Source organism: Streptomyces sp. SudanB182_2057 (genome assembly GCF_964272715.1).
Classification (GTDB): domain Bacteria; phylum Actinomycetota; class Actinomycetes; order Streptomycetales; family Streptomycetaceae; genus Streptomyces; species Streptomyces rubradiris.
Window position 1 is genome coordinate 112,971 of sequence record NZ_OZ186799.1, and the last position, 57,671, is coordinate 170,641.

Annotated in this window: 37 protein-coding genes (2 of these 37 cut by a window edge); 26 read left to right on the forward strand and 11 right to left on the reverse strand. The window is 69.5% G+C overall.

Annotated features, from left to right (window positions below; genetic code table 11):
* From ACSURM_RS38700 to ACSURM_RS38710, 3 genes are all read left to right on the forward strand, one after another.
* A protein-coding gene (locus ACSURM_RS38700; protein WP_436961369.1) for an amino acid adenylation domain-containing protein crosses the window boundary here: on the forward strand, positions 1-2,479 show its final stretch. The gene continues 17,579 nt to the left of window position 1, outside the view; only the last 2,479 of its 20,058 coding nucleotides appear in the window; its start codon lies beyond the left edge, outside the window; its stop codon occupies positions 2,477-2,479.
* Positions 2,476-3,726 (forward strand): MFS transporter, encoded by a 1,251-nt coding sequence (locus tag ACSURM_RS38705; protein WP_436961370.1) that lies wholly within the window; start codon positions 2,476-2,478, stop codon positions 3,724-3,726. The genes ACSURM_RS38700 and ACSURM_RS38705 overlap by 4 nt, the downstream gene beginning before the upstream one ends.
* A gap of 70 nt (positions 3,727-3,796) precedes the next feature.
* The gene (locus ACSURM_RS38710) at positions 3,797-4,744 is read left to right on the forward strand and encodes an ornithine carbamoyltransferase (protein WP_436961371.1); all 948 of its coding nucleotides are present in this window, start codon (positions 3,797-3,799) and stop codon (positions 4,742-4,744) included.
* Between the two features lie 137 nt (positions 4,745-4,881).
* Here the strand turns inward: ACSURM_RS38710 and ACSURM_RS38715 are convergent, their stop codons facing one another.
* Entirely contained in the window at positions 4,882-6,090 is a 1,209-nt protein-coding gene (locus tag ACSURM_RS38715; protein WP_436961372.1) for a GNAT family N-acetyltransferase, read from the reverse strand.
* Between the two features lie 146 nt (positions 6,091-6,236).
* Between ACSURM_RS38715 and ACSURM_RS38720 the strand changes: the two genes are divergently transcribed.
* Genes ACSURM_RS38720 through ACSURM_RS38740 form a run of 5 tightly spaced genes read left to right on the forward strand, consistent with a single transcriptional unit; the run spans position 6,237 to position 14,705 of the window.
* Complete coding sequence (locus ACSURM_RS38720; RefSeq protein WP_436961373.1) at positions 6,237-7,436, forward strand: cytochrome P450; 1,200 nt, start codon at positions 6,237-6,239, stop codon at positions 7,434-7,436.
* Positions 7,437-7,451: 15 nt separating this feature from the next.
* Complete coding sequence (locus tag ACSURM_RS38725) at positions 7,452-8,207, forward strand: thioesterase II family protein (RefSeq protein WP_436961374.1); 756 nt, start codon at positions 7,452-7,454, stop codon at positions 8,205-8,207.
* The gene (locus ACSURM_RS38730) at positions 8,201-13,087 is read left to right on the forward strand and encodes an amino acid adenylation domain-containing protein (RefSeq protein ID WP_436961375.1); all 4,887 of its coding nucleotides are present in this window, start codon (positions 8,201-8,203) and stop codon (positions 13,085-13,087) included. Before ACSURM_RS38725 ends, ACSURM_RS38730 begins: the two co-directional genes overlap by 7 nt.
* A complete protein-coding gene (locus tag ACSURM_RS38735) occupies positions 13,084-13,365 on the forward strand; it encodes an acyl carrier protein (RefSeq protein ID WP_436961376.1) in 282 nt (93 codons plus the stop codon). Before ACSURM_RS38730 ends, ACSURM_RS38735 begins: the two co-directional genes overlap by 4 nt.
* Positions 13,362-14,705, forward strand: coding sequence for an NAD(P)/FAD-dependent oxidoreductase (locus ACSURM_RS38740; RefSeq protein ID WP_436961377.1), 1,344 nt, complete (start codon positions 13,362-13,364; stop codon positions 14,703-14,705). Before ACSURM_RS38735 ends, ACSURM_RS38740 begins: the two co-directional genes overlap by 4 nt.
* A 98-nt stretch (positions 14,706-14,803) precedes the next feature.
* On the opposite strand, the gene ACSURM_RS38745 is transcribed toward ACSURM_RS38740, so the two are convergent.
* The 5 genes from ACSURM_RS38745 to ACSURM_RS38765 all read right to left on the reverse strand — a co-directional run bounded on the left by ACSURM_RS38745 (position 14,804) and on the right by ACSURM_RS38765 (position 27,098).
* On the reverse strand, positions 14,804-19,921 hold the full coding sequence (locus ACSURM_RS38745; RefSeq protein ID WP_436961378.1) for a type I polyketide synthase: 5,118 nt from the start codon (positions 19,919-19,921) through the stop codon (positions 14,804-14,806).
* Positions 19,922-19,963: 42 nt separating this feature from the next.
* Positions 19,964-21,007 carry a ketoacyl-ACP synthase III family protein gene (locus ACSURM_RS38750; protein ID WP_436961379.1) on the reverse strand — a complete coding sequence of 348 codons (1,044 nt, stop codon included), beginning with the start codon at positions 21,005-21,007 and terminating at the stop codon, positions 19,964-19,966.
* 13 nt (positions 21,008-21,020) lie between these two features.
* Positions 21,021-25,406, reverse strand: a complete 4,386-nt coding sequence (locus tag ACSURM_RS38755) for a non-ribosomal peptide synthetase (RefSeq protein ID WP_436961380.1) — start codon at positions 25,404-25,406, stop codon at positions 21,021-21,023.
* Positions 25,407-25,657: 251 nt separating this feature from the next.
* The gene (locus ACSURM_RS38760) at positions 25,658-26,152 is read right to left on the reverse strand and encodes a flavin reductase family protein (protein ID WP_436961381.1); all 495 of its coding nucleotides are present in this window, start codon (positions 26,150-26,152) and stop codon (positions 25,658-25,660) included.
* Positions 26,153-26,159: 7 nt separating this feature from the next.
* Positions 26,160-27,098, reverse strand: a complete 939-nt coding sequence (locus ACSURM_RS38765; RefSeq protein ID WP_436961382.1) for a TauD/TfdA family dioxygenase — start codon at positions 27,096-27,098, stop codon at positions 26,160-26,162.
* Positions 27,099-27,229: 131 nt separating this feature from the next.
* Between ACSURM_RS38765 and sbnA the strand changes: the two genes are divergently transcribed.
* The 4 genes from sbnA (at position 27,230) to ACSURM_RS38785 (ending at position 30,373) form a co-directional block, all read left to right on the forward strand.
* Positions 27,230-28,168, forward strand: coding sequence for a 2,3-diaminopropionate biosynthesis protein SbnA (gene sbnA / locus ACSURM_RS38770; RefSeq protein WP_436961403.1), 939 nt, complete (start codon positions 27,230-27,232; stop codon positions 28,166-28,168).
* 41 nt (positions 28,169-28,209) lie between these two features.
* Complete coding sequence (locus tag ACSURM_RS38775) at positions 28,210-29,568, forward strand: cation:proton antiporter (RefSeq protein WP_436961383.1); 1,359 nt, start codon at positions 28,210-28,212, stop codon at positions 29,566-29,568.
* Between the two features lie 125 nt (positions 29,569-29,693).
* Entirely contained in the window at positions 29,694-30,113 is a 420-nt protein-coding gene (locus ACSURM_RS38780; RefSeq protein ID WP_436961384.1) for a hypothetical protein, read from the forward strand.
* Positions 30,110-30,373 (forward strand): hypothetical protein, encoded by a 264-nt coding sequence (locus ACSURM_RS38785; RefSeq protein ID WP_436961385.1) that lies wholly within the window; start codon positions 30,110-30,112, stop codon positions 30,371-30,373. The genes ACSURM_RS38780 and ACSURM_RS38785 overlap by 4 nt, the downstream gene beginning before the upstream one ends.
* 175 nt (positions 30,374-30,548) lie before the next feature.
* Here ACSURM_RS38785 and ACSURM_RS38790 read toward each other — a convergent pair whose 3' ends face one another.
* Positions 30,549-30,953: a hypothetical protein gene (locus tag ACSURM_RS38790; RefSeq protein WP_436961386.1), complete on the reverse strand. Its 405-nt coding sequence runs from the start codon at positions 30,951-30,953 to the stop codon at positions 30,549-30,551.
* Positions 30,954-31,155: 202 nt separating this feature from the next.
* Between ACSURM_RS38790 and ACSURM_RS38795 the strand changes: the two genes are divergently transcribed.
* Positions 31,156-32,397 (forward strand): hypothetical protein, encoded by a 1,242-nt coding sequence (locus ACSURM_RS38795; RefSeq protein ID WP_436961387.1) that lies wholly within the window; start codon positions 31,156-31,158, stop codon positions 32,395-32,397.
* A 584-nt stretch (positions 32,398-32,981) separates the two neighbouring features.
* Here ACSURM_RS38795 and ACSURM_RS38800 read toward each other — a convergent pair.
* On the reverse strand, positions 32,982-33,107 hold the full coding sequence (locus ACSURM_RS38800) for a hypothetical protein (protein WP_436961388.1): 126 nt from the start codon (positions 33,105-33,107) through the stop codon (positions 32,982-32,984).
* The gene (locus ACSURM_RS38805; RefSeq protein WP_436961389.1) at positions 33,104-33,397 is read right to left on the reverse strand and encodes a hypothetical protein; all 294 of its coding nucleotides are present in this window, start codon (positions 33,395-33,397) and stop codon (positions 33,104-33,106) included. The genes ACSURM_RS38800 and ACSURM_RS38805 overlap by 4 nt, the downstream gene beginning before the upstream one ends.
* A 508-nt stretch (positions 33,398-33,905) precedes the next feature.
* On the opposite strand from ACSURM_RS38805, the gene ACSURM_RS38810 reads away from it, so the two are divergent.
* The 8 genes from ACSURM_RS38810 (at position 33,906) to ACSURM_RS38845 (ending at position 47,654) form a co-directional block, all read left to right on the forward strand.
* A complete protein-coding gene (locus ACSURM_RS38810; protein ID WP_436961390.1) occupies positions 33,906-34,742 on the forward strand; it encodes a peptidase inhibitor family I36 protein in 837 nt (278 codons plus the stop codon).
* A gap of 65 nt (positions 34,743-34,807) precedes the next feature.
* Positions 34,808-35,215 carry a hypothetical protein gene (locus tag ACSURM_RS38815; protein WP_436961391.1) on the forward strand — a complete coding sequence of 136 codons (408 nt, stop codon included), beginning with the start codon at positions 34,808-34,810 and terminating at the stop codon, positions 35,213-35,215.
* A 1,076-nt stretch (positions 35,216-36,291) separates the two neighbouring features.
* Positions 36,292-37,881, forward strand: coding sequence for a peptidoglycan recognition protein family protein (locus ACSURM_RS38820; RefSeq protein ID WP_436961392.1), 1,590 nt, complete (start codon positions 36,292-36,294; stop codon positions 37,879-37,881).
* Between the two features lie 637 nt (positions 37,882-38,518).
* Complete coding sequence (locus tag ACSURM_RS38825) at positions 38,519-44,770, forward strand: DNRLRE domain-containing protein (protein ID WP_436961393.1); 6,252 nt, start codon at positions 38,519-38,521, stop codon at positions 44,768-44,770.
* A 146-nt stretch (positions 44,771-44,916) separates the two neighbouring features.
* Entirely contained in the window at positions 44,917-45,192 is a 276-nt protein-coding gene (locus ACSURM_RS38830) for a hypothetical protein (protein ID WP_436961394.1), read from the forward strand.
* A gap of 508 nt (positions 45,193-45,700) precedes the next feature.
* Positions 45,701-46,216, forward strand: a complete 516-nt coding sequence (locus ACSURM_RS38835; RefSeq protein ID WP_436955258.1) for a winged helix-turn-helix domain-containing protein — start codon at positions 45,701-45,703, stop codon at positions 46,214-46,216.
* Positions 46,213-46,794 carry an IS630 family transposase gene (locus tag ACSURM_RS38840; RefSeq protein ID WP_436955259.1) on the forward strand — a complete coding sequence of 194 codons (582 nt, stop codon included), beginning with the start codon at positions 46,213-46,215 and terminating at the stop codon, positions 46,792-46,794. Before ACSURM_RS38835 ends, ACSURM_RS38840 begins: the two co-directional genes overlap by 4 nt.
* Before the next feature lie 59 nt (positions 46,795-46,853).
* Positions 46,854-47,654 carry an abortive infection family protein gene (locus ACSURM_RS38845; protein ID WP_436961395.1) on the forward strand — a complete coding sequence of 267 codons (801 nt, stop codon included), beginning with the start codon at positions 46,854-46,856 and terminating at the stop codon, positions 47,652-47,654.
* A 40-nt stretch (positions 47,655-47,694) separates the two neighbouring features.
* Here ACSURM_RS38845 and ACSURM_RS38850 read toward each other — a convergent pair whose 3' ends face one another.
* Complete coding sequence (locus ACSURM_RS38850) at positions 47,695-48,612, reverse strand: helicase associated domain-containing protein (RefSeq protein ID WP_436961396.1); 918 nt, start codon at positions 48,610-48,612, stop codon at positions 47,695-47,697.
* A gap of 210 nt (positions 48,613-48,822) precedes the next feature.
* Here ACSURM_RS38850 and ACSURM_RS38855 point away from each other — a divergent pair, with 210 nt between their 5' ends.
* The 5 genes from ACSURM_RS38855 to ACSURM_RS38875 all read left to right on the forward strand — a co-directional run bounded on the left by ACSURM_RS38855 (position 48,823) and on the right by ACSURM_RS38875 (position 57,608).
* Positions 48,823-53,244 carry a hypothetical protein gene (locus ACSURM_RS38855; protein ID WP_436952164.1) on the forward strand — a complete coding sequence of 1,474 codons (4,422 nt, stop codon included), beginning with the start codon at positions 48,823-48,825 and terminating at the stop codon, positions 53,242-53,244.
* 186 nt (positions 53,245-53,430) lie between these two features.
* Positions 53,431-54,549, forward strand: coding sequence for a tyrosine-type recombinase/integrase (locus ACSURM_RS38860; RefSeq protein ID WP_436952162.1), 1,119 nt, complete (start codon positions 53,431-53,433; stop codon positions 54,547-54,549).
* Positions 54,546-55,847: a hypothetical protein gene (locus tag ACSURM_RS38865; protein WP_436961397.1), complete on the forward strand. Its 1,302-nt coding sequence runs from the start codon at positions 54,546-54,548 to the stop codon at positions 55,845-55,847. Before ACSURM_RS38860 ends, ACSURM_RS38865 begins: the two co-directional genes overlap by 4 nt.
* Positions 55,848-56,034: 187 nt before the next feature.
* The gene (locus tag ACSURM_RS38870; protein WP_436961404.1) at positions 56,035-57,051 is read left to right on the forward strand and encodes a tyrosine-type recombinase/integrase; all 1,017 of its coding nucleotides are present in this window, start codon (positions 56,035-56,037) and stop codon (positions 57,049-57,051) included.
* A complete protein-coding gene (locus ACSURM_RS38875) occupies positions 57,048-57,608 on the forward strand; it encodes a DUF6262 family protein (protein ID WP_436952158.1) in 561 nt (186 codons plus the stop codon). Before ACSURM_RS38870 ends, ACSURM_RS38875 begins: the two co-directional genes overlap by 4 nt.
* A 53-nt stretch (positions 57,609-57,661) precedes the next feature.
* On the opposite strand, the gene ACSURM_RS38880 is transcribed toward ACSURM_RS38875, so the two are convergent.
* On the reverse strand, positions 57,662-57,671 hold the 3' portion of the coding sequence (locus ACSURM_RS38880) for a Helicase associated domain protein (RefSeq protein WP_436961398.1). 2,642 nt of this gene lie beyond the right edge of the window; only the last 10 of its 2,652 coding nucleotides appear in the window; its start codon lies off the right edge, out of view — the gene reads right to left on this strand; its stop codon occupies positions 57,662-57,664.

Below are 57,671 nucleotides of genomic sequence, written 5' to 3' on the forward strand. Positions count from 1 at the left end.
CGACGCACGGGCCGGCGCCGTGGTGACCGATGCCACCCAGGCCGGGGAACTGGCCGCGTGGTACGACGGCGCGGTCGTGACGGCCGACACGGCGGTGGGTACGGCGCCGTCCCCGGGACTGCGCCCCGATTTGGACACCTCGGCATACGTGATCTACACCTCGGGATCGACGGGACGGCCCAAGGGCGTTCAGGTCACCCACCGCGGTGTGGCCAATCACCTGCGGTGGGCCGTGGACGAACTGGCGTCCCGGGGCGAGGGCGGCGCACCGCTGTTCTCCTCGGTCGCCTTCGATCTGGTGGTGCCGAACCTGTGGGCTCCCCTGCTGGCGGGCCGCCCCGTCACCATCCTGGATGCCGGACTGGACCGGCTGGGCGAAGACCTCGTCGCCCGCGGCCCGTACGCCTTCATCAAGCTCACCCCCGCCCATCTGGAGCTGCTCGTCGAGCAGGTGACCGCCGAGCAGGCACAGGGGCTGACGGAGGTGCTGGTGGTGGCCGGCGAGGCGCTGCCCGCCCGGACGGTGGCGGCCTGGCGACGGCTGGCCCCGGCGGTCCGGGTGATCAACGAGTACGGGCCGACGGAAGCGTCCGTCGGTACGACCATCCATCGGGTCGACAGCGAACCGGACACCGCGACCGTCCCGATCGGGCGGCCGCTGCCGAACATGACCGTCTACGTGCTGAACCACTGGATGGAACCGGTTCCGGCGGGTGTCCCGGGCGAGTTGTACGTCGGTGGCACGGGCGTGGCCCGGGGCTATGTCCACCGGCCGGCGCTGACGGCGGAGCGGTTCGTGCCCGATCCCTTCGGACCGCCTGGAGCGCGTCTCTACCGCACCGGCGACCTGGTGCGGCTGCTGCCGGACGGAACCGCGGAGTTCCTGGCCCGCGCGGACCGGCAGGTGAAACTCAACGGCCTCCGGATCGAGCCGGGGGAGATCGAGGCGGTTATCGCCGAGCATCCGTCGGTGTCCCAGGCCCGGGTGCTGCTCAGGGAGGACGTCCCCGGCGACCGCCGTCTGGTCGGCTACCTGGCCACCGGCGCAGCCGACCTCGACGCCGTCCGGGCGCACCTCGCTCGCAGGCTGCCGGCCTCCTTGGTGCCCACGCAGCTTGTCGCGGTCGAAAGGCTGCCGTTGACCGCCAACGGCAAGGTGGACGAGAACGCGCTGCCGCGTCCGCAGCAGTCGACCGGAGGCGACCGCACGCCGCCCCGGACACCCACCGAGCAGATTCTCGCCCGGCTGTGGTCCGAGACGCTCGGGATCTCCGGCATCGGGACCCGGGACTCGTTCTTCGACCTCGGGGGCCACTCGATCCTCGCCATCAAGGTGGTGGCCGCGGCACGGGGGGCGGGCCTGCCGCTGACGCTCTTCGCCCTCTACCAGCACCGCACGCTCGGGGAACTCGCCGAGGCGCTGGACGCCGAGCCCGAAACCCGGCCTGCCCCGCCCGTGAAACCGCGAAGGCGGCGGATCCCGTCGCCGGAGAGGGCGATGCGTGCCGCCGGCACCCCCGGCGTGAGCGCGGCCCTGATCGAGGACGGCGAACTCGTGGCCGTCCCCTGCTACGGAACGCTCTTCGCCGGCGGTGGCGACGTCACCCCGCGGACCGTGTTCCAAGTGGGCTCGATGAGCAAGTACGTCGCCGCGGTAGGCGCACTGCGCCTGGTGGACGAGGGGGTGCTCGACCTGGAGGAGGATGTCAACACCTACCTGCGGGGGTGGCGGGTGCCCGGCGGTGGGGACGAAGCCCGGATCACCGTCCGGCACCTGCTCGGTCATCGCTCCGGACTGACCCCCAACGAGGGGAAGGGCTATCGTGCCCCCTCGGTACCCACCTTGCTGGACGTACTGCACGGCAGAGAGCCGGCGACCAACGCCCCGGTGGTACGGGAGAGGCCGCCGGGCGCCTTCCGGAAAGCGAACGTCCACTTCTCCGTACTCCAGCAGGCGATGGTCGACGCCACCGGGGAGGCTTTCCCCGAACTGATGCGGCATCTGGTCTTCGTGCCGCTGGGCATGGCCGACAGCGACTTCGACCAGACGTTCCCGGAACGCACCACGGCGCCCGTGGCACTCGGCCACCACCGCGACGGCACTCCCGTCGAGGGCGGCTGGCTGCTGCGCCCGGACCTGGCGGCAGCCGGCCTGTGGTCCACGGCGACGGACATCGCCAAGCTGACACTCGAGATCCGGCGGTCCCGGCTGGGTCTGCCGTCGGCTCCGCTGTCGCCGCGGACCGCCGAGCAGATGCTGACACCGGCGGCGGACAGCTCCTACGGCCTGGGCGCCGTCGTCGACGTCAGCGGCACCGACGCGCAGTTCGGGCACGGCGGCTCGCCGATCGGCTATCACGCGCTGGTGACGTGCTCGGTCGGCAGCGGTGACGGATGGGTGGTCCTCACCAACGGCTTCGCGGGCGAGGACGTCGTACGGACCTTCGTCTCCTCGCGGCTGCGGGACGAGGCCGAGTGACGGGCATCGTCGATGCCGAGAAGCCGGCCGTCCCGCTTCGACGCAACCGTGACTTCTGGTTCCTGTGGACGGGCGTGGGCATCGCCACGTGGGGCAACGCGGTGACCACGTCCGCCTACCCGCTGTTGATGATCTGGGTAGGCGGCTCCCCGTCGGCCGCGGGACTGGTCGGCTTCGCCGCGCTGCTGCCGCTGTTGCTCGTGCAGTTGCCGGCCGGGGCGTTCGTGGACCGGTGGGACCGGCGCCGGACGATGATCACCTGCAACGCCGTCTGCGCCCTGTCCCTGGCGAGCGTCGGTGCCGCGCTGCTCCTCGGCCGGTTGTGGCTGCCGCAACTGCTGATCGTCGCCTTTATCGAGGGCAGCGCGTTCGTCTTCTACCGGCTCTCGGAACGCGCCGCGGTGCGCAACGTGGTCTCGTCCGCCCAGTTGCCATCGGCGCTGGCGCAGAACCAGGCCAGAGGACGAGCCGCCGGCCTGGCGGGGCAGCCGACCGGCAGCTCGCTGTTCGTCCTCGTCAACTGGGCTCCCTTCCTGTTCACCGCGGCTCTCCACATCGTCGCTCTTGTCAATCTGCTGTTCATCAGGTCGAAGTTGCAAAAGGAACGGCAGGCGCGCAGGACCGCACTGCGCACCGAGGTCGCCGAGGGAATCGGCTGGCTGTTCCGGCAACGCTTCCTGCGGGCGGCGGTGTTCCTGGTCTCGGTGACGAACGTGCTCTTCAACGCGCTCCGCCTGGCCATCGTTGTGATCATCAACGAGAACGGCGGTTCACCGACGTTCATGGGGATCATCGGGTTCCTCGGCGGGGTGGGTGGTATCAGCGGCGCGATGCTGGGGCCGCTGCTGATCCGTCGCCTGCACCCGGGAACGGTCATCATCGGTGTCTTCGCCGTCTGGACCCTCGCCATGCCGTGGGTGGCGATGACTTCGCAGCCCGTCGTGCTGGGGGCACTGATGTCGGTGATGCTGTTCGTGGGCGCGCTGATCAACGTGGTCGCCGGGGTCTATCAGGTACAGGTCACGCCGGACGAGTTGCAAGGGCGGGTCGGCAGCGTCGCCAGCCTGATCAGTTCGGGCGCCAACTCACTCGGCCCCCTTGTCGCCGGTGTCCTCCTCGCCTCGTCCGGCGGACCGGGAACCGTGCTGTGGCTGAGCGCCGTCATGGCCGCGGTCACCGTCGCGGCCCTGCTGAGTCGGCCCATCCGGGAGGCGCGGCTGCGCAAGACACCGGATCCCGGAGGGTGACGGAGCGCCGGACGCCCCGACAACCCCGGTCAACAGCCTGGAGTCGGCATCTTTAGGGAGAGAACTGGACATGGAACGGGAATACCGGAGCCTCGTCTCCACGGATGACCTGTCGGACTCGGATCTGCGGGACATCGTCGAACGGGGTGTCGCACACGCCACCGGCCGGGCCGCACGCTCGCTGCCGCTGGAAGGGGACGTCGTGGGCGTCTTCTTCGAGATGACCTCGACCCGTACCCGTACCGCGTTCTCGGCCGGGGCTCTCCGGCTGGGTGCCCAGATCGTGCCCTTCGGGCCAGGGGATCTGCAGACCAACACGGGGGAGACCTTCGACGACACCGGCCGGGTGCTGGCCCGGATGCTGGACGTGATGGTGATCCGCACCGGGCGCACACAGGACTCCCTGGCGGCCTGGGCGGCACAGAAGAACATGGCCACGGTGAACGCCATGACCCAGGAGGAGCACCCCACCCAGGCGCTCACCGACCTGATCACCATGCAGGCGCGGTTCGGCACGGTCGAGGGACTGCGGGTCTGCTACGTCGGCGAGGGCAACAACACGGCCGCCGCACTGGCGCTGGCCCTGACCCGGTTTCCCGGCGTCGTGCTCGAACTGCGCACCCCGCCTGGTTACGGTCTGAGCGCGAAGGTGCGGGCGCGCGCCGAGGCGCTGGCGACCGCGGCCGGCTCGTCCTTCGCCGAACGCCATGACATGGACGACCTGCCCCAGTCCCTGGACGTCGTCTACACCACCCGCTGGCAGACCACCGGCACCACCAAGCCCTCGGCCGACTGGCGGCAGGACTTCGCCCCGTTCCAGGTGACCTCCCGTCTATGGGAGGACAGTCCGCAGGCCATGTTCATGCACGACCTGCCCGCGCACCGGGGCGAAGAGGTGACCGCCGATGTGCTCGACGGACCGATGAGCATGGCGCTTGACCAAGCCGAGAACAAGATGCACAGCGCGATGGCTGTGCTCGAATGGTGCCGCGGGGTCTGCCCGAAGGCCACCCGCTGAGCGCGGGGCGGGAACCGGCCTGAGGGAGGCGCTGGCCACCCCACGCCCGCCCCCTGGCCTGCGCGGTGAAGGCGGCGCGGCGAGACCGAAGCCGCCGTACGCCGCCGGGGGCGGCCTTGGTCCACCACTCGGCAGATTCAGAAGACGGTCCCGCAGAACGCTGCCGAACGCGCACCGAACAGCCGGTCCGCGTTCGGCAGCGCCTTGCCGTCGTGCACGCGCAGACCACCGATCGCGGCCAGATTCGCGAAGCTCGTCGTGCCCAGATAGGCCATGGCCAGAGCCTGGACGCTTACGGACAACTGCGCCTCCTCCGAGGTCTGCTCCGAACCCGCGGGTGATACGCGGTAGTTCCCGGCGTTGCCGGGCAGGAACTCGTCGGTGACGGACAGCACGACGGGATCGCCGTCGCCGTAGGCACGCGCGTTCAGCGCCGCCGGCAGATCGACGAACCGCAGCCACAGGTCGTCGTTGAGTGTGTGGGTGCGGCACGCCCGCCAGTTCACCAGCATTCCCTCCACAAGTTCGTCGGTCGGCCTGCGCCGTACGCACACCTCTTCGACCAGGTCCAGGCCCAGCAGGAAACGCCACAGGCCCGCCACCGCCTCCGGACGCGCGGCGTGGAAGTCGGTCACCATCAGCGTGACCCGAGACCCGGAATCCTCGCGCTGCCGAGTCTCGTACACGACGAAGCCGTCGTCACCGTCCGCACCCGCGTGGACCGCGACCACAGGGCACTTGCCCGAGCGCACCAGCCGTTCCCACTTGGCCCGCCACCAGAGCCCGGACCGTCCGATCACCCCGGGCCGGTAAGGGCCCAGCCGTTCGTAGAGCCGGGGCAGTAGGGTGAGCGAGGTCTCCGGGTCGATCAGCCGGACGTCCCCGCCGGAGGGAACCTCCGGCCGCATCCGGGCCTGCCGCGGGTCCAGCCGCAGCGCGCGGGACATGGTGCCGACGCCGTGGCCGAAGCGGCCGTAGATGGTCGCCTCGCTGACGATGTTGCCCACGATGGCGAACCCCTGCTGTGCGGCCAGCGCCAGTTGTTCGCGCTTCAGCCGCGTGAAGATGCCCATTCGGGTGTGGTCCGCTCGCACGCCGCTGCCGGTCGCGGCAGCCATCGGCACGGCCGATCCGCCGGGCACCGCGAGGTGCGAGCGCAGCAGATGCGTCGTGGCCACCAGTGTTCCGCTGCGGAACGCGCCCAGCGTCAGTCCGGGCTCGCGCAGATCGCGCAGGTACGCCCACGCCGCGTCGGACACGGGCGGATTGTGGTGGGCCGCCCCGGCGATGTCGTGGGCGGAGCGGTGTTCCGCGTTCTCCAGAATCCGGACGTCGATGTCGGCCATCCGCCGCCCCCTCTGAGTGACGATACTCCGTCGAATTCTCCGGAAGCCGGCTATGACGGCTCTATATGCGGAGATCCGGCCCAGTCGGGATAGGCGTCGTAGGGGGAAAATATAGAGTTGGCCGGAACGGTGGTGGGGTGGATTCTGTGCGTTCCCCCAGCCTGCTTCGACTCTTCGACGGTGAATGGAGTGATTCGTACGAGCTGTACCGCGAATTACGGAAGGACGGGCCCGTTCAGTGGGACCGCTGGATGCGGGCCTGGATCGTCCTCGATCATGCGGAAATCGCAGCGCTGTCGAAGGACCCCAGGCTCTCCGGCGCCCGTATCGACAGCTTCTACGAGCAGCTTCCCGCGGAGACCCGGGCCGGTCTCGCACCGCTGAGAGACGCGCTCGCCGACATGATGCTCTTCAACGAGCCACCGCGGCACACCAAGCTGAGACGGCTCATCCGCCCCGGGCTCACGCCCCGGTTCGTCCGCGAGATGCGGCCGGTGATCGAGGACACCGTGAACGGGCTGCTCGACCGCGTCCTGCCGAGCGGCCGCATGGACGTCATCCACGACTTCTCCGAGCCACTGACCCGAGACGTCATCCGGCGGCTGGCGGGCATCGAGCAGACCCACGCGCACCAGATCGAGAACTGGCAGGGGCTGCTGCACGAGTTCTTCACCCAGTCCCAGACCCAGGTACCGCGGATCAAGGCACTGCGTGAGACCTTCGCCGAGGGCCAGCGTGCCCGCCGCGAGGGCACCGCCGAGGACCTGTTCAGCCGGATGATCGCAGGACAACTCGGCGAGGCCGACTACACCGAGAACGAGATCTTCGCCAATTTCCTGCTGCTCATCGACGCCGGGCAGGCGACCACGACGCACCTCATCGGGAACGCGGTGCTGGCCCTCACCGCCTTCCCCGACCAAATGCGCCTGCTCCGGGAGAGTCCGGAGCTGGCCGCCAACGCCGCCCATGAATTCCTGCGCTTCGACAGCCCGGTGCAGTTCACGTCGCGGGTGGCACTCGCCGATCTCGAGGCGGGGGGCCGGCAGATACGGGCGGGTGACTCGGTGGCGCTCGTCCTCGGCGCCGGAAACCGGGACCCGCGGCACTACCCGGACCCGGACCGGCTCGACGTACGGCGCAAGGCACACGACCACCTGTCCTTCGGACACGGAATCCACTACTGCCTCGGCGCCGCTCTGGCGGTCGCCGAGACGGAGATCGCCATCGCGACGCTCCTGCGGCGGACCGATGACCTGCGCCTGGCCGAGACGGAACAGGCCTGGCTGGAGAGCGCCAACTTCCGCTTCCTGCGACGGCTGCCGATCCAGTTCACACCCGTACGCTGACCCGGAGGGAACCAGATGGTGGAGTCCCGGTGGCTGCGCACCTTCGCGCCCCGGCCCGAGGCCACGGCTCAGCTGGTGTGCTTCCCCTATGCCGGAGGCGCGGCCAGCGCGTTCCGGGACTGGGTGACGCTGCTGCCGCCGTCCGTCGAACTCATCGCCGTGCAGTACCCGGGGCGGCAGGACCGGATAGCGGATCCACCGCTGCCGGCCCTGGTGGCGCTGGCGGACCACATCGCCGCGGAGATCACCCCGCGGCTGCGCCGGCCCACAGCCTTCTTCGGGCACAGCATGGGGGCGACCGTGGCGTTCGAGACCGCGCGGCGGCTGCGGCCGCGCTATCCGTCACCGCTCGCGCACCTCTTCGTCTCGGCCTCCAAGGCGCCCTTCGAACGCCGGCCCGCCGACCTGGAAGTCCTCGACGACGAGGCACTGCGCGCCTATCTGCGCTCTCTGGGCCGGGCCGACGCCACCGTCCTGGAGGACGAGGAGGTGTGGCGGATGGCACTGCCCACGCTGCGCCACGACTTCGACGCGATCCGTGGCTACGAGTACGCGCCCGGGTCTCCGCTGAGCTGTCCGGTCACCGCGATCACGGGCGACCGGGACGAGACGGTCTCGCCCGCGGACGCGGCCCGGTGGGCGAAGCTCACCGTCGGTTCCTTCGAGATCCAGGTGCTGCCCGGGGGCCACTTCTACTTCGATGACGCGCTGACACAACTCGCGCGCGTCCTGCTCGACTGGGATACCGGACGGGAGCGTTCCCGATGCTGATCCATGAACTCGTCGGATGTCAGGCTGCCCTCACACCCGAGGCCATCGCGGTCGTCGACACGGCAGGTTCCCTCACCTACCGGGACCTGGAGCGGCAGTCGAACCGCATGGCCCGGCGGCTCCGAGACGCCGGCGCGGGCCCGGACAGGCCCGTGGGCGTCCGGCTGTCGAGGAGCCGGAGCATGGTGGTCGCGCTGCTGGCGGCGTGGAAAGCGGCCGCAGCCTACCTGCCGCTCGACCCCTTTGACCCGTGGAACCGCACCGCGACGCTGCTTGCCGACAGCGGTGCCGGGGTACTGCTGGCCGACGAGCCGCCGGGAGACCCGGTGCCCGGCGTGCTGACGCTCGCCCCCGACCCGGACACGGCCGGCGACGACAGCCCCGGCCCGGGACCGCGGGCCTCCGGCGATCACCCTGCCTACGTGATCTACACCTCGGGTTCCACCGGACGGCCCAAGGCCGTCGTCGTCGGCCACGACGCCATCGCCAACACGGTCCGCTGGCGCGTCACCGTCCACGCCCTCACACCGCGGGACCGGATCCTGCAGAAGACACCGCTCACGTTCGACGCCGCGAGCTGGGAGATCTTCGCTCCGCTGGCCAGCGGCGGCACGGTTGTCCTGGCACCGCAGGGAGCGGAACGCGACCCCGCGGCCCTGGTGCGCGCGGTCGCGGAGCACCGCATCACGGTGCTGCAGGTGGTGCCGTCCGTGCTCCGCGCGCTGGTGGCGGAGCCCGGCTGGGAGGCCTGTGCCGACCTGCGCGTCCTGACCTCCGGCGGGGAGCCGTTGTACGCCGACCTCGTCCAGCGCTTTCTCCGCGCGGTCGAGGACGGTGCCGGCGAGGTCGAGGTGTGGAACACCTACGGCCCGACCGAGGCATGCGTCGACATCACCGCGCACCGCTTCGATCCCCTGCAGCGGACGGGGCTCGTGCCGATCGGCGCACCGGTCACGGGTATGCGCGTGGTCCTCGACGAGAGCGGCGAGATCTGCGCGGGCGGCCCCGGCGTGGCACACGGCTACCTGGGCAACCCCTCGCTCACCGCGGAACGCTTCGTGCCCGACCCCGGCGGCGCGCCCGGAACCCGCCTGTACCGCACCGGCGACCTCGGCCAGTGGCGGGCGGACGGCGGTCTTGACTACCTCGGTCGCAGGGACCACCAGATCAAGATCAACGGTGTCCGGATAGAGCCGGGAGAGGTGACCACGGCGCTGCTCGGACATCCCGGAGTGAGGCAGGCGGCTGTAGCCCCCTACGAGGCGGCCAACGGCACCACCCGGCTCGCCGCCTATGTGTGCCTGCGACCGGGCACCAGTACCGACGGGCTCGCGGAGTATCTGCGCGGGCGGCTGCCCGCCGCCTATCTCCCGGCGGCCTTCGTGGCGCTGGACGCCCTTCCCACCACGTCCAGCGGCAAGGTCGACGTGACCGCGTTGCCCCCCGTGGAGCGGAGCGAGGACACCGGGACACCCGGCCCGGCGGAGGAGCTCGTCGCCGGACTCTGGCGGGAACTGCTCGGCGTGGAGTACGTGGGGCGGCACGACGACTACTTCGAGCTGGGCGGCTCCTCCCTGCAACTGGTGCGGCTCGCCCACCGGCTGACCACGGCCGCGGGCCGGAGCGTTGAACCGGCCGATCTCCTCGCGGCGACGACCCCGGCCGCACAGGCCAGGCTGCTCGAGTCGGCCCGTCCCGCAGCCCCCGCGGTGCGCCCCGTGCCGCGCGCCGGCGCACTGCCGCTGTCGTACGGACAGCACCGGATCTGGCTGCAGCACGCGATGGACGAGACCGGGCGGGAATGGGTGTCCGGGGTGTTCCTCCCGGTGCCGTCCGATGCCGGCGAGAAGCCGATCCGTGCCGCTCTCGACGCGCTGGTGGAGCGGCACGAGGCACTCCGGACGCGGTTCGCTGTCGAGGGGGGCGAGCCCGTCCAGTACATCGGCTCGCCCGGACCGGTGGGTCTCCGGCTGATCGACACCGCGCGCGACCGGATCGGCGAGCTGCTCGACGAGGACGCCCGGCGCGGCTTCGACCTGGAAGAGGGGCCACTGCTGCGGGCTCTGCTGTTCCGCGAGCCGTCCGGCAGGCAGACACTCGTCCTCCTCATCCATCACATCGCGTGCGACGGCTGGTCGTCCGCGGTGCTGGAGCGAGACTTCCGGCAGTTCCTGAGCGCGGCGACCACCGGAGCGCCGGCCGTCCTGCCCCCACTCGCGGTGCAGTACGCCGACTACGCGGTCTGGCAGCGTGCAGTCCTCACCGACGAGGTGCTGGCCACCGAACTGGAGTACTGGCGGAAGGCCCTCGACGGGGTGGTCGCGCTGTCACCGCGAACCGACCGGCCGCGGCCCCGGCGCCGGGACGCACGCGGAGCGGTGCTGAGTCTGACGATTCCGGCAGAGGTCGTAACGGCCCTGGACGGGCTGGCCCGTACAACGGGCGCGACGCCGTTCATGACGATGCTGACGGCGTTCGGCACGCTGCTGGCCCGCCACACCGGCCAATGGGACGTTCCGGTCGGCGCCCCGGTCGCCGGCCGTGACCGGCCGGAACTCGACGGCGTGGTCGGGTTCTTCCTGAACAGCCTCGTGCTGCGCTGCCGGCTGCAGCCGCAGCGCACCTTCGCCGAGGCACTCGCCGACGTGCGCGACATGTGCGCCGACGCGTTGGCCCACCAGCGACTCCCGTTCGACCGGCTGGTCGCCGACCTCGCACCGGAGCGCGATCTGTCCCGTACGCCGCTGTACCAGGTGGCGCTGGACTATCACGGTGCCGGACTCAGCGGGGCTCCTGAGGGCGCCGAGGACCTGGCCAGCATGATCGAGGCGTCCCGGGTGGCCAAGACCGATCTCACCCTGTACCTCAGAAACCGGGACGACGGATCCATGCTCGCTCTGTTCGAGTACGCCACCGCGCTGTACGACGAGGACACCATCGCCCGGCTCGCCGGCCACTTCCGGTCGCTGCTGCGCTCCGCCGTGACAGCCCCCGACTCGCGGCTCGACGCGCTGGACCTGGCACCGCAGGAGGAACTCACGGCCCTGACCGCGTGGGGTGCGGCGCCCGGGAGCCCCTACGAGGGATCCGTTCTCGACCTGTTCGAGCGGCAGGTGTCCCGCACGCCCGAGGCCGTCGCGGTGGTCGCCGGCGACACGGCGCTCTCCTTCGCCGAGACGGACAGCCGCGCCGACCGCCTGGCCGACAGGCTGCGCGCGCTCGGCGTGGGGCCGGGGTCGGTGGTGGCAGTCCTGCTCGACCGCGGGATCGACCTGCCGGTCGCGTTCCTGGCCGTCTGGAAGGCCGGCGCCGCCTATCTCCCGCTGGACCCGGAATTCCCGGCGGAACGCATGGGCTACATGCTCGCCGACGCGGGGATCCGGATCCTGCTGACCGAGGAGAGGCACGAGCGGCGCATGCGCGGGATCCACGACGGCGAGATCGTGCGCGCGGATGCTCTCCCCGAGGCTTCGGCGAGCCCTGCCGGCCGCCCGGCCGACCCGGACCTGCCCGCCTACGTCATCTACACGTCCGGCTCGACCGGCCGGCCCAAGGGCGTGGTGATCACCCATGCCGGGCTGGCCGGCCATGTGCGCTGGGCGGTCGAGGAACTCGCCGGCCGGGCAGGGAGCGGCGCCCCGCTGTTCTCCTCCATCGCCTTCGACCTGGTGGTGCCCAATCTCTGGGCCCCGCTGCTGGCGGGCCGTCCGGTCCACCTTCTGCCGCAGGACCTGGATCTGGCGGAACTGGGTGCCCGTCTCTCGGCCGCCGCGCCGTTCTCCTTCATCAAGCTGACTCCCGGACACCTGGAGATCCTCTCCCACCAGATTCCGCCCGACCGGATACCCGGCCTGGCCGACGCCATCGTCGTCGCGGGGGAGGCGCTGCCCCCGACGCTGGCGGACCTGTGGGCCGGCGCCCTGGGCCCGGGCCGCCTGATCAACGAGTACGGGCCGACCGAGACCTCCGTGGGTGCCTGCGTCTACCCGGTGTCCGCTCCCGTGCGCCGCACCACGGTGCCCATCGGCCGGCCGCTGCCCGGCGTCACCCTGCGGGTCCTCGACGCTTCGCTGCGGCCGGCGCCGGTGGACGCCGTCGGTGAGCTGTATGTCGGCGGGACGGGTGTCGCCCAGGGCTACGCGAACAGCCCGGCGCTGACCGCCGAGCGCTTCCTGCCCGACCCCTACGGGCCGCCGGGCTCCCGGATGTACCGCACCGGGGACCTCGCCCGCGTGCTGCCCGGCGGGGACATCGACTTCACCGGACGCCGTGACGAGCAGGTGAAGATCCGCGGCTACCGGGTGGAACCGGCAGAGGTGACCGCGGTGCTGCGCGACCACCCGGAGGTGCGCGACGCCGTGGTGACGGCCGTTGGCAACGGCCTTGTCGCCCACTGCGCCGCCCGTACGGGCACGCGGCCGGAGGAACTGGCCGAGTACTGCGCGCGACGGCTCCCCGCCTACATGGTGCCCACCGACATCATGATCATGGATGCCCTGCCGCTCACCGCCAACGGCAAACTCGACCGTGCGGCACTGCCGGCGCCCCGAGCCACGGAGGACGACGAGGCGCCTGCCGAGCCGCAGGGGATCGTCGAGGAACGCATCGCGGAGATCTTCTCCGAGTTGCTCGGCGCACCCGTGGGGGCGCGCACCAATTTCTTCACCAGCGGCGGCAACTCGATCCTCGCCATCCGGCTCGTCGCGGCCATTCAGACGGATTTCGAGGTGACCCTGCCCATGCGGGTCGTATTCGAAGGAGGAACCGTGACGGAACTGGCCGCGGTAGTGGAGGCGGAATTCCGCGCCGAGGTCGACCGGATGTCACATGAGGAACTGATCGCGGCCACACGCCGGACAAGAGAGGATGCGAAGGAATGACTGAGCAAGAAATAAAAGATGCGCTGGAGAAATTCATAACGGAAGAGTTTCTGCAGGGCGGGCAGGAGGTTTCTCTGACCGAGGAGACCCCGCTCGTCGAGTCAGGGGTGCTGGATTCGCTCCGGGTCGCCGTCCTGTTGGGCTTCATCCGGGACAACCTCGGTGCGGCCATTCCGCTGGCGCGGATCGACGCCCACACGTTCGCCGACATCCGGTCCATCGCCCGCGCTGTCGTCGAGGCGTCCTCCGTGGCTGCCGGCGAGGGGGCCGCAGGATGAAAGCCGACTACGACGTCGCGGTGATCGGTGGGGGCCCCGCCGGCTCCACGATGGCCAGCTATCTCGCGCGCGCGGGACTGTCGGTCTGCGTGCTGGAGAGCGAGACCTTCCCCAGGGAACATGTCGGAGAGTCACTCGTACCCGCGACGACACCCGTCCTCGCGGAGATCGGTGTCCTGCCGAAGATCGACGAGGCGGGTTTCCCGAAGAAGTACGGTGCCTCCTGGACGTCCGCCGAGACGCGGGACATCCCGCTGCTCGGTTACGGCGGCCTGAACCACGGCTGGGACGCCGAAGTCCAGTTCGTGGAGCGTGACCAACCCGGCGTCGACCGTGACTACACCTTCCACGTGGACCGCGGCCGGTTCGACGCGATCCTGCTGGCCCACGCCGCCGCTCAGGGAGCCACCGTCATCAACGGGGCACGGGTGCGGCACGTCGACTTCTCCGACCCTGACCAGGTCAGGCTCTCGTGCCGGGTCGGTCCGGGCGACCTGACGGTGACGGCGGGCATGGTCGTCGACGCCTCCGGCCGCCAGACGCTGCTCGGCCGACAGCTGAAGGTGAAGGTCTCCGACCCGGTGTTCGACCAGTACGCCGTGCACACCTGGTTCGAGGGGCTCGACCGGCAGGCACTGGCCGGAAAGGACGAGCAGGCCGACCACATCTTCGTCCATTTCCTGCCGGTCGAGAACACCTGGGTCTGGCAGATCCCCATCACGGAGGACATCACCAGCATCGGCGTGGTCACGCAGAAAGAACGCTTCAGGAAAGCGGCGGCCGACCGCGCCGACTTCTTCTGGGACCTCGTCGGCAGCCGCTCCGACCTGCACGACGCCCTGCGCACCTGCCGGCAGATAAGGCCGTTCAAGGCCGAGGGCGACTACAGCTATGCGATGAAGCAGATCTGCGGGGACCGGTTCCTGCTGATCGGTGACGCGGCGCGGTTCGTCGACCCGATCTTCTCCAGTGGTGTCAGCGTGGCACTCAACAGCGCCCGGCTGGCCTCGAAGGACGTCATAGCCGCGCACGAGGCCGGGGACTACGGAAAGGCGCGCTTTTCCGCCTACGAGAACAAACTGCGCAGGGCGGTGCGCTACTGGTACGAGTTCATCTCCATCTACTACCGGCTCAACGTGCTCTTCACCGCCTTCGTCCAGGATCCCCAGTACCGCATCGACGTGCTCAAGATGCTCCAGGGCGACGTCTACGACGACGAGGAGCCCAGGGCGCTGCGTGCCATGCGGGAGGTCGTCGAGGCCGTGGAGAACAACCCCGACCACCTGTGGCACCCCTACCTCGGAACACTGCGCGCCCCCTCCTCGGCACCGGCTTTCTGAGCCCGCCTCAGGCTTGGGAGGCCGGTCCCCGGACACGGCCTCCCAGGACGAAGGGGCGGTACGGCCTACGGCCGTACCGCCCCTTTCGCGTCACGGCATCAGCGGGCAGCGGTGAGCTGCCCCACGAGGTGCTCGGCGATGGCGGTCACCGTCGGCCGGTTCCACAGCAGCGCCGACGGCAACGGCTGCCGGAAGTGCTTCTCCAGACGGCGCCGCACCATGATGGTCATCACCGAGTCCATCCCCTGCTCGACCAGCGGGCGCCGGACGTCGAGCGCCGTCGCCGCCAGGCGCATCTCCTGGGAGATCTGCTCGCCCACGAACTCCAGCAGCCGCAGGCGCAGTTCCTCGGGCGCCAGGTCGCCGAACGTGTCCGCCGGCTCTCCGGCGGATTCGGCCCCGGCCGCCGGGGCCTCGGCCAGTTCGCTCAGCAACGGCCCCCGTGCGCCGCCCTCCAGTGGCAGGACACCCAGCACCGGATAGTGTCCGGGTCCCATCCCGGCGGCGACGTCCCACGCGGCGAAGGCCTGCGCGGCGGAGACCGGGGTGACGCCCTGTGCCCGCAGCCCGTGGTCGACCGCGTCGTTGACCGCCATGCCCAGCCCCTGCCAGGACGTCCAGCCGAGGCTGAGACTGTCCCCCCGGTGGGTCGCCAGCGCGTCGAGGAAGGCGTTGGCCGCACCGTAGGTGGCCTGGCCGGGAAGACCCAGCAACTGGCCGCAGGAGGAGAACAGGGCGAAGAAGTCGAGCGTCCCGGGCTGGAACAGACGGTGCAGCACCCAGGCGCCGTCAACCTTGGGACGCAGCACCATGCGCAGCGAGGCCTCGTCGACGTTCACCGCCATCCGGTTGTCCAGGACCCCGGCCGCGTGCACGATCCCGTTGATCGGCGGCATCGCGCGTGCTTCCGGCGAGTGCACCAAGGCCTGGGCCGCCGACGCGGCATCCGCCACGTCGAGCGCCACGACGCGTACGGTGACGCCCATCGCCTCCAGCGCGCGCACGCCCTCGATTTGCCGGCGCACCTCCGGCTCTGCCGCCTGATCCCAGTCCGCTCGGCCCGGCAGGGTCCGGCGTCCGGCCAGGACGAGCCGCCGGGCGCCCCGTTCGGCCAGCCAGCGGGCCACCTCCAGGCCCAGCTGCCCCAGCCCGCCCGTGACCAGATATGTACCGTCGGCCCGGCACGTCACCGGCCGATGGGTCCGAACGGACTGAGCCCGGCGCAGCCTGGCCGTGGTCGCGACCGCGTCGCGCACGGCGATCACGTCCTCCCGCGGAGCAGACCGGATCACCTCCAGCAACGTGGCCGCGGCGCCGGCCGGATCGCCGCCCGCCAGGTCGAGGATCCCGCCCCACACATGTTCGTGCTCGGTCGCCAGCACCCGGCCCAGACCCCAGAGGGGCGCCTGCGCGAGCCCGCTCTCCTCCCGGCTCTCCCGCACGCCGGTGGTGACGCACCACAACCGTGCCCCGCCCGCGGCGGGCAGCAGCCGAACCGCCTCCAGCATCCGCCACGCCGATCGCGCGGCCGCCTCGGGGACGGACTCACCCGGCTCCGGCGACGCCGCCGGCACCAACACGTCCACCGGCCCGTCCAGTCCGGCCAGATCCTCGGGCCCGTCGAGGATCCGGCAGCGCGCTCCGGCGGCGCGCAGCGCCTCCGCCAGGCCGGGGGCGGCGCCGAGCAGGGCCACCTCGCGCTCGTCGGCGCCGGTGGCCACCTTGAGTGGCTGCCAGGTCACCTCGTGCACCAGGTCCGCCGGACCCGTCAGGAAAGCCGTCGGCGCCCCGTAACGCACCTGGGAGAGACGCGCGACCACCTCACCGCCGGTGTCCCGTACCACGATGTCGAGCACGTCGTCCTGCTCGGTGACCTCTATGTCGGCGGTCTCCGGCGGCTGTCGCACGGTGCGCACCCGTCCCACGCCCGCCACCATGCGCAGCGTCGGGGGACCCGGGTAGACGGTGGGAGCGACCGACAGCGCGGCATCGAAGACGGGTGCCCAGGACCGGGCCGGACCGATGCGGACCCGGGCACGCAACGCGTGGTCGCCGCGCAGCAGTTCCTCGACCGTCCAGGGAAACGCCATGGTCGGCACCCCCATGGCGGCCAGGTGCCGGAGGACGTCCCCGGGGTCGGCGGGGCGCAGCCCGCGGATCCGGCGGGCCGGATCGGGCGTGCCGTCGCCGGCCACGGCCGTGGCGTGGGTCAGCCAGCCGCCGTGCTCGGTCGCCGACGCCAGCCGCGCCTCGTTCCCGGAGACCACCACCTGGATCTCCCGCTGTTCGGCCACCACGAGCGGCAGCCGGAGCACGACGTCGTCGAGGGCCGTGCCGTGGACAGCGGCCAGAAACGAGGTGAGCGTCACGGCGGCCGGCAGTATCTCGGTGCCGTCGACGGTGTGATGCCCCGGATACGGGCGGCTGGACTCGTCCAGCAGCGTGCGCCACAGCCGCAACCGCTCCCCGGCGACCGCCACTTCGGATCCGATCAGGGCACCGGACTCCACGTCGTGCTGCAAGCCCTGGCCCACGGCCGCGACGGCACCGCCGTACCAGTGCGGCTGTCGTTGCCAGGCGACCGTGGGCAGAGTGACCAGTGTCCCCGCCGGGTGCAGCCGGGCCCAGTCGACGGCGGCTCCGCGGCAGTGCACGGCGCCGAGGGCGGTGAGCAGCGAGGTCCTCTCGGGGGAGTTCCGGCGCAGTGTGTGACCGACGAAGCCGTTGTCGAGGTCCTGTTCGGCGAGCGTCTCCCGGATCGAGTGCGCCACCACGGGGTGCGGCGAGACCTCCAGGAAGGCCCGGTAGCCGTCCTCGACGGCAGCCACGGTCGCGTCGGCCAGCAGGACGGGGTTGCGCAGATTGGACGCCCAGTAGGAGCCGTCCAGGGCCGCGGCGGAGCGTGGATCGGGCAGGGCCGTGCGATACATCGGCACGGCCGGCTGCCGGGGCGACAGGTCGGCTGCGGCCGCCGCCAGTTCGTCGACCAGGGCGTCCATCTGCGGACTGTGGAAGGCCACGTCCGAGGAGACCCGCCGCAGTTGGACGCCGTCCTCGGACCATTGCGCGATCAGGGCCTCGACGGCGTCGGGACTTCCCGAGATCACCGTCGACACGGGGGACGCGGCGATCGCCGCGACAGCGTCCGTGCGGTCGGCGAGGCGCTCGCACACCGTCGCGAACGGCAGGTCCGTCATCGCCATCGCACCGGCGCCGGCCACCTTGCGCAGCAGCCGGGACCGGCGGCAGCTCAGCCGGGCGCCGTCCTCGGGGCTGAGGGCGCCACAGGCCACGGCCGCGGCGATCTCGCCCACGGAGTGTCCGATCACCGCGTCCGGCGTGACGCCGTAGGAGCGCCACACGGCGGCCAGACCCACCTGCATCACGAAGATCATCATCTGGACGTGTTCGACGTCACTCTGGTCGTCGGAGCGGATCAGGTCCCGTGCGGACCGGCCGGTCTCCTCGACGAAGACGGGGTCCAGCTGTTCTAGGGCCGCGTCGAACGCCGGCTCGGACTCGAGCAGTTCGCGCCCCATGCCGATCCACTGCGAGCCGTGTCCCGAGAAGACCCAGACCAGTTTGGCGTCCTGCTCGTCCAGAGCCGTGCCGGCCGTGGTCGCGGGGGCGGGGGAGCCCTCGGCGACCGTACGCAGCGCGGCGACGAGCTCCGCACGACCGGCCGCCACGACCGCCGCGCGGTGCTCGAGGTGGGACCGGCGCAGCGCGAGCGTGTGCCCGACCGAGTCCAACGGGTGATCCGTCCCGGCCACCGCGTCGGCGAGCCGCCCGGCTGTCTCCCGCAGCGCGGCGTCGGAGGCGGCCGACAGCGGGAACAGAGCGGACGATTCCCCGGCCGCGGCCGCGGCCGCGGTTTCGGCGGGGGGCCGTCCGGCCGGCGCGGGAGCCTCCTCCAGCAGCAGATGGCAGATGGTTCCGCCGTAACCGAATCCGGAGACACCGGCGCGGCGTGGCCGGTCGCCTCGTGGCCAGGGGGTGGGCCGGGTCACGACGCTCAGTCCGGAGCCGGCCCAGTCGATCGCGGGATTGCCGACGGAGAAGTTCAGGCTGGGCGGGAGTTCCTCGTTCGCCAGCGCGAGTGACACCTTGATGAGGCTGGCGACCCCGGCACCGGCCTCCAGGTGGCCGATGTTGGGCTTCACCGACCCGATCAGACAGGGTTCACCGGCCGGGCGGCCCCGTCCGTACACGGCACCGAGCGCTCCGGCCTCCAGCGGATCGCCCAGCCCGGTGCCGGTGCCGTGGGTCTCCACATAGCTCACCGACTCCGGCACCACGTTCGACCGGCGGCAGGCCTCGGCCAGCAGCACCCGCTGCGCGTCGCCGTTGGGCGCCATGATCCCGTTGGTCCGGCCGTCCTGGTTGACCGCGCCGCCCCGGATGACCGCGAGCACGCGGTCACCGTCGCGCTGGGCGGCCGACAGCGTCTTCAGGACGAGCACACCGCCGCCCTCACCCCGGCCGTACCCGTCCGCCGACGCATCGAAGGACTTGCACCGGCCGTCGGCCGCCGTGGCCCCGGCAGCCTGGAGAGTGAGGGTCAGACCGGGGGAGACGACGAGGTTGACGCCGCCGACCAGGGCGAGGGAACACTCTCCTGCCCGCAGGCTCTGGCATGCCAGATGAGCGGCGACCAGCGAGGCCGAGCAGGCCGTGTCGACGGCGAGGCTCGGCCCGTGCAGGTCCAGCGCATAGGAGATACGGTTCGCCGCCGCGCACATCGAGCTGCCGATCCCGGTCCATGCCTCGATGTGCGGCAGGTCCTCCAGCATGCGGCGGCCGTAGTCGTCGGAGCCGACACCGACGAACACCCCGGTGTCGCCACCGGCCAGACCGCGCGGCGCGACCCCGGCGTGCTCCAGGGCTTCCCAGGCCAGTTCGAGCAGCAGCCGCTGCTGGGGGTCCATCAGCTCCGCCTCGCGCGGCGTCAGACCGAAGAACGCCGAGTCGAAGCCCTGGATGTCGGACAGGAACCCGCCGGGCACAGCCGCGCGCCGCACGGCCGCGGCATGGTCCGGTCCCAGTGCCTGGTACGCCTCCCATCGCTCGACGGGTGCCTCCCCGATACCGTCTCGCCCCGTCACCAGCAGCTTCCAGAACGCCTCCGGGGTGTCCGCGTCACCGGCGAACCGGCACGCGACCCCGATGACGGCCACGGGCTCCTGTTCCTCGGAAACGGAAGGATGGTGCTCCATCTGGACTCCTCGCCTTCTCCACAGTCGTCATGTGACGTGCGTTCAGCCGTGCCAGGGCACCGGTTCGGCGATCTCCACCACCGCGCAGGAGACCGTCACTCCGGGGCCTACGCCGAGCAGGAGCATCACGTCGCCCGGCTTGAGTTCGCCGCGCTCCAGGAGGTGGTTCAGCGAGACCACTTGGTCGCTGGCACCCAGATGGCCGACCGTCCGGCCGAACTCCCAGGTCGAGCGGGACATGGCCAGCCCGAGCGCCGCCATGCACCGCTGCTCCACGATCTCCCGGGAGTAGTTCATGTAGGCGACCCGCGCGACATCGCCGATGTCCAGTCCGGCTTCCGCCAGAGTGCGCTCCACCACCGTGAGGGTTTGCTGGTGGATGCGGATCAGCGCGGCCGTGCCTGTGCCGTCCGCGATCGCCTGGCGTTTGTACTCGGAGTTGCGGGCGGCGAAGTCCAGCGGACGTGCGAGGGTCGGACCCGGCGGGAAGAGCGGTTCCGCACCGCGGTGCATCTGCTCGGCCTCCGGCACGGCACCGGAGCCGACGGCCAGCAGCCGGGCGAACGACGGCTCGGTGGTGAGCAGCAGCGCGCTGGCTCCGTCGCCCGCCACATAGCCGGGGCCCATCCGCCACCTGTCGATCAGCGGGGTGCCGAAGTTGTCGGCCGCGACCAGCAGTGCGTGCACCGACCGTCCGTCACCGTTCAGATAGCCCGCGGCGAGTTCGAGGGCGGCGAACATGCCGTTGCAGCCCTGTCTGACCTCGACCGCCAGCACGTCGCCGCCGACGAGGGCGCGCTGCAGCAGGTACTGCGGCTGCCAGCCGTCCGGGCCCTGGTGCCAGGAGCTCGCGTAGAGCAGCAGACCGATGTCCCGCGGCGGATGCCCGACGCGTTCGAAGGCCTGCCGAGCCGCCGCCAGGGCCATCTCCGGCGCCGGTGTGCCGTCGGCGACGGCGACCCCGGTCAGTTCGTGGACCTCGGCCTCCGCCGCGGGATAGAGCCCGCTGCGCACTGCCGAGGCGATGCTCGTGATGGGCGGAAGGTGGATGCCGATGCTCTTCAAGTACACGCCGGTGACGTTCAACCGAGATCCCTCGCTACAGCGTTCCGGGCCGGCGCGTCTCGCCGGCGACGATCGTTTCGAAGGCACCGACCAGCCGGGAGAGCAGGCGCTCGGCCTCGGCGCGCCGGAACTGCTCCGGGTGGAATCCCAGCCGCAGATGGAACGGGGTGCCGGGTACCACGGCCAGCCGCAGCGGGTAGTGGGTGTCGTCCTCCACTTCGAAGCCCGTCAGCTTCACGTCCGTCAGCGGGGCGGCCCAGTGTGCCGGGTCGAAGGAGTAGTTGACGAACATGATCGCCGTGTCGAACAGACTCGTGCCGAGCCCGGCTTGGCGCAGGATCTCGCCCAGTCCCAGATGGTGGTGCGGCATCAGTTCCGCCTGCTCGCGCTGCAACCGGGTGAGCGAGTCGGGCAGGGATTCGCCGGCCGATCGCCGTACCCGCACCGGAATCGTGTTGGTGAGCAGCCCGACCAGCTGCTCGCTTCCGGGCAGCTCCGGCGCACGCCCGGACACCGAGCATCCGAAGACCACGTCGTCGGCTCCGGTGACCTGACTCAGCACACTGCCCCAGGCGGCCTGCACCAGGGTGTTCACTGTCAATCCGTGCGAGCGCGCGTAGCCGTGCACGGCACTGGTGAGATCCGCGTCCAGATCGCATCTGACCTGCTCGTGCCGGCCTGCGGGAGGAGCCCCGGGAGCGACGAGGACGGGCTTGTCCAGCCCGGCCAGCGCGGCGGCCCATGCCTGCCTCGACTCGGCGCGGTCCCGGCCGGCCAGCCAGTCCAGATAGCGGCGGTAGGGGACCACCGGGGGCAGGGAGCCACCGGCGTACAGCGTGAACAGCTCGCGGAGGAGGAGGGAGGTCGACCACCCGTCCCAGAGGATGTGATGGGCGGTCAGCACCAGCCGGTGGGAGGCGTCGGACAGCCGCAGCAGCATCAGCCGCAGCAGCGGTGCTACGGCCGGGTCGAACCCTCTGTCGCGTTCCGCGGCGGCGAGCCGCCGTGCCTCCTGCTCGCGCGCGTCCTCGGGCAGGCCGGACAGGTCCGTCTCCGCCCAGGGGACCGTGAGATCCGCGCAGACCACCTGCACCGGTTCGGGCAAGTCGTCGTAGACGAACGCCACCCGGAGGTTGGGGTGCCGCCGCAGCAGTTCCCCGGCGGCCTCCAGCAGCTTCGACGCCCGCAGCGCGCCGTCCAGGTCGAAGGTCATCTGGGAGGTGTAGGCGTCCCCGGACGGACCGGCCAGCCGGGAGTGGAACAGGAACCCCTCCTGCAGGGGCGCCAGCGGCAGCACCTCGGACATGGTCGGGTACGCCCCGCGCAACGCTTCCAGGTGCTCCGCGGTGAGCGGGACGGCCGCGCTCGCGAAGCCGCCGGTCCCGGTCGTCACGGCACCCGTCACCGGGGCCAGTTCCGCGACGGTGGGGTGCCGGAAGACGTCACGGGCGCTGAACTCGATGCCCTTGGCCAGTGCTCTGGAGACCAGGGGGACGACCGCGATGCTGTCACCGCCGAGGTCGAAGAACGAGTCGTGCAGGCCGACCCGTGCCACGCCCAGGATGTCGGCGAACAGCGCGCACAGCGCCGCTTCCCGGGACCCGGCGGGCGGCTCGTCCGCACCGGCCGGTGCGGCGACGGGGGCGGTCAGCGCCCGGCGGTCGACCTTGCCGTTGGGCGTCAGGGGAATCTCGTCGAGCAGGACCACGGCGGCGGGCACCATGTGGTCCGGGAGGGAATGGGTGAGAAACCGGCGCAACTGGACCGGTGTCGTCCTGACGTCGGCGTGCGGCTGCACGTACGCGACCAGTTGGGTGCGGCCCGGCTGGTCGTCGCGTACCACCACGACCGCGCCGCGAACGGCGGGGTGACCGGTGAGTGTCGCCTCGATCTCGCCGGGCTCGATGCGGAAACCTCGCACCTTGACCTGGTCGTCGACACGGCCCTGGAACTCCAGCCGGCCGTCGTGCCGCCACCGTACGAGATCACCGGTGGCGTACATGCGGGAGCCCGGTGGCCCGTACGGGCAGGGAAGGAAACGCTCTGCCGTGAGGCCGGGCCGGCCCAGGTAGCCGCGCGCCAGCCCGTCGCCCGCGATGAACAACTGACCCGGCGCCTGCGGCGGAAGCGGTTCCAGCCCGGAGTCCAGGACGTAGACCCGGACGTTGTCGATGGGGCTGCCGATGACGGCGGGTTCTCCGACGACCAGCGGGCTCGTCGTGCTGGCGACGGCCGCCTCGGTGACACCGTAGACGTTGACCATCCGCCGTCCCGGTGCCCACCGCCGGACGGTCTCGGGGCCCGGCCGTTCACCCCCGGTGATCAGAACGGCCAGGTCCGGCAGCGCGGTCTCCGGCAGCTGCGCGAGCATCGCCGGAGGGATCGCGGCATGGGTGATCCGCTCGCTGGCGCACAGCGCCAGCAGGGTCTCCGCCTCGGTGGTCCGCGCCTCCGGGGCGAGGACGAGGCAGCCGCCCGTCAGCAGCGTGGGCCAGATGTCGCCGGTGGCGACGTCGAAGCTGGGCGAGACGTACTGCAGGACCCGGCTCGACCCGTCCAGGGAGAAGCGCCGGGCGTGGTCCAGCACGAAGTTCCGCAGTGCCGCGTGCGGCACCACCACCGCCTTCGGCTTCCCGGTGGAACCGGAGGTGTAGATCAGATAGGCGGGGCTCGCGGGGTCCACCGGTGTGACCGGCGCGCTGGGCCGGACGTCGGCCGGTGGGGGTGCCACTTCGGTGATCACCAGGCGTGGTGCCAGATCGGCAAGCATGTACGCGATCCGTTCGGCGGGATAGTCCGGGTCCACCGGTGCGTAGGCCGCTCCCGTCCTCAGCACCGCGAGCATGGCCACGATCAGTTCCGGCGAACGGCGCAGGCGGAGCGCCACGAAGTCCTCCGGGCCCGTTCCCTGCCCGCGCAGATCGCAGGCGAGGGATTCGGCCCACGCGTCGAGTGCCGCGTAGGTCCAGGTTCGGCCTTCGTGCCGTACCGCGATCGCGTCCGGGGTTCGCGCCACCTGCTCCGCGAACAACTCGGGTACGGTCCGCGCGGGTGTCGGCCGTGCGGCGCCGTTGCCATCGGCCAGGAGCTGCCGCCGCTCCTCGGGCAGCAGGGCGTCGAGTCGCCGGACGGGTCTGTCCGGCGCGGCCAGCGCCTGAGCGAGGAACGCCGTCAGCCGTTCGTGATGGTGGCGGAATCCGTCGGGATCGTGGTACTCGGGGTTGGCTTCGAGGACGAGGGCCAGGTCGGTTGTGTCCGTGGAACCGGTGACACTGACGGAGAAGTCGACGATCGGTCCCGAGGCCAGGTTGTGGGCGGTCGCCGGGTATGTGCCGAAGTGCAGGGCCGGCTCTTCGGGCATGAAGTTGACCATCGGGCCGATGAACGGGCGGCCGTCCTCCTCCAGGCCGAGATCGCGGCGCAGGTCCTCGGCGCGATACCGCTCGTGCCGCAGCGCGGCCCTGATCTCCTCGGCGACCTGGGGTATCAGCTCCCTCAGGGAGCGGTCGGGATCGACGGACAGCCGCAGCGCCACGGAGTTGGTCGCCATGCCCGGCGCCCGGCGGGAGGCGCTGCTGCGGCGTCCGGCCACCGGCAGGCCGAGGATCACCTCCCGCTCCCCGGTCACGCGCCTGGTGTAGGCGGCGATCACGGACAGCAGAACGACCTGCCAGGTGACACCGGCCGCCACAGCGACCTCCGTCAGCCGTTCGGCCTCGGACGCGCTCAGCGTGCCGGGCGCGCTCAGGCGCAGCGGGCGGTCCTCGCCGGGCCGCTTGATCCGGCCGGGGAGCCGGGTGGCGGCGGGCCGGTCGGCGAAGCGCCGCGTCCAGTACTCGCGATCCCGCTGGTACTCGGCAGACGTCCGGTAGGCGCGGTCCTCGTCGAGAAGTACGCCGAGCGGGGCGAAGCCCGGCTCCGGAACCTGTCGGTGGGCGGCCAGCGCGGAGTAAATCTCCGCCAGACGCCGCCCGATCATCCGAACGCTGTAGCCGTCGACGAGGACGTGATGCAGTCGGTAGTAGAACCAGTGGCGGTCGGGGGCCAGCCGCAGCAGCGCGAAGGTGGAGATCGGCGGCTGGGACAAGTCGACCGGGCGGGTCAGGTCTTCCCGCATCCAACGGTGGGCGGCGGCCTCGGGATCGGGGGCGCCGGAGCAGTCGACCAACGGCAGGTCAGCCTCCCCCGGCGGCTCGACCAGTTGCCACAGCCCCTCGTCCGAGACGATGGACCGGACGCGCAGCACGTCGGTCTCGGCGTGCAGCCGGGCCCAGGCGTAACGGAAGACCTCCTCGTCGACCGGTCCCTCGACGGCGAGGTACTCGGCGCAGTTGAAGGTCTGCTGCGTCGGGTCCAGGAGATGGGCGAACCACACGCCCTGCTGGGCTGCGGACAGTGACAGTCGTGCCGCGTCGGTCATAGCGCTTCACATCCTCCAGAGGGGTGTCCGACGGCATCGCAGTCCGGGCCCCGTGCGATGCCAGGAGCGAGCGATGCGCCGGGCCGGGCGGAAGCGTGACGGCGGGTGGGCCCCGCGCCAGTGCTCGCTGCCCGGCCCGCGCAGTGCCTGGCCGGCCTGCGGGCGGGCGTACGCGCACCGGTTCCGACACCGGCGGGGGCGGGGGCGGGACCACGGGCGTCCGTCCGGAGAGCCGGCCGGTGCCCTCGCACTCATCCCGCGCCGCCCCGGAACTCGCCGTCCACGAAGGCGAGCGGGTCGCCTTCCGTGCCGACGCCGCAGCTCACTACCGCGCCCACGATCAGATCATGGTCGCCAACCGGATGAACCTGCGCGAACTCGCAGACGAAATAGGCGACGCACCCGGGGACGAGGGGCGGGCCGTCGGCGGTCAGGGGCACCAGGAGCGGCACGGCGCCGGTGCGCCGCACATCGGCGAAGTGCCTCGCGTAGTGGGACTGCGACGTGCTCAGCACACTGATACCGAACCGGCGGCCCGGACCCATCAGCGGCCGCATCCGTCCCTGCGGGCGCATGCAGATACCCACGAGCGCGGGGTCGAGGGAGAGCGTCACCAGAGAGTTGGCGGTGAGCGCGTGGGTGCGGTCGCCGCTGCGGACGGCGACGATGGCCACACCGGTGACGAACCGTCGGGCCGCGCGCCGCAACGCGTCGGCGAGTCCTGGTTGCTGCGTTGGGGCGGTCATCGCCGGATCAGTCCGACATGGCGACGAGAACCCGCCGACGTCCGGTGAAGGGGCGCCGACCGTGTGCCACCGCGAGGTTGTCCACGAGGAGTACATCGCCTGTGCGCCACTCGACGTCGACGGCCTCGCGCAGACCGCGTTCGCGGATCTGGACGACGTATTCCTCCGGGACCGGTGCGCCGTCGGGGAAGGTGACGTTCTGAGGCAGCTCCTCCTCGGGAAGGATGGCCCGCAGCGCAGCGGCGGTCTCGTCGCCCAGCCCGGCCGCATGCCACTGGTCGGCCTGGTTGAACCAGACCTCGTCGCCGGTGACGGGATGACGGCGCGTCGCTGGCCTCACCTGAGTGATGCGCAGACCGCCGTCGGACTTCCATTCCCACGACGTCCTGGTCGCGGTGAGGAAGTTCTCTACCTCGGCCGGGTCATCGGTCTCGAACGTCTCCTGCCAGCTCTTGCCCAGTCCCTTTCCGCCGTGCAGGTTCTGCGTATAGCGGATCCCGTCGGCGAAGGCGCTGCGTACTTTGTCGTCCAGCGCGGCCAGCCATCGGGCCCCGTCCACCAGCGGAGTCGCGCCGCCGGTGGCGGGCTGTTGCTCGCAGTAGAACAGCAGCCGCGCCGGCCAGTGGTGTGAGTACGACAACTCGTTGTGCATCGAAATGGTGAATTCTGCGGGGTATTCCGTTGACGTGTAGACGTTCTTTCCCACTTTGGTGCGCGGCGAATTCCCGTGAACGTAGGCGAGTCGGTCAGGCAGAAAGAGGTCGAGCGTCGGCTCCAGGTCGTCGAGTGTAATTCCGAAGCCGCGGAAGACGATCGCTTTAGCCTTCATGAGCGCCTCGTGAAGGTCGATGCCCCGTAGATACTCCGCAAGACCCTGCGGGCCCGCGGGGACTCCGGTTCCGCTCGGAGTGAGCTCAAGTGGGAACCAGTCCCGGTCGCCGGCCATCGGTCTCTCCCTTCGAAAACACTGAGCACAGACGCTGCCCGCGAGATCTATATTTTCTCCCTACCGTTTCTATTCGGTGGTGTCGATATAGCTTTTCTATGGAGGTGCGTGGGGACCATGTCGATGTGACGATGATTGTCTCGAATCCCCTGGGATTCAATGTTGGTGACCTCTATATCGATCTCTTCGACATAACCGGACGTCGGCTCATGCTCAAGTGCGAAGGGTTCAACTTCGCCGGCTCCATCAAGATTAAGGCCGCCGTCGAAATGGTGGACATGGGCGAGCGGGAAGGGCTGTTCGCTCCCGGGGACACCCTGGTGGAATCGTCCTCCGGGAACATGGGCATGGCGTTGAGCATCGTGGCTGCCCAGCGGGGCTACCGGTTCGTCTGTGTCACCGACACGCGGTGCAACCGGGCGGCACGTCGCGCCATGGAGACACTCGGCAGTGAGGTGCACGTCGTCACCCAGCCGAACCCGGTGAGCGGGTTCCTCGGTGCGAGGCTGGCTCATGTCCGGAAGCTGTGCGCGGACAATCCCGCCTATCGGTGGCTCAACCAGTACGCCAACGCGGGTAACTGGACGGGACACTACCGCACCACTGCCCAGGAGATCGCCAAGGCGTTTCCGGAACTCGACGTCCTCTTCATCGGTGCGGGCACGACCGGCACCCTCATGGGCTGCGCCCGCTATTTCCGGGAGACACGCCCCTCGGTGACCATCGTGGCCGTCGATGTCGTGGGCTCGGTGACGTTCGGTCAGCCCGAGGCCCGTCGTCTCATTCCCGGCCTCGGTACCAGCGTGCGCCCCGAGATCCTGGACACCGACCTCGTGGACGCCGTCGTTCATGTCGCCGAGCCCGACACCGTCCGGACCTGCCATGAGCTTGTCCGGCATGGATTCCTCCTGGGCGGCTCGACAGGCACGGTGGTCCAGGGAGCTCTCGACTGGCTCGCTGCCGCGGAAACACCCGACGAACTGACCGCGGTCGCCATTTCACCCGATCTCGGCCACCACTACCTCGAGACGATCTACGACGACGACTGGGTCGCCGACTCCTTCCGCTGAAGACCGACTCACCCCCCATGTGAACCATCCGAGGAGTTCCGATGCCGTTGGCTGCTCCGGTGCCACCGATAGGTTCCGGCTCGCTGCTCGTCTTCCTGCTCCAGGTGGCGGTGCTGCTCCTCACGGCCGTTCTTCTCGGGCGCCTCGCGATGAGGGCCAGGATGCCGCCCATCGTCGGCGAGATGCTCGCGGGCGTGCTGCTGGGGCCCTCGCTGTTCGGGTGGCTGGCGCCGGGTGCCTCGGACTGGCTCCTGCCGTCCGACCCGGCCCGGATGCACATGCTCGACGCCGTGGGCCAGATCGCAGTGGTGCTGCTCGTCGGCATCACCGGGATCGAGATGGATCTCGCCCTGCTGCGCCGCCGTGGTCGTACGGCGCTGCATATCAGCCTGTCCGGTCTGCTCATACCCTTGGGGCTCGGCATCGGTGTGGGCTATGCGCTGGCGAAGGTGCTCTCCCCGGCGAACGTCGACACGACGGTCTTCGCGGTCTTCATGGGCGTCGCCATGTGCGTCAGCGCGATTCCGGTCATCGCCAAGACGCTCATGGACATGAACCTCATCCACCGCAACGTGGGCCAGTTGACCCTCATGGCCGGCACGATCGATGACGCTTTCGGCTGGCTCATGCTGTCGGTGGTTTCCGCGATGGCCGTCGACGGGTTGACCACCGGCAAGTTCGCCCTGGCGCTCGCGCACCTGCTGCTCGTCGTGCTCGTCGCGGTGCTGATCGGACGTCCGGTCGTGCGAGTGGTGCTGCGTCTGAACCGTGGTTCCCAGGACCGTACGGTCGCCATCGTCGCTGTTCTCGTCCTGTTCGCAGCGGCCGGCACCCAATCACTCGGCCTCGAGGCGGTCTTCGGAGCCTTCGTCTGCGGCACGCTCATCGGTTCCTGCCGGGAGTTCACGCGTTCCCACCTGGCCTCGCTCCGTACGGTCGTCCTCTGCGTGCTGGCCCCCCTGTTCTTCGCGACGGCGGGGCTCCGGGTCGATCTGCGGGCACTGAGCCGGCCCACCGTGCTCGCTGCCGCCTGCGCCGTACTCGCCGTCGCGATCGCCGGCAAGTTCGCCGGCGCCTATCTCGGGGCTCGGCTGAGCCGGCTCGGCAAGTGGGAGGCGCTGGCGCTCGGTGCCGGGATGAACGCGCGTGGCGTCATCGAGGTGATCGCGGCGATGGTCGGCCTGCGACTGGGCATCCTGAACGTGGCCGCCTACACCATCATCGTGCTCGTAGCGGTGGTCACCTCGGTCATGGCGCCGCCGCTGCTGCGGTTGGCGATGAAACGCGTCGAGTACACCGAGGAGGAGCACCTGCGCCTGCGGGCACGGAGCGACGGCGGCGTATGGCCCGACAACGGCACACTGAGCGCGGCGCACAGCCCACGGCCTCGGCAGCAGTAGGCGGCGGAACCGGCGGTGCGTCACCCCCACCCGGAGCGAGGTGCACCGCCGGGACAGTGAGGAAGCGCTCGGGAGGGTCATCAGTTCGCGTGGATGCCCTCGCATCGGCGCAGGTTGTTGGGGGCGTGGGTGAGGAGTACGAGGGCCAGGAGCACGGTGTCGAACCGGCGCGGTTGCCGCTGAGTGTGGCGGGTGCCTGGGAGATGACGGCCAGGGTGCGCGAGGCGATGGACGATGTCCGGTGCTTTGTGGTGGTGCTCGCCGTCTGGGTCCGCGATGCGCATGCCACCCGCGTCTGGCTCCCCCTCGGACACTCGAGCTGGGAGTCCTATTGCGCCGCGGAGTTCGGCATCAGCCGCGCCCAGGCGTACCGGCTGCTCGATGGCGCCCGCGCGCTCGCCGCGGTCCACGGCGCCGTCGCCGCCGGCACCGATTCGTCTCGCACGCGAGACAGCGCCGCGGACGGCGCGGCCGCGCTCGACTACGGCCTGTCCCAGTGCGCCCTGATCGATGTCTCCAGCCGCGTGGAGGATGTCGCGGAGTGATCACCCGCCGCCTCGCCGCGCTCGCCCACAGCGGCCTCCAGGTCCTCGACACTGCCACGGTGCGTGCCGTGGTCCGCCGGGCCGTCCGCGGCGTCCGCACCGCCCCGACACCGCCGCCCGCCGATGCGCCGGCGGACCCGACCGTCGCCGCGCTGCGCCGCGTCGTCGATGACCTTGCCGCCAGCAGCCACGCGATCGGGGAGCTGATGCTCGAAATCGCCCCGTCTACCTCTCCGACGCCGAGGCCGCCGACGTCCTGACGCTGCTCGGCGAACCCCTCGAACACGGCCTCGCCGCCCGCCGCTACGCGATGTCCGGCGACCGCCGTGCCCTGCACGGCACCGTCGCGGGTGCAGCGCAGCATTTGCATGGGCCAGGCGGCACACTTGTGCTGCTCGGGGGGCAGGCCGGCCCCGGCCGGGGCAGCACGGCCAGCTACTGCACGCTGCTCGGACCTCGCTGCTTCCCGCCAATACCCACTGCTTCAGAGGCAGGCAGCAGGAGCACGGGGCCGTCCCGGCGGCTGCGACAGCGCAGATCTGCCATGTCCGGCAGGAGATCCATGCACGGCTGCTGCATACAGCGGCCATGCTCCGAGGGGCCGCCGTTTGTGGCTGGGCGGATGGGCACTGCCTCGGCACCCACCCAGTTGCTGGGATGGGCCTGGCCACTGGTGACGACCAAGGTCGTGCCCGGCTGGCTGCCGCTGGCTGCTTCAACCGCATAGGTCAGTGGTGTCCAGCAGAGTCCCTGCATGTAGGAGGGCTTCCTGCGGATCCGCCAGCGGTACTCGATCCCGTCAACGGTTATGCGCCGGGAACCCTTCTTGTTCAGCGCCATCTTCACCTCCTGCGCCGTTGGACTCTGATGTGTCGCCGCGGTCGCAAAAAGGCAGGTTGCACGCGAACGTACCGAACGTTATCCCCGACAAGCACCTTCGTGACTACGGATGGGTTGATCAGCCCATAAGTTGGTGTCAGTGCCGAGCGACCCGGCGCATCGCACCCCACCCCGGGTGCACTCACCCCGATCGGAGAGCACCGTGAAGAACAGGGCGTTGTGGCGTGTAGTTGACAACGAGAGTGGTAGCCAGTCCATCGTCAGCACGCCCTCCGAGGCGGTCGCGTTCGTCAACAGCCGGTTCGATACCGATGACGACGACGAGCCGTTCAGCATCACCGAGGTCGGTCCTCTCCTTCCGAAGCCGCTCGGGGTCATCACCGCATGGGCCGCCGAGAAGGACGGCGAGCGAACCGACGGGCGTACTGCCCCGATCACCATCAGGCCGGTTGTGACGGACAACGCCAGCGAGTGCGATGACGTCGTGCTCTGGGGCGACGTGTACGTCTCCTGGGACCACGACATGTACACCGTCGAGGGGCCGGACGGCTCCGAGTACAGCGAGGCTTACAGCGCAACCGAGCTGAGCGCGATCCTCGACGAGTACGCCGACGACTACGAGTACGCGCCCGAAGGGCCTGACAGCCACAGGTGGCCGAAACCGGAAGAGTTGATCACCTACGGCGCCCAGGAGTGTGCCAAGCGGTTCGGGCACCTCGACGACGACGCCCTGCTGTGGCTCGCTGCCACCCGCATCACGCTCGCCGTGTGGCGCAACACACCCGTCGAGAACTGGCATGCCGGGAAGAGTCCGCTCCACGACGGCACAATGATGCGGATCAACACGGCAACCACCCGACTCGTGCGCTCGATGCTGTCGTTCGACCATGTCGACTGGATCGGTCTCGGCCTCGCGATCGTCAACCCGTCCCGGGTTCTACCGACAGGGCAGTCCGTACTCGAGCTCGGGCTGGCCTGCCACAACCCTGACGACCCGGCGCACGAGGTTGATCCGCGAGAAGAACTCGCGGAGATGGCGCAGGACGCGATCGCTTGGGGGCGAACGTACCGCCTTCGCGAGAAGGAGTTCGGCCTGCGAACCCTGATCGAATTCTTCTGCGCGTTTGACAACGGCTGGTTCGGAGCACCGAGTTGGGGGCGCATCGTCGATCGGTTCCTTACGGCTGTCGACGACCGGGAGAATGCGCACTGGCGCATGTACCGGGACAAGCCTTGGTTCGACGAGTGGTTCACCAACCGCCCGGCCGACATTGCGGACACCACGGAACTTCGTCGGCTGCTCCTTGCCGGGCCCGACCTGCTGTCCGAGGAGGCCGCCGAATGGTGCGTGGATGGTGCCATCGGCTACATCTGCCAGGACGACCACGCGAACGGCTGCTGGCGGTGCGATATCCCGCTGGCAACGGAGTCCCCAAACGAGTGAACGTGGGCAGCCTCATCCGCGAGTGCTACGTCCGCGTCCGCATGAGGGGCCCACGCCACACCCTCGGCCCCGGCCACCCTGGCGACCGCCGCGGTGTACGCCTGGCCGGCGCCGCGCGGCTGCAGGGGGGGTGCCGGCGGGCCGGTGGTCGTCGGCACCCATGGGGAGGACGTCCGGCACGACCTCCTGCGGCTGCCGCCTGCGCAGGCGAAGCGTCGGGACCCGGTGCCCTCCGAGCGCCGACGAACAGGGGCGGCGCGCCGCCCCGCTCCCCAGCGGGGCGTGCAGGGGTAGCTGGACTTCGCCATCGGAGAGCCGACGCGGGATCCGGACGCCCGCTTCTGACGCCTCAGCCCCGGTGGACCTGTTGGAGGTAACAGGTCCACCGGGGCTGACGTGTTCCGTTCCGTTCCGTGTCAGGTGAGGCCGGCGGAGGCGTTGTCGTCCCAGCCGTCGTTGCGCTGCATGTAGTTGAGCATGGAGCGGGAGTGGCGGGTCCAGCCGCCCTGGTCGGCGATGGCGATGCCGTCGCGGCCCTTGCAGCGGGCGACGGAGGCCAGGCCGATGCGCAGGGAGTGCCCGGTTCAGGCGATCGGCACCCCGGCCCGCGTGGAGATTCGCTTGATGGCGCGGGGGACGGAGTCGGGGACCATGCCGCCGGTGACGTGGCCCCACCGGTCGATGCCGACAAACTCTGCTGGGTCTATCACGCGATCCTCCCCAGCATCTCGCGGGCGAGCTGCGCGTAGCCGGCGCGAGCCTCGGCGATCTGCTCGCGGTCGGCAGAGCGCAGGCCCTCGCGCTCGCGGGCGAGCCGGGCCTGAGTCGTCCGGGCTTCGGCGATGACCGCCTGGTCCGGCTCGGGCTTGGCCCCCTCGGAGGCGATGAGCGCGCTGTAGGCGCCGACCGCCCCGTTCACCGCCTCGTACCTGGCTGTCTCCTCGTTCGACCACTCGTACGGGCCCAGTTGGTCGGTGATGCTGACTCCGCTGTTCGGCATGATGATTCCCCTTCGTTCCTCAGTGACATCTTGCTGTGCCGTGCCGGGCCGCAGGTAGGTTTCCCGCCCGCAGCCTGGACGCCTATCGGCCGGCACCGCGCAGGGCGCCCGCGGTGATCCAGAACGGCTCATTCTGGCCACCTCCTCGGTGACCAGGCGCTCCAGATAGTCGCGTACGGCGGACGGCCGCTCATCGAATGCCTGGGGGTTGTCAGGGTCGGGGTGACCCAGGACCGCGAAGGACAGAGCCCTCGCGAACGTGACCGGACCGGTGCCGTCATAGCCCCACGTGACGTCGGTGAGGGGCGAGCGAGATGAACCTCGTGTCCCGTCCCACGGATTCAGTGAGCCCCTGGCCCTCCGTCGGCCTCCATGTGGCCTTCATCACTGACTTTGCTGTGACCTGACGCTTCGTTTGCCCGTCTCCTGTGGTGCACGAAGCTGAAAGTGATCATGGTCACTCAATTTGTACCTTTTTCACATTTTCTACCCACTTATGATCATTGACGTGAGAAAGATCCTTTATGTCGCGGTTACTGCTGTGACCGCGGCCCTGCTGTCCACGCCGGCCACCGCCGGTGAACTTGGCACGACCCCCTCGCCGCAGGAAGGCACGCCGACCTCCGGTGCGTTGACCCCCGGTGAGGAAGCACAGCTCCACGAGGACGTCGCTGCGGACGACGCGGAGGGTGGAGTCATCGCGGACTACAACGGCCGCAAGATCAACCTGGCGGAGGGCTGGCAGGGCGCCGCTGTCTGCGGTGAGGACCCCGTCACCGGCCAGGCCAAGTGCTGGGACTCCGTGGAGGAGTCCAACCAAGACCTCGCCAAGAGCAAGGCCACGCACCCCGCGCTCCAGCGCAAGAACGTTTCCCTGGCCTCCACGGCTCCCGCTGCGGCCACGGCTGACCCGGCGGACGAGGACGACGAGTACACCGACGACGTCACCACGGGCGACGGCGGCTCCACGATCGCCGAGCCGGACGAAAAGGATCCTGCGGGTCCCGGCTCGGGAGTGATCTCCGCCCTTTACACGGCCTGCCCCGTGTACAACGTGTGCCTGTGGGAACATGCGGACTTCAAGGGCCGGATGCTGAAGTTTCCCACCCAGCCGACGTCGAAGACCCGCCACTTGAGCAAGTGGGGCTTCCGCGACAAGACCTCCAGCGCCTACGTCAACCGCGCCCAGCGCGGCGTGGAATGCTACGACATCCGCACCGGGATGCCGGACCCGCACTTGTTCCTGGGGGCCCAGAACATCTACAAGAACTTCAAGAAGTACGGCTACCCGCTGTATGCCGGCGGAGGCAACTGGAACGACAAGATCGACGCGATCAAGTACTGACCCATCCTGTTGAACGGCGGGGGCCCGAGCCCTCGCCGTTCCTCCTGTTCCAGAAGGAGATCTGCGTGAACATCCGGCGTACCGCCGTCCGCACCGCCGTGCCCGCAGCGATGCTCGCCCTCGCGATGACGGCCTGCTCCAGCGAGGCCCCCGGAGAGTCCCCCATCCCCGACAAGTTCCCCGTCTCAGACAACAGCGCAGCCATGACCCACAGCGCCGAACGATTCCGTGCGTACGGCAAGGACCACCATCACGCGAAGATCACCAGCACGGTCGACCGCGTCTTCGACCGCGAGGACGGACACGTCCTGATCAGCACCCGCATCGGCACCGATGACACCGCCACTACGACGGCCAAGCAGCTCGCCGACGTCTACCGCTCCTACGCCGGCGACGCACCCAAAGCCACCACAGTGACCATCTACAACGTCCTCAACGACGCCCTCGTCACCCAGCAGCTTCACAAGAAGTAGACGACCCCGGCAGCAACCGGCACGACGTCACCCGGCTTCTAGCGGCTGCCGTTGTTGTGGTCCCCTGCCGGTAACCGGAGCGGTTCTCGCCTCTACCATCCGTTGGCACGTGCGGCATGCGCACGACAGCCGCTGTGGCGGTATTCGGAAAAAGGATGGTCATGAGAGCTGGAGCAGGCGGCGTTCGGGCGCCGCGGCGCAGACGGGCGCGGGTGTGGCTGGCGGCTGGGGCCGTGCTCGTAGGGGGAGCGGGAGCCGTCGTGGTGGTGAACGTCTCCTCCGGGGACGGCGGAGCAGCCGGTTCCGCACATCGGCCGCAGGTGGTGCGGGCGTCGGTGGACTCGCTGGGCGTGACCGGCACTTCGGCCGACGGGCGTGACCTGGGGGCCCGGTCGACGAAGCCGTTCCGGATGCTGGCGGTCAGCTGGAGTGACGCCCGTGGCCGGCTGGACGGGACGGTGCAGGTGCGGACCAGGTCGGTGGCGACCGGCCGGTGGAGCGGCTGGCAGCGTCTGGCGGCCGGGGATGCGCTTCCGGATCCGGCGGAGCGGGACCGGGCGGGGGTGCGTGGTGCGACGGCACCGCTGTGGACCGGTCCGTCTGACGGAGTCCAGGTGCGAGTACGCGGCGCGCACGGGGAGCGGGGATTGCCGGCGGGACTGACCGTCGACCTGGTGGATCCCGGGCGTGCGCAGGCGTCGGCCGGAGGCGTGGGGGGCGGGCAGGCCGCGGCCGCGCTGGAGCCGGCGGGGTACGCCGTCGACGCGGACGGGGACGAAACACCGACGGATGCACCCACCGGGTCCTCGTCCTCGGCGCCGGAGCAGACTCCGACGGACGCGGCCTCGGTTCCGGTGGCTTCCCCGTCGGACTCCGTTCCGGTCTCGCCCAGCGAAAGCGTCTCCGAGCCCCCGACCGGTTCCGGGACGCCCTCACCCAGCACCTCGATCCCGGTTTCCCCCAGCGCGGCTCCCACCACCACCGCGCCCAGTACTCCGCCGAGCCCTCCCGGCTACCTGCCGTCCCTGTCCGCGGCGTACCCGTCGTGCCCGAACGCCTCCGCGGTCCCGCAGACGGTGCCCAGCCCCCTGCCGGCCGCGCCCCGCACCTCGACGGTGCCGGCTCCGCCGGTGGTCACCCGCGCGGGCTGGGGCGCGGACGAATGCGCGCGGGATGCCGGTTACCCGGACTACGGCCGCACGGTGAAGGTGGTCTTCGTCCACCACACCGACACGACCAACACCTACTCCTGCGGCGACAGCGCGGCGATCGTGCGCAGCCTGTACGCCCTGCACCTGCACCAGGGATGGCGGGACATCGGCTACAACTTCCTGGTCGACAAATGCGGCACCATCTTCGAGGGCCGCTTCGGCGGCACCGCCCTGCCGGTGGTCGGAGCCCAGACATACGGCTTCAACACCGACTCCATGGGCATCGCCGCGATCGGAACCTACACCGACCTCAGCGGCGGCGACTCCACGTCCAGCACCATCCCCGGCGCCACGCCGACCAAGGCCATGCTGACCTCCATAGCCCGCCTGGCCGCCTGGAAACTGAACATGTCCGGCATCAGCCCCACCGCCACCAGCACCCTCACCGAGGGCGCCAAGGACAGCTACGGCTTCACCTACGGCCAGAGCTACACCCTGAACGCGGTGTCCGGACACCGCAACGGATTCGCCACCGACTGCCCCGGCAACCAGCTCTACGGCAAGCTCGCCGACATCCGCTCCTACGCGGCCGGTCCCGCCACCGGACTCACCGTCACCGGCGTCGACGGCCCCAGCGGCGCCGCCAAGGCAGGCACCGCCTACGTCACCGGGACCAGGGCGACGGTCCGCTGGACCACCGCCACGCCCACCGCGCTGCTGACCGGCGCCGAGGTCCTCGTCGACGGCGCCACCGCGGCGAAAACGCCGGGCAGCGCCTCCGCCGCGGCCATCACGCTGACCGGCGGCCGTCACACCGTCCAGGTGCGCGTGACCCATGTCAGCGGCAAGACCACCACGTCCGCCGCGGTCACGGTGATCGCGGACACCACCCGCCCGACCTACCCCACCGCCCCCTCGGCCGCGCTGCGCACCGGCACCGTGAACACGGCCGGTGTCCCGGTGACCGTCACCTGGAAGGCCGCCGACGACAACGGGGTGCGCGCACAGGCTGCCACCTCACCGACAGCGGCCACCCTGGCGAGCTCGGCGACCAGCTGGTCCACCACGGCCAAGGCCGGCGCCTCCACCCAGTTCGCGCTGAAGGCCACCGACCTGGCCGGCAACACGGCCACGGCCTCGGTCACACGGACAGCGACGCTGCTGCAGGAAAGCGCGGCCAAGGCCACGGGCAGCTGGAGCAAGCGGTCGAGCACCAGCTACCTGGGCGGCTACTCGTCCAGCTCCTCGACCGCCGCGGCCTCCCTGACCTGGACGTTCAAGGGCCGCTCGGTGGCCTGGATCGCCTCGCGGGCTTCCACCTCCGGGCAGGTCAAGGTCTACCTCGACGGCGTGTACCAGGCCACCGTCGACCTGAAGTCCGCCACCACGTTGTTCCGCCAGGCCATGTGGACCAAGACCTGGAGCAGCGCGGCACAGCACACCGTGAAAATCGTGGTCGTCGGCACCTCCGGCCGGCCCACCGTCACCACCGACGGCATCGCCGTCCTCAATTGACCCTTGCAGCCACAGTGCCGGCTCCCGGCCCGAGCGGGCAACGGAGCCGGCACTGCGGTTCTCCTCCCCTCGTTCGCCCGGAGAAATAAGCGGGCCGAGTGGGAGCACTCGACCCGTGGGCGCAAGGGGCACGCTGCGGTGACCGGCCGCGGGGAGTGCTCTTGTCTCGGCCCCGGTGAATGCGAGGCACGCTGGGATTGAGAACGCGGATGACCAGCTCGTCCCGGCCGAGCTTGAGCTGGGGTGATACGAGGGCAGGAAGCAGCCGCAACTCTTTGCGGCTGAACGGGCCGAATCCGGACGACCATCGAGCGGTGGGCCGGGTGCCCTTCGGCGTCCCCCGTTGGCGAGTCGGGCGTGACGACCATGACCGTCTCGACGATCTTCACAAGATGTGCGTCAGCCATTTCCGGGCAAGGGTTCCCAACAACTAGCAAAGAGTCCGTCAAAATTGAGAGGGGGAAGCGCAACATATCGGGTTAACTCCATGGTCACTTACCCTTTTCGGCTCTCCACTTGGTGATGTCCCGCGCCTTAATCTCCCGTCTTGGCCCATCACAGGGCCTTCACAAGGAGGTTGAGAGTGCAACAGCAACACCCCTCGCTGCCTGGATGGCGGCGGGGGCTTTTTCGGAGAGTGGCCGTTCCCATATCGGGGGCGCTCGCCCTGGCGGTATCCGTTTCGCTCCTCAACGGGAGCGAAACGGCCTTCGCCGCGACCCGAACCCCGGCCAAGTCCGCCAAGCAGAGCAAGCATTGGGCGACGCAGGCGCCGGATCTGCCATCGGCACGGGTGGCGGCGCGGTTGTCGGGCAAGCGGGTCGAGGCGCTGTCGGAACGCACCGAGACGTCCACGACGTGGGTCAACCCCAACGGGTCGTTGACCACGGAGTTGTCGGCCGGCCCGGTGCGGTTCGAGCGTGACGGCAAGTGGGTCGGTGTGAACCTGGACCTGGCAGCCCGCGCCGACGGCTCGATCGTGCCCGCTGCTCACCCAGAAGGCCTGGTCCTGGGAGGCAAGGGCGGTAACAGGCCCGCGTCGCTGAAGGAGGCGAACAAGGCCGCGGCACGCACCCTGGTCACCCTCGGTCAGGGGCAGGAGCAGGTCGCGCTCCAGTGGAAGGGCGGCCTGCCCGCACCGGTCCTGGACGGGCCGAAAGCCACCTACCGCGACGCGGTGCCGGGGGCGGACGTGGTCGTGGAGGCCACCCGCACCGGTTTCGAGCAGTACGTCACCATCAAGCGGCGCCCCGCCACCGACGGCTACACCTACACCATGCCGCTCAAGGCCAAGGGCCTGAAGGCGGCGCAGCAGGCCGACGGCAGTGTCGTGTTCTCCGACGCCAAAACGGGCAAGAAGCGCGCGGTGATGCCCGCACCGGTGATGTGGGACGCCGGCGTGGACCCGGTCTCCGGCGAGCACACCCACCGGGCCAAGGTCGGGCTGAAGGTCGTCCAGCACGGCTCCGGCATCGACCTGGTCTTCACGCCGGACGCCGGCTTCCTCGCCGACAAGGCGACGAAGTATCCGGTCACCGTGGACCCCTCCACCACGACGTTGAGCAACGTCTTCGACACCTATGTGCAGCAGGGCGAGACCGTCGACTGGTCCGCCGACACCGAACTGGACCTGGGCAACCCCGGCACCAAGAACGCCGACGGCACCCCCCGCGTGGCACACTCGTTCATCACCTGGAACACCTCCCCGATCGCCGACGCGCTGGTCTCCTCGGCGAAGCTGTCGCTGTGGAACTTCCACTCGGGCAACACCGACTGCAAGGCCTACCCGTGGGAAGTGTGGGCCACCGGCGCCGCCTCGACCTCCTCACGCTGGGCCGGCCAGCCGACGTGGAACACCAAGTACGCCACCTCCACCGAGACGGCCGGCAACCCGGGCTGCGCGAGCCAGCCGGACGGGTGGATCAACGCGGACGTCACCAACCTGGTGCAGGCATGGGCCTCGGCCAAGGCCACCCGGGGCAACATGGGCCTGCGCACGACGGACGAGGACACCTCCACGTCGTGGAAACGGGTGAACTCCGCGAACGCGGCGGCCAACCCGCCCAAACTCACGGTCACCTACAACTACCGGCCCAAGACCGGCACCGACCGGCAGGCCGGCCCGCCGTTCTTCAAGGACTCCTCGGGCACCTGGTACGTCAACACCACCACCCCGACCCTGCGGGACACCTTCACCGACGCCAACAACGACAAGGTCGACGGCACCTTCCAGATCTACGACGCCGCCACCAACACCCAGGTCGGCAACGTACTGGTGTCTCCGTACGTGCCCAGCGGCCAGCCCGCCTCGGTCAAGGTCCCCGCCGGCATCCTGGCCAACGGCAAGACGTACAAGTTCCGCACCAACCCCTACGACGGCACCCACTACAACACCGACTGGTCCGCCTGGACCACCTTCACCGTCGACACCTCCGCACCCTCCGCACCCGCGTCGGTGACCTCCACCGACTACCCCGCCGACCAGTGGACCAAGGGCGCCGGCCAGGCGGGCAAGTTCACCGTCACCCCGCCCTCCGGGGACCAGAACGGCATCGAATGGTCGCTGGACGGCAGCACCTGGACCAAGGTCACGACCTCCGGTACCACCCCGGTGACCTTCTCCGTCACTCCCGCCAAGGCCGGTACCAACACCCTGCAGGTGCGTGCCACCGACAAGGCGGACAACAAGTCCGAGGCCATCTCCTACACCTTCCACGTCGGCCCGGGAGGTGTGACGGCCCCTGACGACGGCACGCGCACCGCCGCTCGCGTTCCGCTGGCCGCCGAAGCCGACGCCGGCAAGTACGACAAGGTCACCTTTTCCTGGCGACGCAGTGACGCGGACACCTGGACACCCATCCCCGCTGGTCACGTGATGTCGAGCGGGCAGCCCCTGACCAGTTGGCCCGTCGCCCTGACCGGTGGTAAAAGCCCCGGCCTGGCCTGGAACGCGACCTCCACTGTCAGCCCTGACGGAACCGTGCAGCTGCGGGCGGACTTCACCGGCCCGAACAGCGCCTCCACCTCCTCAGAGGCGATCACCGTGGTGGTCGACCGCACCGCCGACGGAGCGGCATCAGAGGAAGTCGGGCCGGGATCGGTGAACCTGCTCACCGGCGACTACACCCTCTCCGACACCGACGCCTCGTTCTTCGGCATGTCGGTGACCCGTACCGCCTCCTCCCGCACCCCGCAGGCCGGGGCGGCACAGGAGGGGCAGGCGCCGATCTTCGGCAAGGAGTGGCTGTCCGGCACCGCTGTCGACGACGTCGACTCCGACTACACGCAGATCGTGAAGACCTCGGCGACTTCGTTGAACGTGGTCACCGTGGACGGCGACACGATCAAGTTCACGTCCAACGCGGCAAAGACCGGCTGGGTGCCCGAGCCGGGATCGGAGGACCTGACCCTCAAAGGTTCCTTCGCCTCCGGTGACTTCACCCTCTCCGACACCGACGGCACGGTGACGACTTTCTCCAAGGTCGGCTCGTCTGCGACGACGTGGACGGTTTCCAGCTCACTGGCCGACGGCCTGGCCAACTCCACCACCAAGGTGGTTTCCGAGGCCGTCACCGTAGGCGGCAAAACCCTGGCCCGTCCGAAGAGAGTCATCGCCGCGACCACCGCCACGACACTGGCCACGTGCGAGGCCGACCCCTCGGTCAAGGGCTGCCGGGTGCTGGAGTTCGTCTACCCGACGACCACCACCGCCACCTCCACCACGTTCGGTGACTTCACCGACCAGGTGAGCCAGATCAAGCTGTGGTCCACCGCCCCCGGCGCCTCCGCCGCCACCGCCACCGCCGTGGCCCAGTACGCCTACGACAACGCCGGACGGCTGCGCGAGCAGTGGGATCCCCGCATCAGCCCCGCGCTGAAGACCGCCTACGCCTACGACAGCGCCGGCCGGGTCACCACCCTGACCCCGGCCGGACAACTGCCGTGGACGTTCGCCTACGGCAAGGCCGGATCCAACCCGGCGGCCGGTGACGGCATGCTGACATCTGCTTCCCGGGCCACACTCACCCCCGGCAGTGCCGGCCAGACCAACGGCACAGCCGCCACCACCGTGGTCTACGGCGTGCCGGTCAGCGGCAACAACGCACCCGAGGATCTGAGCGCGAAAACGGTCGCGTCCTGGGGGCAGAGCGATCTGCCCACCGACGCCACCGCCGTCTTCCCCGCCGACCAGGTACCCGGCTCCAGCAACGGCGCGGACCTTGCCGCCGGTGCCTACACCCGCGCCGGCATCCACTACCTCAACGCCTCCGGCCAAGAGGTCAACGAGGCCACCCCCGGCCACCACATCTCGGTGACCGAGCACGACCGGTTCGGCAACACGGTACGCACCCTGACCGCGGGCAACCGCGAGCTCGCCCTGGGCACCACCCAGCCCCAGAAGGACCAGCTCACCGACCTGGGCATCAACGCTCTCGCTTCCTCCGAACGCGCCCAGTTGCTCTCCAGCACCTCGGTCTACAGCACCGACGGCACCCGCGAACTGGAGACCTACGCACCCCTGCGCCAGGTCACCCTGGCAGCCGACCTGACCAACGGCACCACCACCGTGGCCGCCGCAGGCACCCAGGTCCTGGCCCGCCAGCACACCGTGAAGGAGTACGACGCCGGCCGCCCAACCGACGGCACGGCAACCGTCAAGGACCAGGTCACCAAGCAGACCACCGACGCCCAGGTGCGTTCCTGGCCGGACCTTCCGGCCGACGCGCGAGTGACCTCCACCGTCTACGACTGGGTCAAGGGCTTGCCGACTTCCACCACGCGGGACCCGGGCGGACTGGCGATCACCACCACGACCGGTTACGACGACCAAGGCCGCGTGATCAGCAAGAGCCAGCCCGCCTCCACCGGATCGGATGCCGGCACCACGGTCACCACGTATTACACCGGTGACGGGACCGGAACGTGCGGCGGCCGACCGGAGTGGGCGGACGCGGTCTGCCAGACCGGACCGGCCGCGGCCATCACCGGCGGCGGCTCCAACCCCACCACCCTGCCCACCACGACCACCCAGTACGACCGGTGGGGCAACCCCACCACCGTCACGGAAACGTCGGGCAACACCACCCGCACCACCACGACCGACTACGACGGAGCCGGCCGGCCGACAACGGTTACCGTCACCGGCGGCGTCGGCGCCGCCGTCCCCGCGGTGACCACCACCTACGACAGCGCCACCGGCCAGGCCGTCAAGCAGACCTCCACCGCCGGCGGCACCATCACCAAGGCGTACGACCAGCTCGGCCGCCTGATCTCCTACACCGACGCCGACGGCGCGGTCACCACCACCCAGTACGACGCTCTCGACCGGCCCACCAAGGTCAGCGACAGCGTGCCGTCGACCACCACCTACACCTACGACACCACCATCGACCCGCGCGGACTGACCACGTCGATGACCGACTCGGTCGCCGGCACCTTCACCGCCCGCTACGACGCCGACGGCGACATAACCACCCAGGGCCTGCCCGGCGGCTACACCATGGCCGAGGAGCAGGACCCGACCGGTACCGCCACAAGCCGCACCTACACCCGCGACAGCGACGGCACCGTGCTGCTCTCCGACAGCATCACCGAGACCGTCCAGGGGCAGTGGGCCACCCACGCAGGCACCCCCGGCGTCACCGCATCCCAGGCCTACGCCTACGACAAGGCCGGACGCCTGACCCAGGTCCAGGACACCACCCCCGACGCGGTCTGCACCACCCGCGCCTACACCTTCGACAAGAACACCAACCGCAAGGCCCTGGCGACCGCCACCGCAGGGGTCGGCCTGGACTGCCCCACCAGCGGAGCGACCACCACCAGCTACAGCTACGACACCGCCGACCGGCTCGTGAACAGCGGCTACACCTACGACGCCTTCGGCCGCACCACCGCCCTGCCCGGCTCCACCATCGGCTACTACACCAACGACCTGGTCCAGCAGCAGACCGCCGGAAGCCAGCGCCAGACCTGGACCCTGGACTCGGCCCTGCGCCGACGCGGTTTCACCACCGAGTCCAACGCCTCCGGCACCTGGACACAGACCGCCTCCAAGCTCAACCACTACGACTCCGACAGCGACAACCCCCGCTGGACGATCGAGGACACCGCCACCGGAGCGCTGACCCGCAACGTCGACGGCCTCGACGGCAACCTCGCCGCCACCACCGCCAAGAGCGGCGACACCGTCCTCACCCTGTCCAACCTGCACGGCGACACCGCCCTGCAACTGCCCGCCGACAGCGGCGTCGCGCCGACCGTCCTCGACTACGACGAGTACGGCAACCCGCGCGCCGGCCAGGACCCTGTCCGCTACGGATGGCTCGGCGGCAAGCAGCGCTCCAGCGAGACCCTCACCGGCCTCACCCTCATGGGCGTACGCCTCTACAACCCCGCCACCGGACGCTTCCTGTCCACCGACCCCGTGCCCGGCGGCTCGGCCAACGCCTATGAGTACTGCAACGGCGATCCCATCAACCAGTTCGACCTCGACGGGAAGTGGAGCTGGCGGAAGCTGGCGCGGAAAACGGGCAGGTGGGCCTGGCGACACAAGTGGGACATCGCAGCCACCGCCGCGAGTTTCACTCCCGGCCTCGGGCAGGCCGTATGGGCCTACCGCGGATACCGCGCTTTCAAGGCCTTGACCTACACCAGTCGATTCGGCTCCTGGGCGTCCCGCTCCCGCTATCTCGGAACCGGAAGCCGCCTGTTCGGCGACATCCACCGATCCGGGCGCATGGGTTCGTGGAACCGCGGCAGCCGCTTCGCCATGGGCTGGAGCGCTCACGGGTTCAAGCGCCAGTGGGGTGTGAAAATGACTCGCACCGTCTTCCGGGTCAAGATCTACCGCAAGCACTACGACTGGTTCCACGGAGGCTTCCTGTAATGCAACCGAGCAGTGCCGTCCGTTGGGCAGCAGCAGTGGAATCGGCACTCAGGAGATCTGACGCCGTTCCGAACACCGTCACCCCGGAAAGGACAGAGCTCGGTGGCTGGTCCATCGACTGGGAGGGACAGTGCGGACGAGTCCCCGTGTGGTTCACCCTGTACGGTGGTCACCCTGACTCACCCACGGCTGAAGTACGCATCAACGACTGGATCTTCACGCCTGTGAGTCTCGATCAGGTGGAAGAGCTGTTGGTGAAGGCCCTTTCTGGCGATGCCACGCTTCGGCGTGGCATGGCAGGGATCGGCGCTTGGCGCCTCGAAGTCGTTGTTGGGGAAGAAGTCATCACCAACGATGACCGAGAAGGCAGCGGCAAGCCCGACAGCGAGTGGGAACTCAAGCTGCTGCAGAACCCGCGTTAACTGCCATATGGCACGACGCCTGTGGGGGCCCGCCACTGTTAGCGGCGAGCCCCCACACAGCAAGACGGAGACCGACAGGTCCCACTCTGGCGACCACCTTCTGAGCGTGCTGAACGGTGAGGCCGGCATCGGTGACCTCAACGCGCGATGGGTGGCCGCACATCTCCTCGACCCGGAACCCCACATGCTGCCGCCCAAGCGTTCACCCTGACTTCCCCGCTGTACTGACCCTGTGGCCACCGCAGCGCGAACTCCTCACCCGTCCGGCCGCCAACCCGCTGCATCCGGCAACCGACCGGCTCCTGATCAGTGTCCCCACCAGCGCCGGCAAGAGCCTCCTCTCGCAGCTGATCATGTGCACCCACCTGGCCACGGTGCCCGTCCTCAGATCCCCACGTCCCACGGGACGTGATCATTCAACGAACAAAATCCACTTTCGCAACAGACCCTACTGATCTTTTCGTAAGTTCGGTGGGTGTGGTGGCCGTGTGAGTGGGAGGCTGTTGGGGTGGCATATCAACCTTCCCCTTCGGTTGTCGGCTCCTCCCTTCCTCCCTTGTCGCGGCCTCAGTTGGCGGAGGCGCGTCGTGTTCGGGCAGTCGAGTTGTTCGAGGGCGGCGTCTCGAATGCGGAGATCGCGAGGGCGGTGGGGGTATGTGCCGAGAGTGTGCGGCGCTGGCGGCGGGTGTGGGAGCAAGACGGTGCTTCGGGCCTGCGGAGACGGGCGGCCACCGGACGCCCGCCCAAGCTGGACGACACCCAGGTCGAGATGGTCCGGGCCGCGTTGGAGCAAGGTGCCCAGGCTCATGGTTTCGAGGCTGATCTGTGGACCCTGGAACGAGTGGGCGCGGTCGTCACCCGGGCAACGGGGGTGGTGTTGTCGAGGGCGTCGGTGTGGCGGCTGCTGACCGGCCGGCTCGGATGGAGCCTGCAACGGCCCGAGCGGCGGGCGGTCGAGCGGGACGAGTCGGAGATCGCCCGGTGGATCGCGCACGAGTGGCCGCGCATCAAAAAGGGGCCGTGAACACACGTGCCTGGATCGTCTTCCTCGACGAATCAGGCGTCTCCCTGCTCCCCCAGATCCGCCGCACCTACTCGCCCCGAGGGCGGACTCCGCTCCTGCGGCACCGTCTGAACTGGAAGCGCGCGTCGATGGCCGGAGCCTTGGGCTACCACTCCGCCGATCCCGATCGCGGGGCCCGCCTGTGCTTCCACCTCAAGCCCGGCAGCTACGACACCGCCGGGCTCATCGAAGTCCTGGAGCAGGTGAAGGTGTTCTATTGCGGCGAGCGAGTGGTCCTGGTCTGGGACGGCCTGTCCGCCCACTGGAGCCGGGCGATGCGGGCCTGGGTCGCCGAACAGGACTGGCTCACCCTGGAACGATTACCCGCCTACGCTCCCGAGCTGAACCCGGTGGAACTGCTGTGGTCCTCGCTCAAGAAGCGTGAACTCGCCAACCTCGCCGGCGACCACCTCGCCGATGTCGCCGACGCCACCGAGCAAGGCATCCACCGCATCACCGCCGACCCCCGACTGCCATGGTCTTTCCTCGCCCATACCGGCCTGACCATCTGCCCACCGAACTTACGAAAAGATCAGTAGTCAGCCGCGCTACCCGCAACGAGTTCCGGTCGCTGGCGACCGACATGACGGTGCGCCTCGTGACCGAGGCTTGGCAGGACCACAACTTCGCCCCCGTTCCCGAGGACGAACTGAACTACGACGACACTAGCGTGCGCCGCACCACATTCGAGACGTACGCCGCTGCGGTCGACTGGACGGACTACGCCCAGGTCTCTCGTGCTCTACTCGTCTTCGAAGACCTCCTCCGCCACTGTCGACAGAGCGGCTGGGAGGGCAACTGGCTGGAGGAAGTCACCGTCAAGCTGGAACGTGACGGCCTCAGCGTGGACGAGCGTGGACGGATTTCCTGGCTGCGTCGGCCCGTCACCACGGGGCACTTGGAGAAGCTGACCGACCCGTCGGGCATCCTTGCGGAGCTGGAACGGGCCAGCCGCACTATCGCAGACGATCCAGCCGCCACGATCGGAAGCGCCAAGCAGCTGATCGAGGCGACCGCGAAGACCGTACCGCGAGAAAAGGGTGTCGCCATCGAGGAGCACACGAAGGTTCCAGCCCTCGTCAAACAGGCTCAGAAAGCTCTCCATCTCGACGCCTCGTCTGTCACTCCCGGCCCGGACAGCACGGACGCAGTCAAGAAGATCCTTGGTGGCGTGGCGGCGATCGCCATCGGAGTGGCAGAACTCCGTAACCGCGGGTACGGCACTGGCCACGGCCAGGCCAGCGCGCCTACCAATCTCGGAATCCGCCACGCCCAACTCGCTGCCAACGCGGCCATCACCTGGTGCCAGCTCATGCTCGACACCCTCGGGGACCCCACAGCGCCTTGGAGGAAGTCCGTAGTACCAGCCCAGCCTCAGCCGCCAACCGCCGCTTCTTGAGCCTGTCCGCTCTGGATGGGGCGGACACTTGACCATGCCGTCACGCTGCCCGCTTCAGTCCGAGGGCGGCGAGCGCGGCGAGCTTGTCGGCGGTCAGTTTGGTCCGGCGGCTTTTGCTGTTGGACAGGAACACACCGAGCTTGATCTCCGTCCCGTCCGGCAACGCCTCTACATGGGCCCTGGGGACCTTCACAGAGCCCGTGCGGGCCTTGTACTGCGCCAGGGCCGCCCACACCTCGGGCTTGCGCTGCCGGGCCAGCCACTTCCCCACGTCCATGCCCTGCACGGTGAAACCGGGCAGGACCTGAACCGGGCCTTCCTCGTCGCGCACCAACTCGCGCAACGCGGCGTAGTGCCGCTGCCACTCGGGGGGCCACGACGGATTCCAGTCCTCGTCGATCGCCTTCAACGCGGCCTCCCACTCAGGGTGTTCAGCCAGCGCACCGGGACGGCGCAGGTTGGACAGCCACTGCCCGATCGGCTTGTCCAGCGCGGCCGCCGACCGGGGAGCGCACAGCGTCCAATGCGCCGCGTAGTACACCCGGGCCGCCGCCAGGTTCTCCTGGAACCGCGCATCGGCCGCCGACCAGGCCATGCCCAGCTTCTCCAGCCGCGCCGCCCGCCGGCCGCTCATCTGCCCCGCCCCGTACGCCCGCCGCTGCTCCGCAACCCACGTCCCCAGCGGGAACGCACCCTCCTTGTGCTCGTACGGCACCCGGGCGTGACCCTCACGCTCCGTGAACTCCTTGAGCTTCGCCCAGCCCCGCGCCCAGTCCTGCCGCTCCGTGTCGATCACGTTGAAGGACACCCAGTTCGCGACCATCACCGGATCACGCGGAGCCGCAAAACGCAGCAGAAGACGGGTTTCTCCCTCATCATCACCGGGCGCGGCACCGATGTACTCGGAGGGCTGCACGACGTCCTTCTGAGGCTCCTGCGGGATCGCCAGCAATTCCACGGCCTCCTCATCGTGAGCCCGCAGGCCCTTTATCTCAGGGAGGGCTGTCCAGTAGGCACGTTTGGTGGTGGTGGAGCCTGCAGCCGTAGATGATCATGCTCTGGTCATTTTGTGACGGTCTGCATGGTTGTCGGTTGGTGGGAGTAGGGTCGCGTGGCGCGGTCCCCGAAGGGTGGGAGCCGATGGGACGTCCTGGGGGAGTGAGTCTGAGTGGGACTGGCGGGCGGCGCTGCGGACAAGGCGGGTAACCGGTACGAGGACTGGTGGACCGCGCTGAGGGTGGCGGAGTTGCTGCGGGGGCGGGCGACGCGGATTCGTCTGGAACCCCCGGGCCCAGCGGGCGCCGGGATCGAGTTCGAGCTCGAGGCGGACGACGGCACCTGGTGCGAGCAGGTGAAGGACGTCCCCTCGAAGGGGCCGTGGACCCTGAACGCTGCGGGCAAGATCCTCGAGGCGGTCACGGGGCATCTTGCGGGGGGCAAGAAGGTGCGCCTTGTGCTGTCCACGGGGGCCCCTGAACTGCATGATCTTTCTAAGCGGGCCCGGGGCGCCGACACACTCGCCGAGTTCGAGTGCATGATCACCAAGGCCCAGATTCCCCAGTTCGTACAGGTACTTGAGAACTGGTCCGACAACGGGATGCCGGTCGACCGGGAGGTCGGCTGGCGGTATCTGCAGGCCGTGCACGTGGAGCACATCCCACCAGAGGCACTGCGCCGCCTGGTGGTCTCCGAGTATGAGCTGCTGTTTGTCGGGGACCCGGAAGTGATCGTCAGGCAGCTGAGCGGCTATCTCGACGAGCACCTGCACCAGCGCCTCACCGGCTCCCAGATCCGCAGCCATCTTCTAACCGTGCCGGGGGTGCGCCCACGTCTGCTGGCGGGTGACACCGGGACGCTCACGGCCCTGGCCGGGACGGTCGATCGCTTTGTGCGGCGCGTGCGACGGGACAAGCCCGCCTTTGGAATGGCCGCTCGTCCGCATGTGGAGCAGCTGTACGAGCGCCTGGTGGCTGAGGACGGCCCGCAGGTGGTGGTCTGCGAGGGCGGCGCTGGCTTGGGTAAGTCAGCGGTCGTCACCGACGTTCTGGTCCGGCTGACCGAGCAGGGATGGCCGGCGGCCGCGGTCCGGATGGACGGCGCCGACGCGAGTGTGCAGACGGCCAAGGACCTGGGTACCAAGATGACCCTGCCGGACTCGCCGGCGGTGCTGTTGGCTGGGGTCGCGGACGGAACGCCGGCGCTGTTGGTGATTGACCAGCTGGATGCGGTCAGCACCTACAACGGCAGGATGTCGGACGCCTACGAGGCCGTGGAAGACGTACTCGCACAGCTGGTCGTCACCCCGAACGTCAAGGTGATCCTGGTAGCACGCACCGTCGACATCGACAACGACCGGAGGCTGTCCCGTCTCGTAGCCGACCCCGCCCGGACAGCCCGATTCCCCCTCAGCGTTCTGGATCCGGAACAGGTGCGGGCTGTCCTGTCCGCCAGCGGGACGGATCCCGACGGCCTGGGACCGGTGACACTGGAGCTGTTGCGGACTCCGTTGCATCTGTCGGTCTTCAGCCGCCTGTCGCCCTCCGCACGCGGCGCTTCGTACCGGACCTTGCAGGAGCTGTACGCGCGTTACACCGATGAACGGCGCGAGGAGATCGAGCGACAGGTCGCCGCGCTGGACTGGCGGGGTATCACGGGCACGCTGTGTGCCTCCATGAGCGAACGTGAAACCCTCCAGGCGCCCTTGGCTCTCCTCGACGGTTTCGCCCGCCAGCACATCAAGGTGCTCGAGTCGCACGGTGTGCTGGTGCGCGACGGGGAACAGATCGGGTTCTTCCACGAGACGTACTTCGATTTCCTCTTCGCCCGGTCCTTCATCTCCACCGGAGAGGACATCCACGATTTCCTGGCCAATTCAGGTCAGTATCTGTTCCGTCGCGCCCAGACCAGGCAGATCCTCGAGCACCTCGCCGGCACGGACCTCGGACGTTTTCGCACCACGGTGGCCAGGCTCTTGGGCTCTGACCAGATCCGCCCGCACCTGCATGATGTGATCATTGCTGTCCTCGGACAGCTCGACGCCGCTCTGCCTGACTGGAAGGCCATCGAACCGCTCGCCTGGGGTCAGGTTCCTGTGGCGGGCAAGGTACGAGGTCTGCTCGCCCTGCCGCAGTGGTTCGACGCCGCCGACCACGATCAGAGGTGGGAACGCTGGCTGGGCACGCCGCAAACTGCCGATGCTGCGTTCCCTGAACTGCTGGCCGTCGCGCGCCACCGGCCCGAACGTGTCGCAGAGCTGGTGCGACCGTACGTGGGCACCACGCCGCAGTGGCGGCGCCGGCTGGTGGGGCTGATCGAGTGGGCGCTCACGCCCGACCTTGTCGACCTTGCTGTCGATCTGATCGACCGAGGGTATGCGGATGAGGCCAGGGGGGCGATAGCGGTCAACAGCGACTTCTGGTCGCTCCTCTACAGTCTGTCCGAAACCCACCCCGCTCCCGCTGCCCGCCTTGTCGGCGCCTATCTGCGTCGTCACCTAGCCCGTGCCCGCGCCGACGGATCCGGCGACCCCTTCGCGTCCGAGCACCTGTCAACGAACTCACAGGTGGCCGACACGGTCCTCTCCCGCATCGCGCAGGCCGAACCGGAAACCTACGTCGACCAGGTTCTGCCCTTCGTCATCGACGTGGCCACCGCTAGCAGCGCGGGCCGTACCGGCTCCCAGGACCTCGGTGGCCGCTGGGCCTACCGACTCGTGGGCGGCCGCAGTGTCGACACCGCCTTGCTGGCCGCCCTCGACACGGCACTGCGCTGCCTGGCCGGCCAAGCCCCGGCTGCCGCTGCCGATGCCCTGCGGCAACTGACCGCCTCACCAGTTCAGGAACTACGCTTCCTCGCCTGCCGCCTGCACACTGCCCTGGGACAGCCCGATGAGGCGATCGCCTGGCTCCTGACCGATGAGCGCCACCTGCGCCTGGGATGGGTGGACAGCGCGCGCTGGGCCTCGCGCGAACTCATCGAGACCGCGACCCCCCACTGCACGGACGAGATGCTGGATCGCTTGACCGCGGTGCTGCTTGGCTACTACCCGGCGTGGGAGCGCCGACGGCAGAAGGGGCAGCGCAGCGCCTGGGGCCGGAGCCAGTACGAGCTGTTGTCGGCGATCTGCCCTTCGCGCCGTAGTGCAGCGGTACGCCGTCGGCTCGCCGAATGGGAGCGCAAGTTCCCCGGCCACGTACCGTCGCCACCGACACCAATTCAGACTGGGGTCGTCGGCTCGCCGATCAGTGACCATGCGGCCCGGCATATGACCGACGACCAGTGGCACCGTGCCCTGGACAAGTACGCCCGGCCCCAGCCCGAACGGTTCTGGCCTCTCCGAGGAGGCGTCCACGAGCTCGCTCGGACACTTGGCAGCCGCGCACAACAGGAACCCGACCGCTTCACCGACTTCGCCTTCACTCTCGGCCCAGGCTCACCAGCCGCCTACCTCTGCGCGATCGTGGAGGCGGTCACGCCCCATCTGGATGCCGACCGCTGGGAACGACTGGCCTTCCACACCCACCAGACGCTCGGCTCCGAGGCAGCGCTCACGATCTGCCAGGCCCTGCAGGCGGCCCCGCAGAACTTCACTCCTGCTCTGTTGCCGGCCCTCGACGGCTACACCACAGACCCCCACCCCGAGCATGACATCCGTCATCCGGATGCCGAAGGAACCCGCACGGATCTGCTGACCGTCGGCATGAACTCCAACCGCGGCCAGGCAGCGCTCACCGTTGCCGCCCTGCTCTTCCACGGCAGTGAGCACCTGCACGCCTTGACGCCCCTGGCCACCCGCCTCGCCAACGACCCTGTGCTCGCTGTCCGAGTCTGTGCCGCCCAGGCTGTACTGGCCTTGATGAAGCATGACCCGCAGATTGCGCTAGACACCGCTGAACAACTCCTGAACCACCAGGACGCCAACGTCTACAACGCCTCCACCACTCAACGGCTGCTCATCAACACCCTGGTTCGTGAACCCTCGCGTTTCGCTGCCCACCTTGCTCGAGCCCTACAAGGGACGGGCGATACGGCCGAACTCGCAGGCCAGTCCTGGGCTGTTGCCACCATTCAGGGGTGCCTCACCCCGGACCTTCCGAACAGCACGGATGAACTCAGCGCCCTCGCCCGCCGTGGGGCTGCATCGGTCTTCGCCGACAACATCGATCACTACCCGCACTTTCTCCCGCTGTTCAACGACGATGACGCCGACGTGCGAAAGAACGCCTCCCAGGGCATGCGGCAGGTGTTCGACCTGTTTCCTGCACAAGCCGAAGAACTCGTCAGAGCGTTCCTCGACGGCAAGGCCTTCCCTGACCACCTCGAACATCTGGCCTTCGCTCTCTACGACCACGCTGGCCCCCTTCCCACTGTCGCCATTGATGCGTGCGAGCGCATCGTTCAGCACGCGGGCAGGGAGCTCGGCGACCTCAGAACCCATCGTGCGGCGGACGGCCACCACCTGGTCTCGGCAGTCCTCCGCCTCTATCGGCAAAGCCGGCAGGCCGAACGGATCCGTTGCCTGGACGTCATCGACAGGCTCTCGCAGGCAGGTGCCTACGGGTTGACCGCTGCTTTGGAAAACGAACGCTGACCCCACTGAGCCCTGGTCCTGGCCCCGCCGAGAGTTATCTCGGGGCGAGCCAGCGGTGGGGAAATGTTTGTTTGGGTTGTCACCTGCGGTGATGGGCTGTGAACGAGTGCCGTACGCGTCGCTGCGGGCGATGGTTGTGTTTGTCACGTGGATGTCGACTTTGTGGCGGAGCGTGCTTTTTCTCCCGTGACTGGTGTGGTGCGGTGGGTGGTGGTGGACGCCGGTTCGTTTGATCTGCAGACCGAGGCGGTGGCGTTCCTGGCGTCGTTGCGGGCGCGGGGGTGTTCGCCGAACACCGAGCGCGCGTATGCGGGGCGGGTCGCTCTGTACTTGAACTACTGCCGGATGCGGCGGCTGGACTGGCGGACCCCTGGGTTTCTGGATCTGGCCGACGTGCAGCGGTGGCTGGTGGAGACGCCCCTTCCGCCCCGGGCTGGCCAGGTGCGGCCCGGGCCGGTCCGTTACCGGTCGCGGGGGACGGCGAACGCGATCATGACGGTGGTGGGGGAGTTCCTGCGGTTCGCTGCTGTGCACGGCTGGGTGCCGGCCAGCACGGCGGGACTGCTGTCCCAGCCGAAACTGCTGCGCTTCACCCCGCCCGGCTACGACACCGGCGAATCGGGCCAGCGGCTCCAGGCCGAGGCCGCCGTGTTCCGCTTCAAGGTCACCGAGCCGGGCTACGAGGACCTCAGTGGTGAGCAGATCCGCGGGATGATCGCTGCGGCGCCGAGCGCCCGGGATCGTTTCCTGATCGCACTGCTGGCGTGTACGGGGCTGCGGATCGGCGAGGCGCTCGGCCTGCACCGGGACGACATGCACCTGCTGGCCTCCTCACGGACTGTGGGCTGCGGTGTCGAGGGCCCGCACGTGCATGTCCGCCGCCGCACCGACAACCCCAACCGGGTCCTGGCCAAGTCCCGCCGTCACCGCTTCGTACCGGTCACCGCCGACCTGGTCGCCCTCTACACCGACTACCAGTACGAACGCGACGACGTGGCCGAGGCGGGGGAGTCGGAGATGGTGTTCGTGAATCTGTTCCGGCCTCCGCTGGGCCGGGCGATGTCGTACCCGAACGCCAAAGAGATGTTCGACCGGCTGGGCCGCGCTGTCGGGCATGCGTGTCGTCCGCACATGCTGCGTCACTCGGCGGCGACGCGCTGGCTGCGCGACGGTGTCGACCGCGATGTGGTGCAGCGCCTCCTCGGCCACGCCTCTCCGTTGTCCATGGAGCAGTACCGGCACGTCGACGACGCCGAGGCGCGGGCAGCGGTCGAGCGCGTCGGCTTGCTGACGGAGCGCCCATGAGTATCGCGTCCGTGCTCTCGCGGCTGCCCGCACCGCGCACCGAAAACGCGGTGGAGCTCGACGCCGGGAGATGGGTGCGGTGGCTGCAAGACCATCTCGATCCCGCCTGGCGGCCGGCTGAGTGGCGGCCGGAGTGCTGGCTTTTCACCGGGAGTGTGCAGGAGCCGCGCAGCTCGGTGTCGCTGTGCCGTACGGCGGTATGCGACACCGTGGTCTCACCGGCCAACATCTTCTGCCCCTTCTGCAAGGAGGGACAGAAGAAGTCGCCGCTGTCCGCCGCGGAGTTCGCGCGGACCTTCGTGCCGCTACGCAACCGGGTTGCCTTCGGCGGTGTTCCGGAGCAGTGCCGCTTCACGAAGGACGGGCAGCGCTGTGTCCGGCCCCGGCACTGCAAAGAACTGTGCGCCACGCACTACACCCAGTGGAAGACCCACACCACCCGCAAGACCGCCGGCCGGTGGGAGGACACCGCCGTGCCCTACGCCGATACCCCTGCCTGCCCGGCGTCAGCCTGTCCGCTGCCGGGCTTGTACGGCCGGGGCCTGTGCCGGCACCACGCGCAGCGCTTCCGCGAACACCGCCGCATCCACCCGGACGCGGATGTAGCGGCGTGGGCAGCCCAGCAGCCCCCGTACCTCGCCCCGCACCAGTTCAGTCTCCTGCCGCTGCCCGAGCCGCTGCGCTGGGAGGTTCTCTACGGTCTGCAGCAGGTGGACCCGTGGCTGCGGATCTTCGAGCCCCCGCAGGTCCGCCGCATGGTGCGGGACCTGGCCGGGACCAGCACACTTATCGGCGACATCACGGACCAGCAGATGTGCCCACGCTCCACCGTCGCAGTCCTGCGGATGCTCAGCCGCGTGCGGACGGCGGTCCGGGCAGGCCACGCACAGCACACCGGCACCGCGCCGGCACAGGATGACGTCCTGGATCTGCGTGCGCTGGGCCAGCGCTCGCGCACCCCGGCCGGTATCCGGCAGTCCAAGACCGTCGACCTGCGCACCATCCGGCAGCCGTGGCTGCGCGGTCTGCTGCGCACCTGGACCATCCAGCAGCGCCCGGGAGCGGACGAGTTCGCCCGCACGCTGCGCGGCGTCGAACTCGCCTCCCGGGCTCTCGCGCAACGCCCCGCAAGCGACGACCCCCACACGGCTTCGCTACGACGACGTCACTGCCGTGGTCGACGCGTTCCGTACCGCGCTCAAGCTGGACGGCGAACCAGCCGGCTGGAACTACCGCATGTCCATCGCCAGCCACTTCTTCGCCCTGATCGACTACGGCCGCCGCTCAGGCACCGCTGACACCCTCTCCGCCGCCTTCGTCCGCGACCCCGTCAACCACCGCATCTCTGAAGAGGAAACCAACGAGGACGAGGTCGGAAAGGCGATCCCTGAACCGGTGATTCGCCAGCTCGACGCCCACCTCCACCTCCTCGGCCACGGGCGGGCCCGCGGCCAGCGCACCCTTGCCCCTGACGACCTGCAGCTGATGTACCGCACGCTGTACATCCTGCTCAGAGACACCGGACGGCGGCCCCTTGAAATCTGTTCCCTGCCTCGGGACTGCCTCGAAACCCGCAACGACCAGATCTGTCTGGTCTGGAACAACCACAAGGCTCGCCGTCACCGCAGGCGCCTGCCCATCACCACAGCCACCGCCCAAGCCATCCGCACCTGGAAAGAACGCCGAGAACAGCTCCAGTCCAGCCTCCCGCCCACTGGCGCCGACTACCTCTTCCCCGCTCTCACCCACCTCGCCGTCCGCCCCTACCTGCCCACCAACTACCTCGGCGAGACCCTGCGCGACTGGGCTGACTCCATCCCCCACCTGCACGGCGAAGGCACCGACACCCACGGCAACCCGCTGCCTTTCGACCGCTCCCTCATCTACGCGTACGCCTTCCGCCACTCCTACGCGCAACGCCACGCCGACGCAGGGACCCCGCTCGACGTCCTGCGTGAATTGATGGATCACAAGTCGGTCTGCACCACCCAGCGCTACTACACCGTCTCCCTGAAACGAAAGCGCGACGCTGTGACGAAACTCGCCACCCACGTCGTCGACAATCACGGCCGCCCCAGCCCCAGCTCAGAGACCGCCTACGAACTGCGCTCCGTCGCCGTCCCCTACGGCGGGTGCACCGAACCCAGCAACGTCAAAGCCGCAGGCGGATCCTGTCCCATCCGCTTCCAGTGCGCAGGCTGCGGCTTCTACCGACCCGACCCTTCCTACCTCCCGGCGATCGAACAGCACATCAACGAACTGCGCGCCGACCGCGAATCTGCCCTGGCCATGGACGCCGCCGAGTTCGTCATCACGGCCTTCACCGCCCAGATCACAGCGTTCGAGCAGGTCACCGACCGCATGCAGCGGCGCCTCGCCGCCCTCCCTTCGGCGGAGCGCCAGGAGATCGAGGAAGCCAGCACCGTTCTCCGTAAAGCCCGAGCCGGCAGCACCCACACCCTGCTGCCGCTCACACCCCTCTCCAGGACCGACCCGGCATGAATCCCCACGGCAACCCGCACACCCTCGCCGAGGCCCGCCGCCGCGCCAGCCTCGACAAACGCCAGCGAGCCCTGACCGCGCTCGCCACCCTGGAACGGCAGGGCAAGAAGATCACCCACGCCGCGGTCGCCCGCACCGCCGACGTCTCGACATGGCTCACCTACACCGACGGCATCCGCGAGCACATCGAAGCCGCACAACAACGTCGGCAACCCACCATCCCCCCGTCCGCGCGGACGCGGAGCACCACAGCAACGCTGCGCACAGAACTCGAACTCGCCAGGCAGGAGATCCGGACCCTGAGGGAAGACAGAGACCGGATGCGGCAGGCCATCCAACACCAGCTCGGACAGCAACTCGACGCCCTCGATACCGGGCACCTGATCGAACGCGTCGACGAACTCACACGGACCAACCAACGACTCGAAGACAGCCTCCAGCAAGCCACCGACGACAATCACGAGCTCCACGCCCGCGTGAGGATCCTGGAAACAGACCTGGCCGCAGCACGCACCAGCCTGCGACGGATGATCCGAGAGGAGAACACAAACCGCTGAAGGCGCCCCCAAGGGCCCGCTGCCGCCGCTACAGCCCAATCCAGAAGACCTTGCTAGGCCCAC

Coding starts and splice junctions, on each gene's coding strand:
- ACSURM_RS38710 (WP_436961371.1), top strand. CDS start 3,797: ATGGAACGGGAATACCGGAGCCTCGTCTCCACGGATGACCTGTCGGAC.
- ACSURM_RS38715 (WP_436961372.1), bottom strand. CDS start 6,090: ATGGCCGACATCGACGTCCGGATTCTGGAGAACGCGGAACACCGCTCC.
- ACSURM_RS38725 (WP_436961374.1), top strand. CDS start 7,452: ATGGTGGAGTCCCGGTGGCTGCGCACCTTCGCGCCCCGGCCCGAGGCC.
- ACSURM_RS38730 (WP_436961375.1), top strand. CDS start 8,201: ATGCTGATCCATGAACTCGTCGGATGTCAGGCTGCCCTCACACCCGAG.
- ACSURM_RS38735 (WP_436961376.1), top strand. CDS start 13,084: ATGACTGAGCAAGAAATAAAAGATGCGCTGGAGAAATTCATAACGGAA.
- ACSURM_RS38740 (WP_436961377.1), top strand. CDS start 13,362: ATGAAAGCCGACTACGACGTCGCGGTGATCGGTGGGGGCCCCGCCGGC.
- ACSURM_RS38745 (WP_436961378.1), bottom strand. CDS start 19,921: ATGGAGCACCATCCTTCCGTTTCCGAGGAACAGGAGCCCGTGGCCGTC.
- ACSURM_RS38755 (WP_436961380.1), bottom strand. CDS start 25,406: ATGACCGACGCGGCACGACTGTCACTGTCCGCAGCCCAGCAGGGCGTG.
- ACSURM_RS38760 (WP_436961381.1), bottom strand. CDS start 26,152: ATGACCGCCCCAACGCAGCAACCAGGACTCGCCGACGCGTTGCGGCGC.
- ACSURM_RS38765 (WP_436961382.1), bottom strand. CDS start 27,098: ATGGCCGGCGACCGGGACTGGTTCCCACTTGAGCTCACTCCGAGCGGA.
- sbnA (WP_436961403.1), top strand. CDS start 27,230: ATGATTGTCTCGAATCCCCTGGGATTCAATGTTGGTGACCTCTATATC.
- ACSURM_RS38775 (WP_436961383.1), top strand. CDS start 28,210: ATGCCGTTGGCTGCTCCGGTGCCACCGATAGGTTCCGGCTCGCTGCTC.
- ACSURM_RS38790 (WP_436961386.1), bottom strand. CDS start 30,953: ATGGCGCTGAACAAGAAGGGTTCCCGGCGCATAACCGTTGACGGGATC.
- ACSURM_RS38805 (WP_436961389.1), bottom strand. CDS start 33,397: ATGCCGAACAGCGGAGTCAGCATCACCGACCAACTGGGCCCGTACGAG.
- ACSURM_RS38865 (WP_436961397.1), top strand. CDS start 54,546: ATGAGTATCGCGTCCGTGCTCTCGCGGCTGCCCGCACCGCGCACCGAA.
- ACSURM_RS38870 (WP_436961404.1), top strand. CDS start 56,035: ATGTACCGCACGCTGTACATCCTGCTCAGAGACACCGGACGGCGGCCC.
- ACSURM_RS38875 (WP_436952158.1), top strand. CDS start 57,048: ATGAATCCCCACGGCAACCCGCACACCCTCGCCGAGGCCCGCCGCCGC.